52 protein-coding genes and 1 rRNA gene (1 of these 53 running past the window's edge) are annotated in these 57,671 nt (G+C 38.5%); 28 read left to right on the top strand and 25 right to left on the bottom strand.

Features of this window, described 5'->3' with window-relative positions:
- Position 1: 1 nt before the first annotated feature.
- Positions 2-119 (top strand): 5S ribosomal RNA (rrf, locus tag IQ237_RS18585).
- A 176-nt stretch (positions 120-295) separates the two neighbouring features.
- On the opposite strand, the gene IQ237_RS18590 is transcribed toward rrf, so the two are convergent.
- Entirely contained in the window at positions 296-454 is a 159-nt protein-coding gene (locus tag IQ237_RS18590) for a hypothetical protein (RefSeq protein ID WP_194057792.1), read from the bottom strand.
- 14 nt (positions 455-468) lie between these two features.
- Here IQ237_RS18590 and IQ237_RS26730 point away from each other — a divergent pair, with 14 nt between their 5' ends.
- Positions 469-603 (top strand): hypothetical protein, encoded by a 135-nt coding sequence (locus tag IQ237_RS26730; protein ID WP_255512683.1) that lies wholly within the window; start codon positions 469-471, stop codon positions 601-603.
- Between the two features lie 461 nt (positions 604-1,064).
- Here the strand turns inward: IQ237_RS26730 and IQ237_RS18595 are convergent, their stop codons facing one another.
- Together IQ237_RS18595 and dnaK are read right to left on the bottom strand one after the other, a co-directional pair.
- Entirely contained in the window at positions 1,065-2,060 is a 996-nt protein-coding gene (locus tag IQ237_RS18595; protein ID WP_194057794.1) for a DnaJ C-terminal domain-containing protein, read from the bottom strand.
- 157 nt (positions 2,061-2,217) lie between these two features.
- Positions 2,218-4,308, bottom strand: a complete 2,091-nt coding sequence (gene dnaK / locus IQ237_RS18600; protein ID WP_194057802.1) for a molecular chaperone DnaK — start codon at positions 4,306-4,308, stop codon at positions 2,218-2,220.
- 299 nt (positions 4,309-4,607) lie between these two features.
- Here dnaK and IQ237_RS18605 point away from each other — a divergent pair, with 299 nt between their 5' ends.
- The 4 genes from IQ237_RS18605 (at position 4,608) to IQ237_RS18620 (ending at position 9,387) form a co-directional block, all read left to right on the top strand.
- Positions 4,608-5,456 carry a M28 family peptidase gene (locus IQ237_RS18605; RefSeq protein WP_194057804.1) on the top strand — a complete coding sequence of 283 codons (849 nt, stop codon included), beginning with the start codon at positions 4,608-4,610 and terminating at the stop codon, positions 5,454-5,456.
- 469 nt (positions 5,457-5,925) lie between these two features.
- Positions 5,926-6,123: a hypothetical protein gene (locus tag IQ237_RS18610; protein WP_228020471.1), complete on the top strand. Its 198-nt coding sequence runs from the start codon at positions 5,926-5,928 to the stop codon at positions 6,121-6,123.
- A gap of 279 nt (positions 6,124-6,402) precedes the next feature.
- The gene (locus tag IQ237_RS18615; protein WP_194057807.1) at positions 6,403-7,134 is read left to right on the top strand and encodes a DUF1995 family protein; all 732 of its coding nucleotides are present in this window, start codon (positions 6,403-6,405) and stop codon (positions 7,132-7,134) included.
- 393 nt (positions 7,135-7,527) lie between these two features.
- A complete protein-coding gene (locus IQ237_RS18620) occupies positions 7,528-9,387 on the top strand; it encodes a bifunctional serine/threonine-protein kinase/formylglycine-generating enzyme family protein (RefSeq protein ID WP_194057815.1) in 1,860 nt (619 codons plus the stop codon).
- Between the two features lie 71 nt (positions 9,388-9,458).
- Here the strand turns inward: IQ237_RS18620 and IQ237_RS18625 are convergent, their stop codons facing one another.
- Positions 9,459-10,418, bottom strand: coding sequence for a DUF1517 domain-containing protein (locus IQ237_RS18625; RefSeq protein ID WP_194057921.1), 960 nt, complete (start codon positions 10,416-10,418; stop codon positions 9,459-9,461).
- A gap of 1,341 nt (positions 10,419-11,759) precedes the next feature.
- Here IQ237_RS18625 and IQ237_RS18630 point away from each other — a divergent pair.
- Positions 11,760-13,025, top strand: coding sequence for a glycosyltransferase family 4 protein (locus tag IQ237_RS18630; protein ID WP_194057817.1), 1,266 nt, complete (start codon positions 11,760-11,762; stop codon positions 13,023-13,025).
- A gap of 124 nt (positions 13,026-13,149) precedes the next feature.
- Here IQ237_RS18630 and thiS read toward each other — a convergent pair whose 3' ends face one another.
- Entirely contained in the window at positions 13,150-13,362 is a 213-nt protein-coding gene (gene thiS / locus IQ237_RS18635) for a sulfur carrier protein ThiS (RefSeq protein WP_194057923.1), read from the bottom strand.
- Positions 13,363-13,513: 151 nt separating this feature from the next.
- Entirely contained in the window at positions 13,514-14,557 is a 1,044-nt protein-coding gene (locus IQ237_RS18640) for a thiamine phosphate synthase (protein WP_194057819.1), read from the bottom strand.
- Between the two features lie 200 nt (positions 14,558-14,757).
- Here IQ237_RS18640 and IQ237_RS18645 point away from each other — a divergent pair, with 200 nt between their 5' ends.
- Positions 14,758-16,437 (top strand): DUF1565 domain-containing protein, encoded by a 1,680-nt coding sequence (locus tag IQ237_RS18645; RefSeq protein ID WP_194057821.1) that lies wholly within the window; start codon positions 14,758-14,760, stop codon positions 16,435-16,437.
- Positions 16,438-16,505: 68 nt separating this feature from the next.
- On the opposite strand, the gene IQ237_RS18650 is transcribed toward IQ237_RS18645, so the two are convergent.
- The 6 genes from IQ237_RS18650 to IQ237_RS18675 all read right to left on the bottom strand — a co-directional run bounded on the left by IQ237_RS18650 (position 16,506) and on the right by IQ237_RS18675 (position 23,223).
- Positions 16,506-17,195, bottom strand: coding sequence for a hypothetical protein (locus IQ237_RS18650; protein WP_194057823.1), 690 nt, complete (start codon positions 17,193-17,195; stop codon positions 16,506-16,508).
- Positions 17,196-17,577: 382 nt separating this feature from the next.
- Entirely contained in the window at positions 17,578-19,629 is a 2,052-nt protein-coding gene (locus tag IQ237_RS18655; RefSeq protein WP_194057825.1) for an S-layer homology domain-containing protein, read from the bottom strand.
- A gap of 333 nt (positions 19,630-19,962) precedes the next feature.
- Positions 19,963-21,318, bottom strand: a complete 1,356-nt coding sequence (gene murF, locus IQ237_RS18660) for a UDP-N-acetylmuramoyl-tripeptide--D-alanyl-D-alanine ligase (RefSeq protein ID WP_194057827.1) — start codon at positions 21,316-21,318, stop codon at positions 19,963-19,965.
- 303 nt (positions 21,319-21,621) lie between these two features.
- The gene (locus IQ237_RS18665) at positions 21,622-21,759 is read right to left on the bottom strand and encodes a hypothetical protein (protein WP_194057829.1); all 138 of its coding nucleotides are present in this window, start codon (positions 21,757-21,759) and stop codon (positions 21,622-21,624) included.
- A 293-nt stretch (positions 21,760-22,052) separates the two neighbouring features.
- Positions 22,053-22,964: a histone deacetylase gene (locus tag IQ237_RS18670; protein ID WP_194057830.1), complete on the bottom strand. Its 912-nt coding sequence runs from the start codon at positions 22,962-22,964 to the stop codon at positions 22,053-22,055.
- 31 nt (positions 22,965-22,995) lie between these two features.
- Positions 22,996-23,223, bottom strand: a complete 228-nt coding sequence (locus tag IQ237_RS18675) for a hypothetical protein (protein WP_194057832.1) — start codon at positions 23,221-23,223, stop codon at positions 22,996-22,998.
- Between the two features lie 818 nt (positions 23,224-24,041).
- Here IQ237_RS18675 and gyrA point away from each other — a divergent pair.
- Positions 24,042-26,633, top strand: a complete 2,592-nt coding sequence (gene gyrA / locus IQ237_RS18680; protein WP_194057834.1) for a DNA topoisomerase (ATP-hydrolyzing) subunit A — start codon at positions 24,042-24,044, stop codon at positions 26,631-26,633.
- 64 nt (positions 26,634-26,697) lie between these two features.
- On the top strand, positions 26,698-28,209 hold the full coding sequence (lnt, locus tag IQ237_RS18685) for an apolipoprotein N-acyltransferase (protein WP_194057925.1): 1,512 nt from the start codon (positions 26,698-26,700) through the stop codon (positions 28,207-28,209).
- A 129-nt stretch (positions 28,210-28,338) separates the two neighbouring features.
- Here lnt and IQ237_RS18690 read toward each other — a convergent pair whose 3' ends face one another.
- The gene (locus IQ237_RS18690) at positions 28,339-29,277 is read right to left on the bottom strand and encodes a phosphoribulokinase (protein ID WP_194057836.1); all 939 of its coding nucleotides are present in this window, start codon (positions 29,275-29,277) and stop codon (positions 28,339-28,341) included.
- Positions 29,278-29,758: 481 nt separating this feature from the next.
- Between IQ237_RS18690 and IQ237_RS18695 the strand changes: the two genes are divergently transcribed.
- From IQ237_RS18695 to IQ237_RS18705, 3 genes are all read left to right on the top strand, one after another.
- Positions 29,759-30,421, top strand: a complete 663-nt coding sequence (locus IQ237_RS18695) for a class I SAM-dependent methyltransferase (RefSeq protein ID WP_194057838.1) — start codon at positions 29,759-29,761, stop codon at positions 30,419-30,421.
- Between the two features lie 129 nt (positions 30,422-30,550).
- On the top strand, positions 30,551-31,630 hold the full coding sequence (locus IQ237_RS18700) for a D-alanine--D-alanine ligase family protein (RefSeq protein ID WP_194057840.1): 1,080 nt from the start codon (positions 30,551-30,553) through the stop codon (positions 31,628-31,630).
- A 171-nt stretch (positions 31,631-31,801) separates the two neighbouring features.
- Positions 31,802-32,161 (top strand): hypothetical protein, encoded by a 360-nt coding sequence (locus IQ237_RS18705; protein WP_194057842.1) that lies wholly within the window; start codon positions 31,802-31,804, stop codon positions 32,159-32,161.
- A gap of 570 nt (positions 32,162-32,731) precedes the next feature.
- Here the strand turns inward: IQ237_RS18705 and IQ237_RS18710 are convergent.
- Genes IQ237_RS18710 through IQ237_RS18725 form a run of 4 tightly spaced genes read right to left on the bottom strand, consistent with a single transcriptional unit; the run spans position 32,732 to position 36,942 of the window.
- Positions 32,732-33,679 carry an alpha/beta fold hydrolase gene (locus tag IQ237_RS18710; protein WP_194057844.1) on the bottom strand — a complete coding sequence of 316 codons (948 nt, stop codon included), beginning with the start codon at positions 33,677-33,679 and terminating at the stop codon, positions 32,732-32,734.
- A gap of 56 nt (positions 33,680-33,735) precedes the next feature.
- On the bottom strand, positions 33,736-34,239 hold the full coding sequence (locus IQ237_RS18715) for a DUF4112 domain-containing protein (protein ID WP_194057846.1): 504 nt from the start codon (positions 34,237-34,239) through the stop codon (positions 33,736-33,738).
- A gap of 59 nt (positions 34,240-34,298) precedes the next feature.
- Positions 34,299-35,180: a YihY/virulence factor BrkB family protein gene (locus IQ237_RS18720; RefSeq protein ID WP_228020476.1), complete on the bottom strand. Its 882-nt coding sequence runs from the start codon at positions 35,178-35,180 to the stop codon at positions 34,299-34,301.
- Between the two features lies 1 nt (position 35,181).
- The gene (locus IQ237_RS18725) at positions 35,182-36,942 is read right to left on the bottom strand and encodes a DUF389 domain-containing protein (protein WP_194057848.1); all 1,761 of its coding nucleotides are present in this window, start codon (positions 36,940-36,942) and stop codon (positions 35,182-35,184) included.
- Positions 36,943-37,157: 215 nt separating this feature from the next.
- Here IQ237_RS18725 and IQ237_RS18730 point away from each other — a divergent pair, with 215 nt between their 5' ends.
- Complete coding sequence (locus IQ237_RS18730) at positions 37,158-37,658, top strand: hypothetical protein (protein WP_194057850.1); 501 nt, start codon at positions 37,158-37,160, stop codon at positions 37,656-37,658.
- A gap of 45 nt (positions 37,659-37,703) precedes the next feature.
- Positions 37,704-38,285, top strand: coding sequence for a Uma2 family endonuclease (locus IQ237_RS18735; protein WP_194057852.1), 582 nt, complete (start codon positions 37,704-37,706; stop codon positions 38,283-38,285).
- 84 nt (positions 38,286-38,369) lie between these two features.
- Here IQ237_RS18735 and thrC read toward each other — a convergent pair whose 3' ends face one another.
- Complete coding sequence (gene thrC, locus IQ237_RS18740) at positions 38,370-39,461, bottom strand: threonine synthase (protein WP_194057854.1); 1,092 nt, start codon at positions 39,459-39,461, stop codon at positions 38,370-38,372.
- 339 nt (positions 39,462-39,800) lie between these two features.
- Here thrC and IQ237_RS18745 point away from each other — a divergent pair, with 339 nt between their 5' ends.
- Positions 39,801-39,989 (top strand): hypothetical protein, encoded by a 189-nt coding sequence (locus IQ237_RS18745; protein ID WP_096571218.1) that lies wholly within the window; start codon positions 39,801-39,803, stop codon positions 39,987-39,989.
- Between the two features lie 20 nt (positions 39,990-40,009).
- On the opposite strand, the gene IQ237_RS18750 is transcribed toward IQ237_RS18745, so the two are convergent.
- Both IQ237_RS18750 and IQ237_RS26735 read right to left on the bottom strand, forming a co-directional pair.
- On the bottom strand, positions 40,010-40,204 hold the full coding sequence (locus tag IQ237_RS18750) for a hypothetical protein (RefSeq protein WP_194057856.1): 195 nt from the start codon (positions 40,202-40,204) through the stop codon (positions 40,010-40,012).
- A gap of 21 nt (positions 40,205-40,225) precedes the next feature.
- Positions 40,226-40,354 carry a hypothetical protein gene (locus tag IQ237_RS26735; RefSeq protein ID WP_255512685.1) on the bottom strand — a complete coding sequence of 43 codons (129 nt, stop codon included), beginning with the start codon at positions 40,352-40,354 and terminating at the stop codon, positions 40,226-40,228.
- 580 nt (positions 40,355-40,934) lie between these two features.
- On the opposite strand from IQ237_RS26735, the gene IQ237_RS18755 reads away from it, so the two are divergent.
- Entirely contained in the window at positions 40,935-41,252 is a 318-nt protein-coding gene (locus IQ237_RS18755; protein ID WP_194057858.1) for a DUF2605 domain-containing protein, read from the top strand.
- Positions 41,253-41,479: 227 nt separating this feature from the next.
- Positions 41,480-41,806, top strand: a complete 327-nt coding sequence (locus IQ237_RS18760; protein ID WP_194057860.1) for a DUF2973 domain-containing protein — start codon at positions 41,480-41,482, stop codon at positions 41,804-41,806.
- Positions 41,807-42,408: 602 nt separating this feature from the next.
- Here IQ237_RS18760 and IQ237_RS18765 read toward each other — a convergent pair.
- On the bottom strand, positions 42,409-44,637 hold the full coding sequence (locus IQ237_RS18765; protein ID WP_194057861.1) for an amylo-alpha-1,6-glucosidase: 2,229 nt from the start codon (positions 44,635-44,637) through the stop codon (positions 42,409-42,411).
- Positions 44,638-45,042: 405 nt separating this feature from the next.
- Between IQ237_RS18765 and IQ237_RS18770 the strand changes: the two genes are divergently transcribed.
- Both IQ237_RS18770 and IQ237_RS18775 read left to right on the top strand, forming a co-directional pair.
- The gene (locus IQ237_RS18770) at positions 45,043-47,043 is read left to right on the top strand and encodes a DICT sensory domain-containing protein (RefSeq protein ID WP_194057870.1); all 2,001 of its coding nucleotides are present in this window, start codon (positions 45,043-45,045) and stop codon (positions 47,041-47,043) included.
- A gap of 128 nt (positions 47,044-47,171) precedes the next feature.
- Positions 47,172-48,194, top strand: a complete 1,023-nt coding sequence (locus IQ237_RS18775; RefSeq protein ID WP_194057872.1) for a DMT family transporter — start codon at positions 47,172-47,174, stop codon at positions 48,192-48,194.
- A gap of 365 nt (positions 48,195-48,559) precedes the next feature.
- On the opposite strand, the gene IQ237_RS18780 is transcribed toward IQ237_RS18775, so the two are convergent.
- Positions 48,560-48,955 carry a metal-sensing transcriptional repressor gene (locus tag IQ237_RS18780; RefSeq protein WP_194057883.1) on the bottom strand — a complete coding sequence of 132 codons (396 nt, stop codon included), beginning with the start codon at positions 48,953-48,955 and terminating at the stop codon, positions 48,560-48,562.
- 259 nt (positions 48,956-49,214) lie between these two features.
- Here IQ237_RS18780 and IQ237_RS18785 point away from each other — a divergent pair, with 259 nt between their 5' ends.
- Together IQ237_RS18785 and IQ237_RS18790 are read left to right on the top strand one after the other, a co-directional pair.
- Positions 49,215-50,408 (top strand): HhoA/HhoB/HtrA family serine endopeptidase, encoded by a 1,194-nt coding sequence (locus IQ237_RS18785; protein WP_194057885.1) that lies wholly within the window; start codon positions 49,215-49,217, stop codon positions 50,406-50,408.
- 166 nt (positions 50,409-50,574) lie between these two features.
- Complete coding sequence (locus tag IQ237_RS18790; RefSeq protein WP_194057887.1) at positions 50,575-51,087, top strand: hypothetical protein; 513 nt, start codon at positions 50,575-50,577, stop codon at positions 51,085-51,087.
- Positions 51,088-51,284: 197 nt separating this feature from the next.
- On the opposite strand, the gene IQ237_RS18795 is transcribed toward IQ237_RS18790, so the two are convergent.
- The 3 genes from IQ237_RS18795 to IQ237_RS18805 all read right to left on the bottom strand — a co-directional run bounded on the left by IQ237_RS18795 (position 51,285) and on the right by IQ237_RS18805 (position 53,904).
- Entirely contained in the window at positions 51,285-52,070 is a 786-nt protein-coding gene (locus IQ237_RS18795; protein WP_194057889.1) for an ABC transporter ATP-binding protein, read from the bottom strand.
- Positions 52,071-52,093: 23 nt separating this feature from the next.
- Entirely contained in the window at positions 52,094-52,699 is a 606-nt protein-coding gene (locus tag IQ237_RS18800) for a hypothetical protein (RefSeq protein ID WP_194057891.1), read from the bottom strand.
- An 89-nt stretch (positions 52,700-52,788) separates the two neighbouring features.
- Positions 52,789-53,904: a branched-chain amino acid ABC transporter permease gene (locus IQ237_RS18805; protein WP_194057893.1), complete on the bottom strand. Its 1,116-nt coding sequence runs from the start codon at positions 53,902-53,904 to the stop codon at positions 52,789-52,791.
- A gap of 280 nt (positions 53,905-54,184) precedes the next feature.
- Between IQ237_RS18805 and IQ237_RS18810 the strand changes: the two genes are divergently transcribed.
- The 6 genes from IQ237_RS18810 to IQ237_RS18835 all read left to right on the top strand — a co-directional run.
- The gene (locus IQ237_RS18810) at positions 54,185-55,771 is read left to right on the top strand and encodes a glucose-6-phosphate isomerase (RefSeq protein ID WP_194057895.1); all 1,587 of its coding nucleotides are present in this window, start codon (positions 54,185-54,187) and stop codon (positions 55,769-55,771) included.
- Between the two features lie 222 nt (positions 55,772-55,993).
- On the top strand, positions 55,994-56,311 hold the full coding sequence (locus IQ237_RS18815; protein ID WP_194057897.1) for a hypothetical protein: 318 nt from the start codon (positions 55,994-55,996) through the stop codon (positions 56,309-56,311).
- Positions 56,308-56,670, top strand: coding sequence for an aspartyl protease (locus IQ237_RS18820; RefSeq protein ID WP_194057899.1), 363 nt, complete (start codon positions 56,308-56,310; stop codon positions 56,668-56,670). The genes IQ237_RS18815 and IQ237_RS18820 overlap by 4 nt, the downstream gene beginning before the upstream one ends.
- Before the next feature lie 53 nt (positions 56,671-56,723).
- Positions 56,724-57,041 (top strand): hypothetical protein, encoded by a 318-nt coding sequence (locus IQ237_RS18825; protein ID WP_194057901.1) that lies wholly within the window; start codon positions 56,724-56,726, stop codon positions 57,039-57,041.
- Positions 57,038-57,400: an aspartyl protease gene (locus IQ237_RS18830; RefSeq protein WP_194057903.1), complete on the top strand. Its 363-nt coding sequence runs from the start codon at positions 57,038-57,040 to the stop codon at positions 57,398-57,400. Before IQ237_RS18825 ends, IQ237_RS18830 begins: the two co-directional genes overlap by 4 nt.
- A 53-nt stretch (positions 57,401-57,453) precedes the next feature.
- A protein-coding gene (locus IQ237_RS18835; RefSeq protein ID WP_194057905.1) for a hypothetical protein crosses the window boundary here: on the top strand, positions 57,454-57,671 show its 5' portion. 100 nt of this gene lie beyond the right edge of the window; 218 of the gene's 318 nt are visible here — the first part of the coding sequence; it begins with the start codon at positions 57,454-57,456; its stop codon lies off the right edge, out of view.

The raw sequence follows: 57,671 nt of genomic DNA on the forward strand, positions 1-57,671 counted from the left end.
TCCTGGTGTCTATGGCGCGGTGGAACCACACTGATCCCTTCCCGAACTCAGAGGTGAAACGCTGCTGCGGCGACGATAGTTGAGGGGTTGCCCTCTGTCACAATAGCTCGATGCCAGGGCTAATATTCAATCCAAAAGCCTCCTCTCTTGGTATACTGAGAGGGGGTTTTTGTTTTGGTGATTTTAGAAAATACGCAAACAGGTGAGGTATGTGGTGTGTAAATTAAACACTGGACTAGGCTCGGTTGCAGTTTACCCAACCTAACCTACAAAGTATTGCCAATTTTACTAAATTTTATAAAAATGCACTGATGTCATCATCATAATCTGGTCTGGATGACAATAAATTCACTGCTGTTTTTCCTAACTCCATTCCAGCATAACTAGCAGCTAAACATACACCATAAAACCCACATTCCGCACCCTCAACTGTCACACAACGAAAATTGGTCATTTGGAGATTTAGAATTGGCGATCGCCTACCAATATTCATTATCTTTGGTACAAAATACAACATTTGGTCGTAATGAAATTACGAAAAAACCGATTGTGACACCGGGGGGTGCGGAAGGTAGGATAAAAAGCGAATCCTGGAATGGCTAGGGGTAGAGCAGCACCAGCTACTCTCCCTGCTAATACACTTCCTATATGTAACTGTCCACATTTTTTACTTCTTATTGATTCTCTAGTTTTACCAAATTTATGATATGTGTTAAAAGTGTGCAGATGATGAAATAACCATCGGCATTTTTTCCGGGCTATACTAACAGTAACTATCTCTAGCCCTCATGATTACGTCAAGTCTGGCTGAAATGAGAACATCCTCAAAGCCATACCATGTTGAGCAATACTGCAAAATTGGTGATAATAAATGGGTATTGAATTTGCAGATGCAGAAGCTAGTTTAAATTTAGCCTCTGTTCCCTGTCAAATTGTGTTAGGTGATATCTACGATAAAGTTGAATTTAACGTAGAAGAATAATTTAATAAAGATGTAGTTAATTTACGCACAAATTACGATCATCCTGTTAATCCTTAAATCCTGGAAATCCTGATGCAGACTATTAAATCAAATCCGCACGGGGTTTAAAACTTTCAATTTCCCGCAATTTTTCATACAATTCCCTTTCTTCAGTAGTAATATTTTTCGGTGTCACAATTTGAATTTCTACTAATTGATCACCTCTTTTCCCACCTTCTGCGGGATAACCTTTATTAGCTAATCTAAACCTTTGACCGGATCTAACTGCGGGAGGAATAGTCATTTTCACAGGACCATCTAAAGTGGGTGCTTCCACTTGTCCACCTAAAACCGCTTCACTGGGAGTTACAGGAATTTGACAGAAAATATTTGCACCTTCTAGTTTAAACAACGGATGGTTTTCAACGGTAATTTTTAAGTATAAATCTCCACCACCAATGCCTTGATTTCGCAAGCGGATGGTTTGACCCGTAACCATAGCAGGTGGCATAGTTACTTCGAGCGATCGCCCATCTTCTAAACGTATTCTTTCATTACCACCTTGATAAGCTTTTTCTAGAGGTAAAGTTAACCTCGCTTCGATATCTCTGCGAGTGGTACGGGGTGGTGTGTTAACTGTATAAGCAACTTTGGTTCTTGGAGTGCGAAACGGGTCGCTAGTAGTTGTACTACCAGTATTAGTTCTGGTATCTTTGCGACTGCTAACACCTATGACTGTATTAATAAAACTTTCAAAATCAGGAAACTCGCTGGGATCTACCTCTTGACTAGTACGGGTGTTGGTGCGACTATCTCCCCAACCCTTTGGTTTCGGTGACTGTTTGCTACCAGCAAAGCCTTTTTGTTTCCAGTAGCGGCTAAATTGATCATATTGCGATCGACGGCTGGGATCGGAAAGAATTTCATAAGCCTCACCAATAGTCTTAAATTTTTCTTCTGCTTCCTTGTCACCAGGATTAAGATCAGGGTGATATTGCCTTGCTAACCTGCGATAAACCTTTTTAATTTCTTCGCTAGAGGCTTCTTTTGTGACTCCCAAAATCTCGTAATAATCGCGGAAATTTTGCAAGTTTTGCATAGTCAGTTATCAGTTATTAGTTATCAGTGGGAACAGGGAACAGGGAGGAAAATTTTAGATTTTAGATTTTAGATTTTAGATTGGAGATAACAAAAACAATCCAAAATCCAAAATCCAAAATCCAAAATTAATAACTTCTGACTCCTGAATCTAAAATTTACAGCCAATCATCATCATCATCCCAGTTGTCTTGATAGCTGGGACGAATGGGACGGGGGGGAGGACTGTTATCATAAGAGGAAGAACGATTTTCTCGACCATAGTCTCTTCCATATTCCCTGCCATTGCCTCTACCATAGTCTTTACCATAGTCTCTGTTATAAGAATCCCGTTCTCGATAGGTTTCTCTGGGAGAATAATCCCGTTCCCGTTCTTTATCACCTGTGAAGATTTCCCGAATCGCACCAAATAAATCTTCGTCTTCATCTTCAGCATAATACTCACGGACTTCTCGATTTAGCTCATAGAGAGCATCTTGCAAGTCTGAGTAAGCCTGATCAATGCCCCGATCATCATCATCTTTTAAACTTTCTCGCAGTTCCCGGCAAATATTGTCAATGCGTTGACGACGGTTGCGGGCAAACTGCATCCCCATTTCTAAGGCTACTTCCCGCAGTTGTCTTTCTGCTTGTAAAATCAAAGCTTCGGAACGAGTCCGTTTTTCTACTCTTTCTTTCCGTTCCCGGTCAATATCAGCATATCTCTGAGCATCTTGAATCATTCTATTAATTTCTGATTCACTCAAGGTAGAAGCACCTTGAATAGTAATACTCTGTTCTCGGCCAGTTGTCCGATCTAATGCCGTTACCTGTAAAATACCGTTGGCATCTATATCAAAAGCTACTTGAATTTGCGGTATACCTCTAGGTGCTGGGGGAATACCATACAGCTTGAAACGTCCTAAAGATTTGTTATCTGCTGCCATTTCCCTTTCCCCTTGGACTACGTGAATTTCTACACTGTTTTGGTTATTTTCCGATGTAGAAAAAATATCAGATCGTCTGACGGGGATGGTGGTATTGCGGGGAATGAGTTTTTTCATCACCCCACCAATGGTTTCTAAACCCAAGGATAAGGGTGTGACATCTAACAGTAGTACATCCTTGGTTTCTCCTGCCAGAATACCTGCTTGAATAGCTGCACCTACGGCTACTACTTCATCAGGGTTGACATTTTCGCTAGGTTCAATGCCAATTAAATCCTGTACTAGCTGTTTCACCATTGGCATTCTGGTTGAACCACCTACTAAGACAACTTCTTCAATATCTACAGGTGATACTCCGGCATCTTTTAACGCCCGTTTGACTGGGTTACGAATCCGACTGATTAAGTCAGTACATAAACCTTCAAACTGGGAACGGGTGAGGCGAGTTTCTAAATGTTTGGGTCCGTCCTCGGTAGCGGTGATAAAGGGTAAGTTAATATCAGTAACGCTGACGGCAGAAAGTTCAATTTTGGCTTTTTCTGCGGCTTCCATCAAACGTTGTAAAGCTTGGCGATCGCGTCTTAAATCTACTCCTTCTGTCTCTAAAAATTGCTCCGCTAACCAATCAACTATTTTTTTGTCAAAATCATTACCACCTAACTGAGTATCTCCACTGGTAGCTTTAACTTCAAAAACGCCATCACCCACTTCTAAAATCGAAACATCAAAAGTACCACCACCCAAGTCAAAAACTAGGATGGTTTCTACATCACCTCTTTCTAATCCGTAGGCTAGGGAAGCGGCGGTAGGTTCATTAAGAATACGTAGCACTTCTAAACCTGCGATTCTGCCAGCATCGCGGGTAGCTTGACGTTGAGAATCATTAAAATAAGCAGGTACGGTAATTACAGCCCCCGTCACAGGTTCACCCAAATAACGACTAGCATCAGCCGCCAATTTTTTCAGCACCATTGCTGAAATTTCTTCCGGGGCAAAATCTTTATTTAATCGTGGACAGGCAACTTTAATATTGCCCATTTCATCCTTACGAATAGTGTAGGGTACACGCTTAGAATCGGGGTTTAATTCAGCGTATCTGCGCCCAATAAAGCGTTTGACTGCAAAAAAGGTATTTTGGGGATTCAGCACAGTTTGCCGTCTGGCCATTTGCCCCACCACCCTTTCGCCTTCTTTGCTGAAACCGACAACAGAGGGGGTGGTTCGCATACCTTCAGCATTGGCAATCACCACCGGCTTGCCACCCTCCATCACGGCGACTACTGAGTTGGTTGTACCCAAGTCGATGCCGACTACCTTGCCCATGCGTTACTCTTCTCCTGCTGCGTGTTTGACTACATCTATATATTATGATTGGGAGGCATATTTTCCGCTGGATGCCAGATGTTAAAAACCGCCCAATGGTATAATTATCATTAATTCCATAAATTCAATAATTTAGATAATTAGAGAAATTGTAGCTTAACCTGTCACTTGCCAAACTAGGATAGCATTTGCACAGAGGGAACAGGGAACAGGGAAAAAGGCAGGGGAGCAGGGAGCAGGGAGCAGGGGGAAATTATTTGATTTTCCCAGTCACCAGTCACCAGTCACCAATCACCATCTTGACTTTAAAACAACGATTACTCAATCATCTGCAAGAAATAGCACGGGAACGCGATCCTTATATGGCCAGTGCGGGACATTTCTTTGTTCAAGAATACATCCGCCACGAATTAGGACAATGGGGAAGTGTGGAAATCCACACCTTTAAAGTGGGGAGTAAGATTTGTAATAACCTGATTTTAAATTTACCTGCCCAAGAGAAAAGACACAAGGCTGATTCACCTCCTATTTTAATTGGCGCTCATTATGATGGTGTACCTGGTACTGTGGCCGCTGATGATAATGCTACTGGGGTGGCAGTTTTATTAGAATTTGCCAGAGTTTTTGCCCAAGCACCTGCTAGATATCCTTTGCGGTTGGTTGCTTTTGATATGGAAGAATATGGTTTGTTAGGTAGTGCTGACTATGCAGCTTTATTACACCAACAAAAGCAACGTCTACGTTTAATGATTTCTTTGGAGATGTTAGGATATCGGGATTACAGACCAGGTTCGCAAAGATATCCAGCTTTTTTAGATAGATTATACCCCAATACTGGAGATTTTATTGGTTTAATTGGCAATTTACGGACTTTAGGGGATTTAGTCAATATCCGTAGTGCTATTAGTAAATCGGGTTTACCTTGTCAGTTATTACCAGTACCAAATCGGGGTTTATTAGTTCCCCAAACTCGACTGAGTGATCATGCACCTTTTTGGGATCAAGGTTATCCAGCAATTATGGTGACAGATACAGCATTTATGCGAAATCCTAATTATCACAAACCGAGTGATACTATTGATAGTTTGGACTTAGATTTTATGACTGGTGTTTGTGAGGGTTTAGAAAGCGGTATTAGGTGTTTATAAATTTGAATAAAAGTGGCTCTCCCAGAGTGGGTATGATAATTTAATCAATACCTTAGCCATTTTCCCGTAGGTTGGGTTTACCGTGTGGAAACCCAACGTATTTGTTGGGTTTCGTTCCTCAACCCAACCTACAAATCAAGATATTTTTGATTTTGGCGAAGGTATTGTTACTAAAAAATAATAAATGAAAACATTGGTATGCAAGGAGTCCATGAATATAAAACAATAGATTTAATAAGATTTAATTTGGTTTTAATTGAATCTCTTGTTACATAATGAATTCAAGCAAGTATTAGTATTAAGTTTTCATATCTAGTCTAGGAGAGCCATAAAAGTTTAAACAAAAAAATAAATAGCCGATTTCTTTTGGAAAATTTACAGCCAAAGCCAGGTATATTATTAGATCGTTTTTCAGGAAGTGGAACATCATTATTTACTGCACGTGAATTAGAATGAAAAACTACAGTTATTGAACTTTTACCAGTTGGTATTTTTGCAACTCAAGCCAGAATATTATTTCAAAAAAATCAATATAGAATTATTGAAACAAGTCATTACCAAATTGCCAAATATCAAATATGAAGATTACTATAAAGAATCTTTAGGATTTAATCATTTAGTAATTACTCGTGGTGCGTTTTCTGAAGTAAGTAGTCGTGCAAAATAAATTTTATATTGGGGAGAGGGAACAGGGAAAAGTTAACAGATAAGGAATACAGAGATTTTTGTTTGTTCCAAAAATGTTAAATTAATTTTGCCCAGGTACTTAAATGAAAAGTAGCGAACTGCAAACATAATTAACGTGATTGAAATGCTAATTCTGCATCACCTAACCACAATTTCACATTATTACCTTGTACTTCTGTCTTTTACTTACGCCTACAGAATGAATTAGAGTTTTCGAGTTATTCTTAATAATTGATGAAAAAACGTACTTCTGTAAATTATGGCTGAACTACCCAAAACCCTAGAAGATGCGATCGCTCAATCTCGTGAAGCGGTAAAATCGGCTTTAGCTGATGGTATCACTCGCATTCAAGTTGAGTTACTGTTCCCAGAACTCAAATTTATGCCAGTTGCAGAACAATTTATCCCCGTATTCGCTGAATATGAATCCCGTCTCAAAGTCTTCTTTGCAGATGCTGGTGCAGCCGCTTTAGCCCGGCGAGATTGGGCAGATGTACCATTTAAAATTTTAGATATCGGTACAGGAAGGACTGCTTCCCTACAAGCAAAAATTCAACCAGAAGATGAAATTTTCCTGTTTATCGCCCCCACTTCCGTAGAAGTACCTCAACTAGAAAAACTTTGTGAATTAATTGGTGAACGCCCCTTTGTCATGTTAAACCCCCGTCTGGAAGACTCCGGTACAGTGGGTATAGGTTATGCAGCGCGAGAAACCCGCAAACGTTTCATTAGTACGATTGAATCTTGCTATTATTTGCGTCCTGTCGATGATGAAAGCGCCCTTATGCGCTGCTATCCTGGAGATTGGGAAGTGTGGTTAGAAACCGCAGGCGAATATCAAAAAATAGCTGAATTACCCAAAAAACCATCAGGGGATGAAATAGACATGATCCTGATGAAAGAACAACCACAAACCACCGACGGAACACCCGCCAAAAAACCCAGTGTGTTTAAGAGTTTGCAGCGGTTTATCAAGGCGTTGAGTAGTTAGGTTTACGCCAATTTACAACTTACCCTTCAATAATGAACAATTGAGAATTACCTCTCTCTTCCAGGGAGAGGATTGAAAAAGCAGAATTTTTGGCTTTTTTGCCCCTTGAAAGGGGAGGTTTTAAACCTTGAATGAAACAATTTTCAATTATCAATTGTCAATTATCAATTATATAACTATTTACAGGGCAAAAATATGATATGAAGCTACCAAAAAACAATTAAAAAACCATTGACAAATTATCAAAATTATTCTAATCTTTATCTTATAATTGAAATCTGTGCGCCCATATATAACCCTTTTTGATTACTGCTGATAAATGAATAAGTGATAACTAATAACTAATTAAATATTGGGGCTGAATTTGGAAAAAATGCTATCTTCCCCTCAGCCATGCAAATTTGCCAAAATCCCAATTGTTCCAACCCCTTCAACCCTAACTACAGTAAGTTTTGCATCGTTTGTGGACATGATAAATTTGGTGAAATCCTCAGAAACCGTTACCGTGTTTTGCGGTTATTAGGTGAAGGTGGGTTTAGCAAAACTTACGCAGCAGAAGATGTAGACAGACTAGACGCACCTTGCGTTATTAAGCAATTTTTCCCCCAAGTGCAGGGAACAGGACAACGAGCAAAAGCCGCAGAATTCTTCAAAGAAGAGGCTTTTCGGTTGTATGAACTAGGAGAAAACCATCCGCAAATTCCCCGTTTATTAGCTTACTTTGAACAAGGTTCAAGTTTGTATTTAGTGCAGGAATTTATTATTGGGAAAACACTTCTAGAAGAAGTCAAAGAAAAGGCGTATACTGAAAAAGAAGTGCGTCAACTGCTAATAGACTTATTACCAGTTATTGATTTTATTCACAAAAAAAACGTTATCCATCGGGATATTAAACCAGAGAATATTATTAGAAGAAATGCAGACCAAAAACCTGTATTAATTGACTTTGGAGGTGCAAAACAAGTAACTCACACCAGTATAGCTAGACAAGCAACAGCTATTTATACATTAGGATATGCACCCACAGAACAAATGGCAGGTTTTGCTTGTCATGGAAGTGACTTATATGCTTTGGGTGTAACTTGTGTGAGATTATTAACACAAGATTTACCCATGCAACATACCTATGGATTGAAAGATCCTCTGTATGATCCGATGAATGCAAAATGGTTATGGAAAGAACGTTTACAAGCAAAAGGGATTACTATTAGTGAAGAATTAACATACATTTTAGATCATTTACTACAACATTTTCCTAGTGATAGATATCAGTCAGCAATAGAAGTGTTACATGATTTAAAACATGATTTCCCAAATTATTTAAACATCGAATCATCAACGCCGATAGAGTTAAAATTTGCTCCTATTATCGAAACACCTACAAAACAACAAAAAATTATTGTTCCTGTTCCAGATTTAGAAACATTTGATTTTGAGATTATTACTGTAGATACAGGAGGGAGAGAACTTTACCGAGACAGAGGAAAGTCCCAATTTTTCGCAGAAGAATTGAATAGAAACGTCACTTTAGAAATGGTATCAATTCCTGGTGGCAATTTTTTAATGGGTTCACCAGAATTTGAAGGTAATGCTGATGAACATCCCCAACATCCAGTGAAAATACAACCTTTTTATATGGGGAAATATCCCATTACTCAAGCACAATGGAAAGCGGTAGCAGCATTACCCAAAGTTACACAAGATTTAAATTCCAACCCAGCAAAATTTAAAGGTGCAAATTTACCAATAGAAAACGTTTCTTGGTATGAAGCAATAGAATTTTGTTTGCGGTTGTCGCTGAAAACAAGAAGAAATTATCGTTTACCGAGTGAAGCAGAATGGGAGTATGCTTGTCGTGCAGGAACTACCACATCTTTTCATTTTGGGGAAACAGTAACTTCTGATTTAATTAATTGTAACGGTAGTGAAATTTATGCCATTGAACCTAAAAGTAATTTCTACAACAAAATAACAGATGTGGGCAGTTTTGATATAGCAAATGCATTTGGGTTGTATGATATGCACGGGTTAGTTTGGGAATGGTGTGCAGATCCTTGGCATAATAATTATCATGGCGCACCTGTAAATGGTAGTGTGTGGGATATGGGTGGTGATATCCATCGTCGGGTTTTGCGCGGTGGTGCTTGGAATTTCAGCGCGGAACTTTGTCGCAGTGCTAGTCGCAGTTGGAATGAAGCGGAAAGTGGTTTAAGGATGTCAGGTTTGCGGGTGGTGTTTTCCGCTGAGGTTTAAATGTCAACAATAATGAGATAGGGGTTTAGCATTGCTAAACCCCCACATTTTGCTTTGTGAATATAGGTTGACTAAACCAGCTTTAAATCAGGATATTCAGCAAACAAATCATCAGAAGTCAAAGTATCACCTTCTGCTTGGGGAGTCCACAACACTTCAATAGCTAAAACTTGCTCACCAGGAAGACTACCAACTTGTCGCAAAGCTTGACGTAAATCATCCGCGCTATTAATTTGGGGAAAGTCCCATTTACCCAAGGTTGCAGCTAATAAGGTGACAATAATATACTCTCCTGGACCTTCACTAATTAAACGAGTAGGGTTATCCACATCACCGGGTAATTCTTTAGCCAAAACAGATTTTAACTGATTGTTGACATTAGAAAGAGTTTCTTCGCTAAATTTGCTACGTTCAGCCAAAGATAAACGGTTAAATTGAGATTCAGCCGCGTTTAACTTAGCTTGTTGTGTACCACCACCAGCATAAACCCAATATTCAGGATGACGCAGCAAAGCTAAACTTGCTTCTTGTAAAATTTCTGCTCTTCCTCCTGGGGTGTTGGTATCGGCCTTTTCAGCTATTTGGTTAAGTTCGCTTTGTAAACCTCTAGCTTGTGCTAATAAACCAACTTGTAACCGAGTGATAGAGACATTCGGGTTACTGCCATAAGTCACCTCTTCAGTATCTCCACTGGTGACACGGCGGAAAGTTTGGACTAAAAAGTTAGCGATCGCAAAGAAAATCAAAATTGTGAACAGTCCGCCAAAACCACCGCCAATACCCCAAAAAGGAATCAGGAACGGAAAACCAAAACCACCACCAGGATAATATCCGCCACCCCCAGGAGGTGCGTAGGTACGAGGTGTGTAAGTCCTGCTTGATGGCATTCTAAACGAACCGCCGCCAATACGTCCACCACTGCGTGCAGCTAAAGCACCATCAGCATTACCCAATGCTAAAGCCAAAACCAGACCCAGGACAAAAGAAATTTTTAACAGGGGTTTGAGGATTCGTTGTAATTTTTTTTGCATAAACAAGCTACCAAAAAACAATATTTTTAAGATTTTTCTCCTATTGCTAGGATTCAAACAAGGTAGAACATAATCACCACAATCTGCCGCAGGGATTGTCAGCCATATCTTTAATCTACCGCGAATGCACACTACTTGGCAGGGAAGACAGCGAATATTCCTTGGTTGATAACCGTACCACAAAATATCTGTACCAGTGCAAAACTTTGGAATCAATTAATTATTACCTTCTCTGGAGCATGACATACTTAACAGCAATAATTTTGACTTAAGTATGACAACCTCTGGGTTAAATTATTTCTGATAGTGAATAAATTTTTTCCGGATCAAGAACCTATGTTCAGCACATATTGGCAAGGAGGTTTAAGTAATCAGTTATCAGTAATTAGCTATCAGTAATCAGCTATAGGAATAAGTATTAACTACGATAAATTACAAAATATTATGGGATGTAAATCATCCTTTTGATAGAAAAAGCATGATTAAAAGTAACATTTATTCAAGACTTTTTGGCATTTTGGCATGAATTTTGGCAAAATTCAAGCTAATCTACTAAGTATCATCTAGATTTAATTTTTCCAGCAGAAGCTATACAATTACTGGAGCATATCAACGATCAACTCTAGCTTTATTTCATCATGTCAAAATAATCATGTTAACAATCCTCCTTTGGTAAGAAATTGGCACACAAGAAACAAATTTTTGATACCAATTGGATACCAATTTTTTGAGCAAATGGGGATAATCAATATTGGTTAAAAATTCTGGCATGAATATATTGAACCAAGTTGTGTAGCTACAATTTGCAAAATCAATCAGGAGCATCCCAATTTTGACAAAATGAACGTAGCAACACTAAAAAATCTCTCACAATCTCTTACCTTTGCGTCCTTTGCGGTTCAATAATATCAAGTCTTGGAGCATTTTATTTCCCTAGATAAAAATAAATTTACACATTTGGGATACTCCCAATCAATCTCTAAACACGATCAAGTTTACTTTACAGATTGATGAGGCTATTTTCATACTTCTTAAAGTTTAAATACATTATTTAATTAGGGCTTGCTGAATAAATGTAAAACCCAGATATATCAAGGGTTACAGGTTGATAAAGAGGAAAAAAGTGCAAGGGTTTTGAAGGGTATACCTGAAAAACCGTGCATTTTGGGGATCGCAAACCCAAAAATTTGGGGATGACAGATAGCTGAAACTGTTCCCTGTTCCCTGTCTTCACGGAAAGACTTTCTCAGCAACCCCTAATTAGATGCTTTTAACCCTGTTCCCTGTTAAAAGTTCCCTACTGTAGTTTAAAAATTTGCAGCTTATTTATTAACCTGAATTATGGAACATATTTCACAACTAGGAACACAAATTAGGGAGAAAACCGCTTGTCCAGATATTTTAGTTATCTCCCGCATATTTCATCCCCAAGAAGCTGTCATTGGAGAATATATTTATAATCGTTGTTTACAAGATCCAGGCAGAGTAATTGTACTGGCTGCTGGTTGCTGTGGAGATAAAATATTTGATAAATCACAACAGTTTCCTGTTTATCGTTGGACTAACTTGAGTCTTTGGCTAAGTTTATTTGGTGGTAATTTTTTGAGCATTATAATCAAGCCATTATTCAATTTTTTTAACGTTATTTGCTCATTTTTCATAGCCATAAGATTATATTTTCGCTATCATTACCGTTACATAGAATGGTGTCATGGCTACGATTTTCCAGCTTTGTTATTACTCAGTTATATCTTACCAATTCGCTTTTTTATCTACCTCCATGGTAATGATTTAGTTGATATTTATCGTCATCCTTTATGGCGATTTTTATTAAAAATTACCCTGAAAAGAGCCGAAGGAATTGTTTGTAATAGTTCCCATATTAGAGATACATTAAGAAATACTTTTCGCCTAGATACTCCTACTCATGTCATTAACCCAATAGTAAGACCAGAAAAATTTGGAAATCCCAGCAGTCTTAGTCATCTGGAAGATTTACGCATCCGCTTACGTCAAACTTACAACATTTCTGAAACAGCAATTGTCATTCTTTCTGTCGGTAAATTAATTAAAAATAAAAACTTTGACAAAATAATAGATAACATTCCTTTACTATTAACGATTGGTGTAGATGTTCATTACATAATTTGCGGAATAGGACCTTGTGAACAACAACTAAAATCCCAATGTCAGCGTTTGCGGGTAGATAAAAGAGTGCATTTTGCTGGTGATGTACCAGAACGGGAATTAGTTGGTTATTATGCAGCCAGTGACATTTTCGCCATGCTGACATTAGAAGAAGACAAAGCTCAAGCCATAGATAATTTTGATAATTTTGAAATAGTCCATTTAGAAGCAGAATACTTTGGTAAACCTATCATTGCCTCTCGCTTAGGGAGTATTTTGGATGCAGTCCACCATGAAGAAAATGGCCTGTTGGTAAATCCCGAATCTGGTTATGAAGTTTTACAAGCTTTTAAACGATTATGTCAAGACCAACAACTGCGGGAAAAACTCGGTCGTCAAGGACAAGAATTAGCTAAACGCAAAACCTATCACCGCTGGTTATATAATCCTGAATCTCGTTATTCTTGTCTATTGAATTAGGTAATTGGTAATTGGTAATTGGTAATTGGTAATTGGTAATTGGTAATTGGTAATTGGTTACTGGGTAATCACTTTGATGTTTCCCAATCAACTATCACCAATCACCTATCACCTGTAACCTCTTCTATCCTCCACCAACGATGGTAACAACTTCTAGGCGATCGCCTTCTTTAATTTGAGTTTCTGACCAAAACTGACGGTGTAAAATTTCACCATTATATTCTACCGCCACCAAACGAGGATTAAAACCCAACTGCTGAAGTAATTCTGGTAAAGGCGTTTGAGATAAACAACTGCGTGTTTCTCCGTTCACTTGTAATGTAATTTGATTCATAATAGGTAATGGGTAATGGGTAATAGGTAATTGGTAATTGGTGATACAATTTTGGATTTTGGATTTTGGATTTTGGATTGTATTTCATGAACTCCAATCTAAAATCTAAAATCTAAAATTTTGTCCCAGTCACCAGTCACCAGTCACCAGTCCCCTACTTCCTATAAAGCTGAGAAATAAAATATTGTGTGACTAAAGTTGGTTGTTCAGCTTGCATGAGCGATCGCACTACAGCTACCCGTTGCGCTCCCGCATCAATCACATCATTAATATTACTCGTATCTATTCCCCCAATGGCAAACCAAGGAATTTGACAATTTTTAGCCGCATACCTCACATAATCTAAACCTGCTGCGGCTTTACCTGCTTTAGTCGGTGTTTCATATACCGGACCCACACCGATATAATCTGCACCTTCAGCAATTGCCCCTTGCATTTCTTTTTGATTTGTGGTAGAGCGACCGATCAACCGCTGGGGACCTAATAACTGACGTGCTACAGCAATGGGTAAATCTTGTTGTCCCAAATGTACGCCATCCGCATCTACAGCCAAAGCCAAATCTATACGGTCATTAATGATAAACAAAGCGCCATAATCGTGACATAGCTGTCGTAGTTTTCTAGCTCTATCTAAACGAATCACGTCATCAGCAGATTTTTCTCGATACTGTAGCAAAGTTAACCCGCCTTTGAGACAAGCTTCCACAGTTTCCAACAAATTATCTACCGGGGATGTTACCAGATACAAACGCGATCGCCAAAGTAACTGATGACGTTGATAACCCATCAAAGTGCTTTCCAGGGTGTAAACCTGATAGCGCATTTGCTTAAAAGTTTTCCCCATTTCAGCATCATGAAGCTTGCCATATTCTTCCAAAACCCGCAAAGCTTCTTGGATACGACAAAAATTAGCCTGTAACAAAGATGTAATAGAACTTCTTTGTTCCTCTTGGGGATGGGTTAAATCAGTACCAGTATCACCTGGTGTATCTCGTGCTGCCCTGATTTGTGCAGTATGCCACTTAGAGACCTCTTGACGGAGGTGCTTACAGCTTTCAGCTAACTGGGCATCATTTAAACCAAAACGACACCATTCCTCAATAATTCGCAACCCTTCGCGGGCGCGATCCAAATTTGCGTCTAAAATGCGATAAACCACTTGTTGTATTTGTTGTGTTTGGCTGTGGGCTTCGACCATTAAAATAACCCTGCTTGTAGTCTCACAGAAACATCCAGCCTCTTAAATAATATCTGCATCTTTGCGGTTTTTTCTAAAAAATTGACTAAATTTACCCGGATCAAAAACAGGCACTGAGTGAAAATATAAGAATATTATGGACAAGACTGGTTGATCGGATAAAAATCATTTGTGTGTTTTTCAGGAGTTATATAAAGTTTATGCCTCCCCTTCAACAGTTTCATAAGCGTCTACTAACTATCCTTTTACAAAAGCAGACTTGCTCCTACCTACTTAAACCTTCAGTTCTGCCCACCTCAATATTAAGTGTGAGCGTTGCTTTGGGAATAGGAAGTATAGCACTTTTAGACACAAATTTTAGCAGTGCCATTGCTCAGATTACCATCAGAACAGAACAGAAACCTCACAATGAGAGAATAGTTTCTCAGATTAACGTCCTGTTAGTCAACCCAAGTATCGGCAATGACCAAAGTGGGGATGGTAGTCGAAACGCTCCTTTTCAGACAATTACCCAAGCTTTGCAACTAGCACAATCAAATACTGTGATTATGCTGGCTACTGGTACATACAGCGCCAACACAGGAGAAGTATTTCCCTTAATCATCAAACCAGGTGTAACTATTCAAGGAAATATTGGTAACAAAGGCAAAGGAGTAAATATTGTCGGTGGTGGTGACTATCTCAGTCGCAGCTTTGGCCGTCAAAACGTAGCCATTGTAGGTGCAAATCAAGCCAGTTTAAGCGGTGTGACTGTTACCAACTCTAACAGCCGTGGTTATGGTTTATGGATTGAATCTGCTAATACAGTAGTTGAGGAAAACACCTTTACCAGCAATACCCAAGATGGAATTTCCATCACTGGTAATGCTACTCCCAGCATTCGCAAAAATTATTTTCAGGGTAATGGTGCTAATGGAATTACAATTTCTGGTGATGCCCGTCCTGAAATTAGGGAAAATCTCTTTCAAAGTACCGGTTTTGGGATTAACATTGCCCAAAATGCGGCTCCTGTAGTGGTTGGTAATCAGATTTTAGACAATAGATCAGGGATTGTAGTTCAAGCCACTACTAGCCCAGTTTTGCGGAATAATCTCATTCAAGGCAGCAAAGAAGATGGTTTGGTAGTCATTGCCCAAGCCATACCAGATTTAGGTAATAGCAGAGAACCGGGTGGCAACCAATTTCGCAACAATCGTCGTTATGATATTAACGCCAAAGCTGCTAAACAAGTAGTTTATGCTGCTGGCAATAACCTCAATAAGAATCGCATTAGCGGCAATGTAGATACTAGCGGCACAACAGCACCAATAGTCAGAAATTCTCCACCTACTTCTGTACCTGTAGAGGAAATAGCTACAGAACCAGAAATAGTTTTTGCTGCTGCCAACATTCCCAAAAAATTTAACCCATCTGGTGTGATTTTATCGAGTAGTGGAAATACACGCCCAAATAGTCAATCACCACAGCTACCAACTACCAATGTTAACGGACAGGGTTCTTTGCTCAGAAATAATTCCCAAAACACACCGCAATTAAATTATGTGCAGGTTGAACCAGGGGTTATTGAGTTTGTTGCACCTCAACTTATGAGAAATCAACAACCCGATAACCCAAAAACTATTAGTAATTCTAGAATAGCCACAGCACCCAGAAGCTATACAAATACTCGTCCGGGTGTACGTTATCGGGTTTTAGTTCCGGTTATCAGTGACTCACAACGGGAATTAGTGCTTTCCATAGTTCCTGATGCCTTTTCTAGAGTCTTACAAGGTCGCAGAGTCATGCAAGTGGGCGTTTTTAGCAGTCAAGATAGTGCTAATCAAATGGTTCAAAGTTTGAGTAGCATGGGTTTGAGAGGCATTATTCAGCCTTTTAATTAGTTGGGCATTGGGCATTGGGTATTGGGTTATTAATCTTCCCCAATCACCAATCACCAATCACCAATCACCTAAATAGCAAACTCAGGTTGTTCGCTAGTCATGGCTTTGAGTTTAGATGTAAAGGAGTCAGAGCGATCGCTCCTTTGGGGAGTAAATTGTCCAATTGGGGGATTATTGGCATTTGCTGGCATTAATTGGGGTAGTTCCTTCGGTGTTGATAAACTTCCCTGAGTCATGAGCTTTTGAGTCACAGATGCGGCTAACTGTCTCTTGCTGGTATCCGTAGCAACTTTAAATGAGGGAGATGTCAAAGCACGAACTTGTTGTTCTTTATCTACTAGATATTCTGATGTAGTGTGACTCTCCATATAATAATTACTATATTGAGCAGATAATTTTTGAGTTGTCTTGGCTGGGTGCATTGGCGTTGTTTGTGGTATGGCTAGTAAAACGGGTGCAGATGTTTTGGTTAGACTTTCTGGAAATTTGCTACAAATCATCCGTTCAAATTCCATGTTGAAATGATGAGACACCTGCCCACGCCTTTGCCAAAAGGTTAATATTTGTTGTACTGATATCGCTTTATAGCGTCCTTGATACAGAGCTTCAATAACTGCTAAATGTAGCCAATCAAGCGGGTAGTCTTTTCGCCAATGGTTAATTAACTCACTGGCACCATACCCATTGAGGTCAAAACTATAATGGACTAATAAGTTGGTGGCTAATTCGCAGCTGGTGTTTGGTGTTGTTGTTAGCATGGGTTGTTATTTCCAGACAATAGGTATAAATGTTTCACCCATCGCATCTATCCTAACGTCTTTTTAGCTACATGAGTTTTTTCCACAAGCCGCAAATTTGTTAGTTAGTGTCTCTTATTCTACTTGTCCATCGCTATTATGCAAAATAATACAGCACTTTCCGGTGTAATGAGGTACACTTTGGGGGGCAGATGCCCACCCCACAAGAGTTTCATGATGATAATTTGTACCTCATAATAACGAAATCTGCTGTATAGTAGAACTTAACCTCTGGACAAAATTACCATTAAATGATGATAAAAGGGAACAGGGAACAGGGAACAGGGAACAGGGGGAGATACTGTTTACCAATGACTAATGACTAATAACTAATGACTCCTAACTAAATAGGTTTAACGCGTTTGATGGCCACTAATGCCTGATAAATCATAGCTGCAACTTCAGCCCGTGTGGCTTCTCTGGTGGGGGCAAGAAGTTTGGGATCTGGATAATTAACAATAATTTTGTGTTGGTTGGCGGTTGCGATCGCGGTTCTGGCATATTCAGGCACTGATTTTATATCACTATAGGCAGTTAATAAATTGTTATTAGCATTGTTAGCTGGTGGTAGTCTGAGTCCGTTGACTAGGGAAACTAACACCTGTATTCTTTGCACATTTTGATCTGGGCGAAAAGAGCGATCGCTAAACCCACCGACAAAACCACCTCTAGCAGCTATGTGAATGGCTTTAGCTGCCCAAAAATCAGCGGGAACATCTATAAATTCTATTCCTTGACGTTTGGGTGTAGGGTTAAAAGCAGCGGCTATTAAAGCTGCATATTGGGCGCGAGTCATGGCTTTATCTGGTTGATAACTACCATCAGCAAAACCTTGAGTTAAATTCATACTCACCAACGCCCGAATATATGCTTCTGCCCAATGTCCTACTAAATCAGAAAATGAGGGAATTTCTGTATCTGGTTTGACAATGTAGGGTGAAGGGATAGCTTTTGCTTCACCTCTGGTTGCTAAAGCTTGATAAATTAATGCTGCTACCTCTGCACGGGTAATTTCTCTGAGTGGTTCTAATAATTCTAGTTGTGGATAATTGACTATTAGCAGTTTTTGAGTAGCAACTGTGACTGCATTTGTAGCATAACTAGGAATTTGGGCGCGATCGCTATACACATTTAACCCGTTAGGATTACTGCCTGTAAATTTTAAACCATTAACAATTGATACTATCGCCTGTACTTTGGTTAAATTTTGCCCTGGTCTAAAAGTACCATCGGGAAAGCCACTCAAAAAACCAGCATCAGCCGCACTCGCAATAGCTGAAACTGCCCAAAAATCAGTTCGCACATCTTTAAATCTCTTCAGGTTATTACTAGCAGGTAGTTGAAAAGTTTTCGTAATTAAAGCCGCATATTGAGCGCGGGTAATTGGTGTAGCAGGTCGAAAAGTTCCATCAGGGAAACCACTAATAAAACCTTTATTCACCAATGCTTCTACAAAAGCCGCTGCCCAATGTCCATCTAAATCTGCAAAACTGCTACTAATAACTTGGCTAGGAGTATCGGCTGTAGCGGCGAGAAATTTTACTACTCCCTGAACTTGGGCAGGATTTAACTGATTGCCTACAGAAATCACTTTTTGGGATGATAAATTTTGAATATCAAAATCTTTGTGATCACGAAAAATATTATCAGCCGGATCTTCGGGTTTACCCAACTCAGGAATAGCATTACCATTTACTAATAAACCACCTTGGGTATTTTGGCAAATCAGATTTCGTCGTAATACCGGACTAGCATCACGAGAAAGGGCAATTCCTATGCGGTTATTGGCAAGTTTGTTATTAGCCACTAGAGGGGCTGCAAAATCGCTAATAGCTATTCCTACAGGGTTATTTTCAAATACATTCCGCAGCACTTCCCCTTTGCTATAACGTGCCATCATTAACCCACTGGCAGCATTTTGGATAAATACATTATCGAAAATGGCGGGTTTAGCTTTACCAGTTGCAAATATCCCTTCCCGTCCACATTTACTGAATGTATTATTAGCTAAAGTCGGTGCTGTTGATTCAATCCAAATCCCAGTACCCTTAGAAACAGGATTGATCACTGTTACCCCTAACAAACTGGCATTACCTAACAACAGCAATGTGATATCTTGCCAACCAAAGGTAGGACTTTGATACTGGCCACCGCCAGAAATGATGATTCCCTGACCTTTGTTAGATTCGTTACCTACTATGAGAATTTCCCCAGGAATAATCAGCGGAAAAACTTCACCTGTAGCCTTGCTATATGTTCCTGGTGCTAACTGAATAATTCCTGGTGTTGTAGTGGCTTTTAAGGCACGGGTAATACTTTTTAATGGACTCAACCGAGAACCAGTATTAGCATCGTTACCTATGACGGGATTTACATGGAGTGTCGCAACAACCATAATTTATACTTTATAATAATTTCAATAGTTTAAGGAGTCAGGAGTCAGGAGGAAGAACTACAAGCATCTGATAATTACCTTTCCTGGGGTGAAAGTGAGAAGATTGGGAAATAGGAAATTTTGGCTTTTTTTCTCCTATCAAGGAGAGGTTTTAAACCTGGAATTAAACAATTAATTAAACAATTGTCGTCAGGATTCAGGATACAGAATACAGGATTGAGAATGAATGAGAGTGTTTGAGTCATTATTGATAATTGATGAACAAACTTTCTCCTGTTAATTCTTACTACAAACAAATATTCTGACTCCTGACTCCTGACTCCTTGCAAATTATCAATTATCAATTGACAATCGAAACTGATTAACAACCTGATCTAATCCTACGGAATGGGCAGCTTTAAATAATAGGCGATCGCCCTCCTTTACATAAGTATTTAATCTGGTTACTAATTCACTATGAGTAGCAAAACATTCACAAGGAATTCCTTTTGCACTATCAGCAATAATTTCTGCATCTGTGCTATTAACTAAAACCAACAAACCATCTAAATGCAATTTTTGTACCATTTCCCCAACTTGTTGATGTAATTTTGGGGATCTGTCTCCTAACTCCTTCATTGCTCCTAATACGGCAATTTTCCGCTTTCCTGGTGTATCTGCTAATAACTGCAAAGCTGCTAACATCGCTTCTGGGGCGGCGTTATAAGTTTCATCTAAAATCACAATATCATTAGGTAATGTAAACCTTTGCGATCGCCCTCCTGGCATATTTACCATTACTCCAGCTTGCAATAATTTCCAATCAATTTCTAATACCTTAGCTACTGCTAATGCTGCTAAAAAATTAGTGGCATTATGACGACCTGGTAAGGGTAATGGTAAATCGATTCCTGCTACTTCTATAGTTTCATTATCAACTAATTTCCCGCGAATATCTCCACCGGAAAAACCATAACTAATCACTTTCCCCTGCCAAAATTTCTTTGCTGTCTCCATTAATAGGGGACTATCATAATTGAGAATTGCTACACTATCATCAGACATTTCTGCTAATAACTCACATTTAGCTTCTGCGATCGCTTGTTCTGAACCTAATAACTCAATATGCGCTGTTCCCACATTAGTAATAACACCGATATTTGGCCTAGCTATTTGTGTTAATTCCGCAATTTGTCCCCTCCCTCGCATGGCCATTTCTATGACTGCAAAATCATCTTCTGCACCCAGTTCTAACAACGTTTTAGGAACACCTATTTCATTGTTGAAATTTCCATAGGTTTTGTGAACTTGTCCTTTAGTTCCTAAAACTGCGGCGATCAGTTCTTTGGTTGTGGTTTTACCTACTGAACCTGTTACCCCAATTACAGGAATAATAAAGGAATCCCGCCACCATCTAGCAATTTGCTGATATGCCTTCAGGGTGTCGGGAACTTCTAATACAGGTATGTCAGTGTTTTCCTCAGTATAATCTACAATGGCGGCAATTGCACCCTTGGCGATCGCCATTTTTACAAACTTGTGTCCATCGAACTTTTCGCCGCGTAAGGCTAAAAACACTTCACCTGGTTGTAAAATCCTGGTGTCTGTTTGGATACCCTTGCTTACTTGAGCTAATGCAGATGCAGATAAATTTACAGGACGGGCTGATAGAACTTCAACCAATTGGGATAAAGTGGCCGAAACAGGCATACTGATAATCAATAAAAGTTAATTACCAAATCCTACAATCCTAGAGGACATAAATAAATAGGTAGCGAAGGCAATTCTTTTTCCTTTACAAAACTATAAGTTTACAAAACTTCATCTAAAATTATGTCATGAGATCCCCGACTTATGGAAGAAGTTGGGGATCTGGGTGTAATTTGTGCTACTTCCAGGTCAAGAAAGCAACGCTATGATACTTGAAGAGTTTGCTGTTCCCACATTGAGGGTGAACAGACACATGAAAAATTAAAACTTTTGCTTTGGTGAAAGACACCCAAAGGTGTGAATTTAGTGTTCTCCTGTTTTTTCAATTGTTTCAATAACTGCTAAACCTATACCAGAAGCTGCAATTAACAGGAGTGCTGAGATCAGATAGGCACTGGTCAGCATTCGGAGGGCTTCGTCAAAAAAAATATAGGTGGTCATGTGTTCACCTTCTGAACTTTAAGCGGCTACTAGTGTTATTTAGTGTAATTTTTTTCTTCACACCCTGATAGGTCAATCTCGGTGATTAATTCCTAGCAATAGTATCTTAACAAAACTTTAGCTATTTCAAAACCCCATGACAAAATTTTCTAGCTAAAGATTTGATGAAATTAAGCCAGATTTACTTAAAATCTATATGACAAGGGAACAGGCAACAGGCAACAGGGAACAGGGAAGAGGTTTTTGGATATTTTACTTTTCGTTACATATTGCGGTTTTTTCTGTTCACCTACTTACAAACAAGCTTGAATTGTAGCAGTTACTGATTTTGATAATGATACTAATTCATAACCTCCTTCTAAACCAAATAAGATTTTTCTAGTTACGCCTAAACAATATTGAGTAAATAAACCAAAATCTTCGGGTTGCAAAGAGATGCTTGCTAAAGGATCATCTGCTAAAGCATCATAACCAGCACTAACAATCAATAAATCTGGTTGAAAGTTGTTTAAAAACGGTAGTATTTTGTATTGCCACAAAAGTTGATAAATGCTGATATCACTACCGGGAGGTACAGGAAAATTTAACACATTATTATGAAAACCTTTTTCAGAACTTCTCCCAGTACCAGGGTAAGCAGGATATTGATGTAAAGAACAATAAACAATTTCTGGGTAACTTTCTACTATGGCTTGAGTACCATTGCCGTGATGTACATCCCAGTCTAAGATGGCGACACGGTTGATACCTGGTTGTTGTAAGGCATATAAAGCGGCGATCGCTGCATTAGAAAATAAGCAAAACCCCATTCCTGTATTACTTTCGGCATGGTGTCCTGGTGGACGTGCTAACACAAAGGCGGGATTTTCTCTACTTAAAACCTCATTCACCCCATCTAACCAAGCACTTACGGCTAACAAAGCTACATCATAACTGCGGGGAGAAACTGGTGTGTCTCCATCTAAATAACCACCACCAGTAGCAGCAATATCTTTTAGTTTTTGAATGTATGTTGCAGTGTGGGCGGTTTCTATCCAAGACATTAACTCCTGTTTGACTGCTGTGGGGGTTAACCAGTGGATTTTTTGGGCAAAGTCAGCAGTTTTTAAAGCCTTGACAACCGCACTTAAACGTTCTGGTTTTTCTGGGTGGTAGCGTCCAGTTTGGTGTTCGAGAAATTCGTCAGAATAGATGACTGGTAGCATGGGCGGGAATAGCAAAATACTGAATGCAATTCTAGCCTGACTGCTCGTTGCTGTAACCAGTCATGATATCACTGGGTTCATCCAGCATTTCGGGAACTAAAGCTTGATTTCCGCGTTTTTCTGTCGCTGTTTGTTCTCTGATTACATGATCCATTTTCAGTGGATGTTTGATTTTGTCTAGTACCTCTGGACTTAGTTGGGATGCGTCTCCTTTTGGGTTTTGCTTTTGGGCTTGATTAAAAACTGGTTCTTTATTCATGAATATTTTTACAACTTTACCAATCAATTGTAAAAAATTTGATTGTTAAAGTTACCTGTCTAGAGAAATATATCCCCAATGTCAGGAGTCAGGAGTTATTAGTTTTGGATTTTGGATTTTGGATTGTTTTTTTCTCTCCAAGCTAAAATCTAAAATTTTCCTCCCTATTCATTCTTGGAAACTTTTAAAGTAAGTATTCAGCTATCAGTAATCAGTAATTAGCTTATAATGGCAGAAACAAAGATTTTGCAGCATTAATTGAGGAAGTTTACACTCTGTGAATTTGTGAAAATTGATTGTTTGTATTTTAGCCTTGAAAGCTTACTGCTGATAGCTGACAGATGAATACTTACTTACTAATTTTGTGGGCTGGGCATATTGTCCGCCCTCTTTCTGTTTTTAGGAATTATACAACGGATTAACAGTAAATAATGAGACACAATCTGAAAATTATAACATGACTAATGCGCTGCTGGGCTATCAAATATCAAACTGATTTTCTTCCTCAATCCTCAATCTTGAATTCTTAATTCTGAATCCTCAATTATTAGCTTCATTTTTTTAATAAAATCTTGAATTTGTGAATTTATGATTTGATAATTATTCTGACTACTGACTACTGACTACTGACTCTTGACTCCTAAATTCTTACTTTTCTCTGATATGATCTTTTTGTTTGACTGTCTTTACCACAAACGGGGTCAATATATGTTAGAATTATAGCAAAATATGACAATTTTTCAAGATTAATTTGACATAATTTTGTATTTTGTCAAGTACAAAGGCTAAAATCTACGTTTTTTGGAGTTTTGCGGTTTATGACAACCTCACAGGAGAGGATTATCCCGACGGATTTACGACAAGAAATGTCGCAGTCTTATCTAGAATACGCTATGAGCGTAATTGTCGGTCGGGCGTTACCAGATGCTAGGGATGGCCTTAAACCTGTACACCGTCGCATCCTCTACGCTATGCACGAGTTGGGTTTGCTGCACGATCGCCCGTTTAGAAAGTGCGCCCGTGTGGTGGGGGAAGTTTTGGGTAAATATCACCCCCACGGTGACACTGCGGTATATGATGCTTTGGTACGGATGGCGCAGGATTTTTCCATGCGATCGCCTTTAATTAACGGTCATGGTAATTTTGGTTCTATTGACAATGACCCACCGGCGGCAATGCGTTATACAGAGTGTCGTCTACAAGCATTAACTAGTCATTCCTTATTGCAAGATATTGAAGCTGAAACTGTAGATTTTATTGATAACTTTGATGGTTCACAACAAGAACCCACGGTTTTACCTTCCCGTATTCCCCAACTATTACTGAATGGCTCTTCGGGTATTGCGGTAGGAATGGCTACTAATATTCCTCCGCATAATTTGGGAGAATTGATTGATGGGTTAGTGGCATTAATTCACAACCCAGAAATAAATGATATTCAATTAATGCAGTATGTTCACGGTCCAGACTTCCCTACAGGGGCGCAAATTCTAGGAACATCAGCCATTAAAGAAGCATACACCAGCGGACGGGGTTCGATTACTATGCGGGGTGTAGCGACAATTGAAACTATTTCAAATCGCAACCGCCCAGACAGGGAAGCAATAATTGTTACTGAGTTACCCTACCAAACCAACAAAGCGGCATTAATTGAAAAAATCGCCGAGTTGGTGAATGATAAGAAAATTGATGGTATTGCAGATATCCGAGATGAGAGCGATCGGGATGGAATGCGAATCGTCATAGAATTAAAACGTGATGCCTATCCCCGTGTGGTTTTAAATAACCTTTATAAACAAACCCCACTTCAGTCCAACTTTGGCGCGAATATGTTGGCTTTGGTGAACGGGGAACCACAAATACTCACCCTGAAAAACTTCCTCAGCGTCTTTTTAGATTTTCGCATTGAAACCATTAACAGACGTACTCGTTACCAACTGAGAAAAGCAGAGGAAAGAGATCATCTATTACAAGGTTTATTAATTGCCCTCTCTCATTTAGATGCAATTATTAACCTGATTCGTAGCGCTCCGGATGCACCCACAGCCAAAGGCGAATTAATCAGCAATTATGGACTTTCCGAAGTACAAGCGGATGCAATTTTACAGATGCAGTTGCGGCGGTTAACAGCCTTAGAAGCTGATAAAATTCGCTTAGAACATGAAGAATTGCAAGTACAAATTGCAGATTTGCGGGATATATTGGATAGAAGGGAACGGGTACTGGAAATTATTGAAACCGAAGTTACCCAAATTAAAACCCAGTTTGCCACACCGCGACGCACAGCGATCACCCATGCAGAAGGGGAAATAGATGATATTGACTTGATCGCTAACGAGAAAGTTTTGATTTTGGTGACACAACAAGGTTACATCAAACGGATGCCCGTGAATACCTTTGAAGCTCAAAACCGGGCTACCAGAGGAAAAGCCGGTGCTAAAGTCAAAGAAGATGATACCATCGAGCATTTTTTAACCTGCTGTGATCATGATAGCGTGTTATTTTTTAGCGATCGCGGCGTAGTTTACAGCCTCAAAGCTTATCAAATACCAGAAGGTTCACGCACCAGTCGGGGTACTCCCATCGTGCAGATGTTACCCATACCCAAAGAAGAAAAAATCACATCTATCGTACCCGTAGACGAATTTAGCAGCGAAGAATATTTAGTCATGCTCACCAAAGGCGGTAACATCAAGAAAACCGCACTAGAAGCATTTAGCAACATTCGCGCTAACGGGTTAATAGCCATATCCTTAGAAGAAGGCGATCATCTGCGTTGGGTGAGACGTGCCAAAGTAGAAGATAGTATCATCATCGGTTCACGTCATGGTATGGCCATACACTTCCGTTGTACCCATGATCAACTGCGTCCTTTAGGAAGGGCGACTCGTGGGGTAAAATCAATGAAACTCAAAGCTGGTGATGAACTGGTAGGAATGGATATTCTTCCCGCTGCCATTCTCGACACCTTAAATACAGACACAGAAGCAGAAATAGAAGAAGAAACTATCGAAATTGAAGAAACCACCGAAAATAGCGAAGAAACCACCGAAACACCAAACAGCACAGGACCATGGGTATTGATCATCACGATGGGAGGATATGGAAAGCGCGTACCCGTAGGACAATTTAGACTACAAAACCGCGCCGGACAAGGTATCACCGCCACCAAATTCAAAAACCGTAAAACCAAGGATCAACTAGCAACCCTGCGAATAGTTAACCCTGACGAAGAGATCATGATGGCCACGAATCGCGGTATTATTATTCGTCAATCTGTAAATGCAATTTCCGTACAATCACGTACAGCAACCGGGGTGAGAGTACAGAAACTAGATGAAGATGACGCAATTACTGGAGTAGCAGTAGTTCCCCCCGATGCTGGAGATGCTGAAGATTCCGCCGAGTAAATTTATGAGGGAGAAGTTAAAATCCTTACTCCCTTACCTAGTAGCTTTAACTAGCGGGGCATTGATGGGGGTGACAGTCGCCCCCGTCGGTGCTTGGTTTTTTGCTTGGGTTGCCCTTGCTCCCCTTTGGGTGATAGTTGTTAAATATACTAATAAATCCCTGCCCCCTGCCTTTTTATGGGCGATCGCCTATCATGGAATAGCCCTATCATGGATCACAGGTATTCACCCCATGAACTGGTTGGGTGTACCTTGGTGGCCAAGTTTATTTATTACCATCTTTTGCTGGTCATTTATTAGCCTGTGGGGAGGTTTGTTAGTCTCTCTTTGGGCGTTTTTGATGGTGCGGTTAGATAAACAAAAGTCTTGGTTAAGGGTGTTAATTGGTACTGCTTTATGGTGTGGTTTGGAAAGTTTGTGGAGTTCTGGATCTTTGTGGTGGAGTTCTCTTTCTTACACCCAATCACCGCATAATTTGGTAATTTTGCATTTGGGGCAAGTTTCGGGACCGAATACTGTAACGGCGGTTATTGTGGCGGTTAATGGTTTGGTTGCGGAGTCTTGGATATATAATCTCACGCAAAGACGCAAAGGCGCAAAGGAAGAAAAGAAAGAAACAAAAACCTCTGTGTTCTCTGCGTCTCTGTGGTTCGTTAATAAATATTTAATTTCAGCTATAATACTGTTAATGATCTCCCATTTTTTGGGGTTTGTTCTTTATTCTCAACCTTTGAATAATCATGAAAATTCAGGTTTGAAAATAGGTGTTATTCAAGGTAATATTCCTAATGAAATTAAGTTGCTTCCTCAAGGATTTAGACGAGCAATTACAAACTATACTAATGGATATTTAACATTAGTAAATCAAGGTGTTGATGGGGTGTTAACTCCTGAAGGTGCTTTACCTTTATATGAACGTAATTTTCAAAATACTCCTTTGTTAGATGCGGTGAAGGATAAAGGGGTTGTAGTTTGGATAGGTGGTTTTGGGGAAAGGGGGAGAAGTTATACTAATAGTTTATTTGGGGTAAATGGTAAAGGGGAAGTTACTAGCAGATATGATAAGTCAAAGCTTGTACCTTTGGGTGAATTTGTTCCTTTTGAAGAAGTTATTGGGGCGTTAGTTCAACGGTTATCTCCTTTGGATGAACATCAAGTTCATGGGGCAAAAAATCAAGTTTTTGATACTCCTTTGGGGCGGGTTATTGTGGGTATTTGTTATGAGTCTGCTTTTTCGGAAATCTTTAGATATCAGGCTTTTAATGGGGGTAAATTTATTTTAAGTTCTTCTAATGATGCTCACTATACAGCAGCAATGGCAGATCAACATCATGCCCAGGATATCATGCGAGCAATTGAAACTGATCGATGGGCAGTAAGGGCAACAAATACCGGTTATTCGGCTTTTGTCGATCCTCATGGGAGAACTTTGTGGAAGTCAGGGTATAATAGTTATGAAACTCATGCGGAAATTATTTATCCTCGTCAAACTCAGACTTTATATGTGCGTTTGAGAGATTGGTTGATGCCTTTGTTGTTGGTTTTGGGGTTTTTGCGGTGGTTTGTGACTAAATAGCCAGGAATTTTGGTAAGTAAGATTTGCTGCTGTGAGCAGATGAATAAAGCATATCCTAGTAACTTGACATGGGAACTCTCTGACTTTTAAAACATCCTCTAACCACCAGTCACCAATCAGCAATCCCCTCTACTGATGAATCTGCGTTGCTTTGAGCATATGATAGGTAATAATCAACTGTGTCAAAGCTAGGGGGTAACTTTGCAATGTTTCCCCAGTTGTACCAGCGATTTTACCAAGTTCAGGATTTATTTCGCGATCGCAAACATTCTTTAAATAAGGCAGATCATTACACATGATATGCTCTATTTTATTCACCTGTTCTAAGGTAGCGTGTCCATCAACTTCCAACACATCCACTGGTTTACCCATATCTCGGACTAGTCCCAAACGCACCGCTGATTCAGAATCATCATTATCTGGGTGAATAATCTGAGTAAAATCAGGATGGGGAATAGTTGGACGCAGTACCAAACGTACATTTAAATGTCCATTGCTTTCATCCTCATTTTCATTGGGAGGATAGAAACTTACCACAATATCAGACCATTGACGTTGGGGACGAATAAACGCTTCTGAGTCAGGTTCCCGTTTTTCTAACTCTGCTAATACTTGTTCTTCACTATAACCGCGTTTTTCTGTATCCCGTTTAACCTTCCATTTTGCCCGTAGTGATTCAGGAGGAGCAAGATAAACCTTAACATCATAAGCATCACGAGCAGCACGGGTAGAGTAACCCAGTAGACCTTCAATAATGACAAACTTATTCGGTTTAATGTACTGTGGAGGCTCAAATTTACCCGTTTTGTGGCTATAAACAGGCTTTAGAATTGTTTGACCTGTACGTAGCAACGATAAATGCTGCTGCATAATATCTAAGTAATTACAATCAGGATGCAAGGCTGTAATACCGATTTCCGCCCGTTGTTGACGATCATAACGGTGGTAATCATCGGTACAGATGAGTGTAACATTCTCCGGTCCAAGTACCTGAGCAATACCCCTAGTTAGCGTAGTCTTTCCTGCTGCGCTATCACCAACAATACCAAGAATGATTGGACGACTCATCTTACCCCCTTGAATACAAGCTGGTTACTTAATGCTGGTTACTTAATAATGTTTCTGGAGAACATTTTTAGTTAGTTTATTCATTCTAGTGGCAAATTAGTTAAAAAATTTCAGCTTTCTCTTTTCTCGCAACATCTCTCAACATAATCCTGCTCTTATCCTGATTCAAAAACTGTAAAATTCGCATTTATAAGAAAATCGAGTGAGCCAAAACCACCGAAATAAAGTATCTCTGCCACGCTCCGATACCTTATTGTACTTCAGGCGGTGGATGTAGGCCAACGGATTGCTCATGCGTGGGGCAATCATGGTATATTGTTTTTTAACAGGATCGGTATATAGAAGAGTTGACAAATAATTTTAAATTTGATATGATGAGATTGATAAGGAAGAACTATGCTAAATTAATTAAAAATTAATTGAATATACGGATTTAGTTCAATAAATATTTAGTATCATTAGTATTATTAGCATCACAGTAATGGCAAAACAAACCATAGGCTTAGAACAAAATCTGTATGATTATTTACTTTCTGTTTCTGTACGTGAACCAGAAATTTTAACCCAACTACGTCAAGAAACCGCCCAGCTACCAATGTCCATAATGCAAATTTCCCCAGAACAGGGACAATTTATGGCACTGTTGGTTAAATTACTAGGAGCAAAAAAAACATTAGACATAGGAGTATTTACGGGTTATAGTTCCTTAGTAGTGGCGTTGGCTTTACCAGCAGATGGTAAAATTATTGCCTGTGATGTCAGTGAAGAATATACCAGCATAGCTAGACGATATTGGGAAAAAGCAGCAATAGCAGATAAAATTAACTTGCATATTGCCCCAGCTTTGGAAACTTTGGATAACTTGTTAGCAGCAGGAGAAGCAGAAAGTTTTGATTTTGCCTTTATTGACGCTGATAAAGGAAACTATGAAAATTATTATGAGCGATCGCTGCAATTAATTCGACCCGGTGGACTAATTGCCGTTGATAACGTGTTATGGTCTGGAAAAGTGGCAGATCCAGAAATACAAGATAATCAAACTAAAAAAATTCGCGCCTTTAATCAAAAATTATATCAAGATTCAAGAATTACCTTGAGTCTAGTTCCCATAGCTGATGGTTTGACATTAGCAAGGAAAAATTGAAAAATTGGTGATTGGTGATTGGGAATAAAAAAACTCCTGACTCCTGACTACTTGAACTCCTGACTCCTGACTCCTAATAACATTCCTTGTGGTACGCTATCTGCTTTAGATAGTATCGAGGTAAGGAAGATGTCTAAACTGCGGGTGGGGTTGCTGTTTGGTGGACGTTCTGGAGAACATGAAGTATCAATAATTTCTGCAAGGGCGATCGCAAATGCTTTGAGTGCAAAAGCAAATAGTCAGAAATATGAAATTGTGCCTTTTTACATCCAAAAAAATGGTGTTTGGCAAGGGGGAGAAACTGCACAACAAGTTTTAAAATCTGGTGTAGCCACAGAAAATCCCGCCATAACCCCTAATTTATGGCAATTTCCCGCAGAAACAGCAGAAATTGATTTGTGGTTTCCCATACTCCACGGACCAAATGGCGAAGATGGAACAATTCAAGGTTTACTAACATTAATACAAGTTCCCTTTGTTGGTTCTGGGGTGTTAGGTTCAGCCACCGGTATGGATAAAATCGCTATGAAAACCGCTTTTGCCCAAGCAGGTTTACCCCAGGTAAAATACAAAGCAATAACGAGGGCGCAAATTTGGTCAAATCCTTGTATATTTCCTAAATTGTGTGATGAAATAGAAGCAACATTAGGCTATCCTTGTTTTGTCAAACCTGCTAACCTGGGTTCATCCGTAGGAATAGCCAAAGTGCGATCGCGTCAAGAATTAGAAGCAGCTTTAGATAACGCTGCAACCTATGACAGACGCATCATAGTCGAAGCCGGAGTAGTTGCCAGAGAAGTAGAATGTGCGGTTTTAGGTAACGACAACCCCAAAGCCTCCGTTATTGGTGAAATTACCTTTGATAGCGATTTTTACGATTACGAAACTAAGTATACTGAGGGTAAAGCAGATTTATTAATACCTGCTCCTTTACCAGAAACAGTAGTTCAACAAATTCAAGAAATGGCATTACAAGCCTTTGCCGCTGTTGATGGTGCGGGTTTAGCGCGGGTAGACTTTTTCTATGTAGAAGCGACTGGAGAAATTTTGATTAACGAAATTAACACCTTACCAGGGTTTACATCTACAAGTATGTATCCGCAACTTTGGGCAAATACTGGTATTTCTTTTACAGAATTAGTAGATCAATTAATTCAACTGGCCATTGAAAGACATACCAATTCTAAATTGGAAGATTCAGTAAAGTAATTTGCAGATAATGGGTAAAAAGTAGCATAATATCCAATTTTTTGGAAATTTTTGGTAAAAAAACCGCTATTTTGCCAAAAAGCTACTTTCAACCCCCTTTATCCTACTGTTAAATAACACTTATGTCTTCTAGTACAATAAACTACTAGAGGATGCAAGTGGAAATGAATCATGAACAGTCACAATGCAAAACCAGAACCAACCACAAATGTAAAAAGCACTTCAGAAGAATTAAAAAATACATCTCCACCTAAAAAACTGTTGCTAAAGCATCCTTGGTTATGGTTTGTGGGGTTGTTAGTTATTCCCCTGGGAGTGGGAATATTTGGCTATTTCCAGCTAATTTATATTGGCTACGTTCCCAAAATAGAACCAGAAAAACCCATTGAAGTAGTCAGTGAAAAAGAAAACACCCCAGCAGCTAATATCAGTAATCCTACACCTTTATGGTTAATGTTGGCGATCGCCCTCAGTTGTGCATCTGGTTGTTGGGTTATTTATCGCATACTCAAACTTCCACAACGTATTTAAGAAAGGGTGTCGAGCAATAGGTGACAGGTGACAGGTGACAGGTGACAGGTGACAGGTGACAGGTGACAGGTGACAGTGAAGAAGTAGGGGAGAAGATTTTCCCCAATGACTAATGGCTAAAAACAAATAACAAAAAGTGCCAACTTGGCAACCAATCTGTAAGCAACCCAGTTAAATTATTAAAAGATAAACAACTTCAATGTTGTGGTTATCTGGGGTTACTACATAAAATAGCTTATTCTTAAAAAGGCTGTTTCACAAATTTTGATTATGAACGAACAAAGCAATCTACTAATATTTTGTTGGGCTATTAGTTCAGCAAAAAAATAATAAAAAATCAAAGAAATCAAAAAGAAATCAGGTTTAACATTTGCTGCAACAGGAATACTCACATCATCTAGACACTATCGTTGAAATACATAGCCCCCTAAATAACGGATAGCGTCTATCAACACATATTCCTGAACGCCCCAGCAGCAAATGTAGAGTGGGAGAAAAAAGGCGCTTGGTATGCCTTCTCCCACTCTTATTTTATCAATTGATAATTGATAATTGATAATTGACAATGGTTTAAATTACAGTTGAACAGAAATTGGTATCCTGCAAAAATTTCATAATTTCTCTATTCACTACATCATTAGCGCCAGTGGATGCGTCATGATAACAATTTTCTATAATTTTCAACTGTGAATGAGGAATATAATGATGTAATTTTTCACCGTGACTCACAGGAAACCAACTATCTTGATCACCCCATAAAATTAAAGTTGGACATTCAATAGCAGTGAGACTATTTTGAATTTCAGTTAACATATTTGGTTTTTTAGCTTGTAAATTCTGAATTTCTCTAGCTGCTATTTGTAATTCTTCCGCAACTTTCACTAAAGTTCCTGGAATTTCAATAAAAGGATACGTGATCCAATAAACATCTTCCTCTGTGAGAATAGCAGGATTAAATAACACTTTTCGTCTTTCTATACCCATGACTTCCCTAACTAGAGGTGCAAACACATAAGCAAGACGTAAAAAATCAATTGTGTGGATAATTTCTAATGGTGTTTGTGCTAATAAACCCATTGCCCAATGAGGTAAGGTTTCGGTAAAAATGGGCGCATTCATAACCACTAAACTCCCAATTAATTGAGGATTTTTAGCCGCTAATGCTAAAGAAACTAACGCACCTAAAGACTCAGCGACAATGACGGGAGGTTCATCACATAAAGATTGAATAATACGTTCTAATTCAATTATTTGATGACCACTCTTTTCTCTACGGTAAATAGGTTTTTCCGAAAAACCATAACCTTTAGCATCAAAACAAATTACCCGAAAATATTTAGATAATGGTTCAATACTATATCGCCAATTATAACTCCAACTGCCCAAACCATGTAATAAAATTAATGGTTTACCTTTACCTTTTTCGCCATAAGCAATTTTGATAGGATAGCCATACGCATCAGTAATAATTATATTTTGTTGACCTTGAGGAAAATGAAATTGCCACCAGTTTTTCATATGATTAGGGAATAGGGAATAGGGAATAGAATATTTTGAGTTAGTTAATGATTAATTTACCCACCATTTAAAGCTTTCCATAGCATTCCTATAAAAATAACAGGTAATGCAATTAAAACAATACTAAGTAAAACCAAACCTGCAAAAAGAGCAATAATAAAACCTTGATCAGCCTTCTTTTTTTCACCAGGAGATTTTAAGTAATCTTCCAATAAAATCAGGTTGTAATTATTTGCTCTCCAAGCAAAATCAAATAAATCTCCCAACATCGGAATAGCACCGACTAAAGCATCAATGATAATATTAACTATCATTCTGCCTAAAGTTGCTTTTGATATACCTAACTTTGCCGATTCAATGATAATATAAAGAGAAAATATCAATCCCAAAACATCACCACCAACAGGTATTAATCCCAAAATTGGATCTAAACCAATACCTACTGGAGTTCCAGGAATGGTAATAGCATTATCTAAGAGTTTACTAATTTGTTGTAAACGTTTTAATGTTGGTGCATAACCATCAGATTCAATGTAAGTTTTTTTGGAAGAATTAGTCATTAGTCATTAGTTATTAGTTATTAGTTATTAGTTATTTTTACCCAGTCACCAGTCCCCAGTCACCTCTTTTTCATAGATTCACCAACAATTACATTTAATTGGTTGCCAACCAGGAGAACAAAGGCACTCATCCACAACCATAACATTAATACTATAAAAGTTCCCACTGTACCATAAACTTTATTATAATTTCCAAAGTTAGTGACATAAATGCGAAATCCTGCGGAAACTAACGCCCAAAAAATAGCTGCTAAAACTGCTCCTGGCATCAATGGTATACCTGGTTTCCACACGCTGGGACCATAACGATAGACTAAACTAAATGTGGCAGCAACAATAACTAAAGCTAATGGCCAAAGTAGCAGTTGCCAAAGAGGTAATAAGAATGATAAATAAGGATTACCACCTACTACCATTCCTAGAAGTAAATCGCTAATAAATACTAGGAAGGAAGCCAGCATTAAAAGTAATATAGTCCCAATTGTTAGTGCTATAGAAACGAGTTTGGCTTTCCAAAAAGGACGGGTATTTTCTGGGGGAATTTGTTCAATTTGATCAAAAGCAGTCATAGCGGTACTAACTGCACCAGAAGCAGTCCAAATAGCGATCGCAAAACTGAAAGAAAATAACTCAGAATTTTTAGATTCAGCAATTTCTTGTGTAGCAAAATCACTAATTAAAGTCCATGCTTCTTGGGGTACAACCTGACTCAGTTGCACTGTGAGTTGAATAAAAGTATTTCGCAAAGATTCTGCAAACAAACCAATGGCTGTAAGCACAGCTAGAATTGCTGGAAACAAGGATAACATAGCATTAAAAGCGATTTCTGAAGCCAGTCCTAAAAGTCTTCTTTCTATGGTTCTGGCAAATGTTTTTTTCAGTGTACGCCAATTTAGGTGAAGAAAGAACTTGATCCAGCGATGCTTGAGTATATTCAGCATATTAGCGCGGTGTTTCTAGAATTTCTATTGATGGTTTCCTCAGCGATTCTACTGTAAGTTGGAGTTTGGCATTTCTTTGAGTTTCTATTCCTATTTCCGTGTTGATCCGCTGATCACTGATTTGCCATTTTAATTGTAGGTATTCTGTAATAGCTTGCGATCGCTTCTGAATTATATCTTGTGCTTCGGTGACTTCCTGGTTAACTGTGATTTCCAGATTTAAATTAGGATGTTGCTGCAAAATTTCACCAGCACGATCTAACAATTTACTATCATTCGGCGTTAATACTGATTGATTTCTAGCAAAAGATATACTTCCTAAAAATGTGCCTATTCTCTGCATATTCACTTTAGCAGATTGGTAATCAAGCTTATTTCTAATATTATCTGCCAAAAGAACTTGTGCATCTCTATCAATATCTCTTCCACTCAGATAAACTAACCGAATCCTTAATGGTTCAAGGGAACTACTAATTAACTGATAATCAATTAATTGTGCTGGTTCAGGCAATTGGATATCACTTAAAGCTAATTCAACTTCTTGGACTAAATTTGTTTGCAATTGAGAAATATTCACCACTGGTTCAACAGGCTTTTCTTCTGCTAATTGGCGTAGAATTTCGTTGGATGCAGTAGGAATTTCAATCAATTTTAATACTATCAATTCTGGCGGTCTTCCTAAACGTTCTGCCAACATTTGAATATAATTTTTTTGTTCTTCAGGTGTGTATTGTTTACTGCTAAATATCTGAAGTTGAATTGTCAATTTATTATTTTGCTGTAAAGTAGAAATCCCACTAATATAAGAACGAGGTTCACCATTGGGAAAAGTGGCAAATGTCTTCTGCCATACTTCTGTCGCTGCTCCCCGAATTTGGTTTTCCTGTTGTTGTAAAGCAATTTCTCGCCGCAGTTGGATCAAAGATTGATTCAGCGGAAAAATAATCACACCAATGGTACTAAAAATTAACAAAAATCTTCCAGGTAAACCTCCAACTCTTCTCATTTGATTATAGGCTGGGAATTTCTCTAAAATATGCTGCATCCACAAACTTTCTTTATCTGTTTTTCTCCACTCTTTAACTTTTTCTCGTACCTGATGATTATCAATATGTAAACTTAAAAAAACCAACATAGCTGTAAAAGTAATCGCCACTAAATTGGTAAAAAATAGCAATCCCCCACCACTCGCTACCTGTAAACCTTTAACAGAATCTAAACTAATTGCTATACCAATACCATAACCTACAACACATAAGGGTGGCATTAAAGCTACTGCGATCGCCACACCAGGAATAGAAGTTGCTACTCCTTTTGGTTCTTTACAAATTGCTACTGAACCCACAGCACCAGAAAATAACGCCACTACCAAATCTAAAATATTAGGACGAATTCTAGCAGCAATTTCCGCAGTCATTTCTTTAAATGGTAAGAAAGATACTAATAGCACTGCAAAGGTAATGGCTACTACACAACTCAATACCAAATTAAAAAGCGCCCGCATCGCTAAAATGACATCACCTGCTGCTAATGCTAGTCCATTAGCCAGAATACTCCCCATCAATGGAGAAATTAACATTGCCCCAATAATTACTGCTGGACTGTTCAACACTAATCCCAGTGTAGCAATACCCGCTGCAAACAAAACCTGAATCCAATAGCTGACATCCTCCAGGCTTACGGATCTGCATATATCCAGGTATACTTGTTCTTTGCGGGCTTGGCTAATTCCCAGGTTGTCTGCAAATTTATCTCTGAACATATTTAAATTTTGATGAAAGTCCAGTTTTACTGTCAATATATAGCAGGGAACAGGGAACAGATTGTATATCAAAATTTATACATAGAAGCTACTATGATATCATGTCCACCCAATCACTTACGATATAGCTGTTTCGTGAGTAATTGCCTTTTCCCAATTACCAATTACCAATTACCAGCCTCAACAGATATGATAATTGTGCAACCGAAAATTATATGAATCAAGATTTAACACAAAAATGGTTATCCGAAATTCAAAGCCTCAAACAGCAGATGGCTGAACTGCAACAAAAACGTGATGAAGCTTGGGAAAGTTCACAAAAATGGCGACAACTCTATAACACTGAATCAGAACAACGTCGCACTGATGCCAAGATGTATCAACAAGAAATTGCATCTTTAAAAGCTGAACTTTGGAAACTTCAAGGTATTAAGACTGATACAATTATAGAAACTACCATAACGGCTATTGAGTCAGAACTAACCGAACACACATCTATAGAAGAAGTAAAAGCTAAACTGATCGCTGTGACTCAAGAACGCGATCGCCTCATTCAAGCATTAAAAACAGAACAGGAAAATCACGAGCAAACCCGTAAAAACCTCACCACAGCTTTAGGTGATGCTATTGATAGTTTGACACAGTTGAGAGCAGCCACAAAGGCAACAGAGGAAGTAGGGGAAGCAGGGGAGGTGGGAGATAACGCAAGTCCCTAGTTATCAACTTGGGTTAATATGTACTAAAAGAATGGAATTATATTTATGGTTCAAACTCCTCAAGCACCAGTCAATTATTTTTCCTTTGAAGATTACTATGCCTATGATGATGGCACTGGAAATCGCTATGAATTAGTAGATGGAGAATTAGTTTTAATGCCACCAGAATCAATTTTTAATTCTGATATATCAAGACGACTTTTATTTGCACTTTCTAAATGCGTTCCTCTTTATATGTTAGCATACAAAGAAATTATGATTGAGGTAAGTGGACGTAGAGCTAAGGTAAGAATCCCCGATTTATTAGTCTTGGGTGAAGAATGTCGCACTGCTTTAGAAGCGACAAAAAAAGGAACTATTACCCATGAAATGCCACCACCATTAATAGCTATAGAAGTGGTATCACCTGGTACTGAAAATGAAGTTAGAGACTATCGCTTCAAGCGTTCTGAGTATGCCGCTAGGGGAATTTCTGAATATTGGATTGTTGATCCTGTACAGAACAAAATTACGGTTTTATCTTTAGTAGAAGGCTTTTATGAAGAATTTATTTATACAGGTGATGAATTAATTAAAAGTGAAGTATTGCCAGAAATTAAGATTAAGGTCAGTGATATTCTGGTTTAATAGATAGCTATTAAAATCAGAGGAAGCAGGGGAAACAGGGGGGTAATTATTTGTATTTTCCCAATCACCAGTCCCCAGCCTTCTTTAAAAACCCATAGCCTCAGCTACCGCTTGCAAATCTGCGGGTATACCCTGTTTAAACTGAGCATGACTGTGTTTAATGGCTGTATCTGGATCTTTCAAACCATTACCAGTGAGAACACAAACCACTGTCGCACCAGTAGGAACTTGATCTTTCACCTTTAACAACCCAGCTACAGAAGCGGCGCTGGCAGGTTCACAGAAAATACCTTCCGATGACGCTAACAAGCGATAAGCGTCCAAAATTTCCTCATCTGTAACAGCGTTAAAACTACCCATACTAGCAGTTTGAGCAGCGATCGCTTTATCCCAACTCGCAGGATTACCAATTCTAATCGCCGTTGCTAAGGTTTCAGGATGTGCCACTGGTTGACCATTTACCAACGGTGCAGCCCCAGCAGCTTGAAAACCCATCATTTTCGGTAAGCGATCGCATTTTCCTGCCTGATGGTATTGACAAAAACCCATCCAATATGCTGTGATATTTCCCGCATTTCCCACCGGAATACACAACCAATCAGGAGCATTACCCAAAGCATCCACCACTTCAAAAGCCCCTGTTTTCTGACCTTCCAAGCGGTAAGGATTGACAGAATTTACCAAAGTAATCGGATAATGATCCGCCATTTCCCGGACAATTTCTAAAGCCCGATCAAAATTTCCTTTAATAGCTAAAACTTCAGCCCCGTATAATAAAGCTTGAGCCAACTTACCTAAAGCCACATAACCATCAGGAATCAATACAAACGGGCGCATTCCTCCACGTTTAGCATAGGCGGCAGCAGCAGCGGAAGTATTGCCTGTACTAGCACAAATCACAGCCTTAGCACCAGCTTCCTTAGCCTTGGTAATAGCCATAGTCATACCCCGGTCTTTAAAACTGCCAGTGGGGTTCAGACCATCATATTTAACAAATACCTGCACCTGCTTACCAATACGTTCAGCGATCGCTGGTACAGGAATCAAAGGAGTATTACCTTCCAACAAAGTCACCACGGGGGTACTTTCGCTCACAGGCAAGTATTCACGGTAGGCTTCTATTAGCCCCGGCCAAGGTTGGCGATGAGATTTAGCAACAGACAAGCTCACAGTCACAGGATTCTAAACTTCTTAACTAGGGATTAGGAAATGAGAAAAATAGATTTTTTTTGATAGTGTCAATCACTTTACCATGCAAATGGCGATATCTAGCAACAGATGAGGCAGGAAGCAGGAGTCAGGAGTTCTAGGAGTCAGGAGTTCCAGGAGTCAAGAAGTAATATCTTATTCTCCCCAATCACCAATCACCAATCACCATTATCGCAGTCACTTATGATTTAGCAGGAAACCTATTAGAGTATGTAATTAAAAGTATACTTGATTTTAAGAAAGGTTAAGATGACTTTATAATAATATCTCTAATGGTGTGAGTTTAGTTTCGGAAAGAACATAACTATGTCAACTTTATCATCCAGTGTTGCCAGCTGCGAATCTCATAGTGAATTGGTAAAGAAGCTCACCAAGGCTTACTACCAAGACGAACAACAAGAAAAATTTATTGACCTGCAAGCAGAAGTAGATTCCCTGCTGCAACAGTTACAGAACCTCAAAAGCCAAAGACTAGAAACTTCTAGCCACGAATAATAAATTAACCAGCGAGGTCATCATTCCAGGCGCTGATTAATTTTCGACCAGCGCCTCAAGCTATATTTATCAGCAGTTTCCACTAGCAAAGCTAGAGATTGGTCACTGTGGAGTTGAGCGATCGCTGTCAGATTTTGTGGTGATTTATCAGTAAAATCAGTATAGATAACCTGACAATTAGCAGAAAAAATCATGGTTCGGGCAGAAAAAATCATGGTTCGGGGAAGTTTCTGCTCTTATTCATTTACTAAATTTTTATTTCCATCTGGAGTCAAAGAAGCAATAGCTGAACTAGAAATAGTCAAAACCACATCCTCGTTACCATCATTGGTAAGATCAATCATCTGTACAGGCCAGTCACTCATTTTGATCTGGGAGTAATGCAATTTTGTGGTATGACCCAACAAAATTGCATTGCTCCCTAACAGTTGTTTGTCATTCTTATCTGCGATATAAAACCTAGACAAAGCTAGACTTTACTTTCTACTTCAACGGGAGCATGGGAGCGGTTATCCCTCTGTAGACTTTCACGCTGTAGCCCAACGCGATTGTGTTCCAATTAAGTTTCTGAAAAAGACTACCACCATCATTGCTTGGTTTTCGCGTAGGCAATAGTCTCAATTCAATACTTGATATCACCGTATTATAGATCAAGTAGTTGATTTTTTCCTGAAAATATATTGATTTTTGTCAATATAAGTATAGTTTTGTCTATGAAATTGTCAACTTAGGACAAGCTCTAAATGTTCACAATAGATACTCCTTTAGACAGATCAAAACTTAGTCGCAAGGAACTGTACAAACCTCTTGCCAAAATTATACAATCGTGTATTGTATAGCAAATTACAAATTTTGGCTGTTTTGGCAGGGAAGTTATGAGGCGATTGTTAAGTTTCGTAAATAGCGTTAATATTAAGAAGACATTAGGAAATATGCTTCTTATATATGGGTGACTCAAATTCACCAAGTGCTGAGTTGCTAAAGTCAGTCTTGGAGCCGCTGTTAGAGGATTTTGAATATTGGTTTGCGCGATCGCGTCAATTATTAGAAAATGAGAAAATCTCATTTATGAGTGAACATGAACAATCTGATTTACTCAACCGAGTTAAGCAAGCACAATCAGAATTAAATACTTCCAAGATGCTATTTGCTGCAACTGGTAAACAAGTGGGACTGGATATGGCTACATTAATGCCTTGGCATCAACTATTAGGCGAATGTTGGAAAGTTGGTATGCTCTACCGTCAATCACAGCATGAGTGATATTTATTGTCATAAATCCAAACATTAGGTTAAAAACCTTAACATTATTTTCATAAAAAAATAATGTATACCATGTTACGTTAATCTGAATAAGATTACAAAATATCACAACACAAATAGATAATTTAACTTTTGTTGTACCTGTAAATTGCAGGTAAAGAAAAGTTGAGGACTACGATATAAAACTTTAGATTTTGTAAAATTTGTTGCCCCTGGAGGATAGTTTTATGTTACACTTGCTCTACATTTTAGCCTTTACCGTACTAGCGTTTATTGCTGTCAGTAATTTAATTCGTAACCTGGTCATGTTTAGTTTTGATCGAGAGCGACCTTATCCAAATACATCCTCTGCGGGTAATAAAGGTAGCTTTGGTTATTATGCAGCAAAAAGACAATCTGTACCTCATCCAGAATTATTAGATAATTCCGGTAATTTAATTAAAGAACCACTGTTGGTAATGCGTTCTATTAATGTGGATGATGCGCGTCAACAGTTGGATGCGTTATATGAATCTTCTCCTGGTCAAAAAATTGAACGTTCAGAAGATGCTTAATTAATTCAATAATTATTTTTATAATTTGGGAATCTGTAGGGGTTTAGCAATGTGCTTTACCCCTTATTATTTTGTCTGAATCAGGATGTCCGGGATTATAGGATTTACAGGATGGAGATTGACATTTTTTTACTTGTTTTGAAAAATCATTTTTTATGTAAATTATTCAATGTGAAAAAACCGATTTTTCGGATTTAAGGATTGAGAGGAGTTAGTATTATTTATTTTGTCTGAATCAGGATTTCCAGGATGATAGGATTTACAGGATGTTTTTAACACAATCTGCGTTTATCTGTGTTCATCTGCGTTCAATTATTCTGATTCTTTACTAATAGCCATTTGCTAGAATTTATGTTAGAGCTTCCTGAAAAGGCATTTTTATCTTTTTGTCAGAATCAGAATATCCAGGATTAAAGGATTAACAGGATTAAGATTGACAATATTTTTTTACTCATCCTGTAAGTAAATCATTAGATGTGAGAACCAGGATTAATAAGATTATAGAGAATTTAAAGGATAAATAAAAAAAGAACATAATTGATTATGTATTTTCTAACCATCCTGTAAATCCTGTAAATCCTGTCAATCCTGATTCAGACAATCTACGCTTCAATCACAACTCGTAAATTCCCCCTTTTATTCGCAACTCTACAAGAAGTTGTACTACCCACGCGCTCAAATTCTAAGTCAAGAATAGTCCCACCAACACGCAAATTATGCAACGATAAACGATTAATTGATTCCGGTAAAGCAGGGTCAATAATTCGTAAACAATTATTCTGTGCGTCTGGGACTAAATTCACCATCATTTGCAATAATTGAAATATACTACCAGTAGCCCAAGCTTGGGGACTACAAGCTACAGGATATTGCACAGGTGCATTATCACCATTCATTTCATAACCACAAAATAATTCTGGTGGACGTTGGTAAGGTTGCTGAGAAGTCATATTAAACAAACCTTGAAATAATTCCAAAGCTTGATCAATTAAACCTAAAGAACGCAATCCCATCGCAATTAAAGAATTATCATGTGGCCACACTGAACCAATGTGATAACCCATTGGATTATAAGCTGGTGATAAACTACTTAAAGTTCTAATTCCCCAACCATTAAACATATCAGGCGCTCGCAATCTTTCCGCTACACTGTATGCTTTTTCTGGGGTAAAAATTCCCAAAGATAAACAATGTCCAGGATTAGAAGTAATACTATCTACTTGATTTCCTTCCCCATCTAAAGCTAAAGCACAAAAATCTTGATCTTCTATCCAAAAATCTTTGTTAAATCTAACTCTGAGATTTTTAGCTTCTTCTAACCAAGTTTCCGCTAAATCTAGCCGCTTTTTCATCTTTGCTATTTCTGCTAATTTGATTTTCGCAGCATAGACATAAGCTTGCACTTCACATAGAGAAATTGCACCCTTAGCTAACTCACCTTTTCTATTAACAATACAATCACCAGAGTCTTTCCAACCTTGGTTAACTAAACCACCTTTTGATTTACGATTATAGCTAAGATAGCCTGTTTCTTGCATATTGCGATCAATCCAATCCATTGCGGATAAAGCATTTCTCCACAATGTTTCTAGAGTTTCTTGATCATGAGTCCAGGCATAATAATCAGCATACAACATCAACCATAAAGGCGTTGCATCTACTGTTCCGTAATAAGGTGTATGGGGAATTTCTTGACACCTTGCTAATTCTCCAAACCGCAATTCATGTAATATTTTACCCGGTTCTTCTTCCCGCCAATCATCTAATTTTTTACCTTGATAGTCTGCCAAAATCATTAAAGTTTCTTTGGCGATTTGGGGATTTAACATCAAAGTTTGGGAAGCGGTAATAATAGAATCTCTGCCAAACAGAGTAGAAAACCAAGGAACACCAGCAGAAACAGTTTTATTTTTGCCAAAAGATTGGCGTAATAAATATAAATCTTGTTCTGCTCTTTCAACCACACGATTGAAAAGACTTTTATCTGAGTGAATGCGGGTAATGTGTTGTACCCAATTTTGCTCCTCCATTAATTCAGAAGCTTTTGCTTGTGCCAAAGTTGTGGCAGCATTGACATGAGAAATCGGTTGATTATTGGTTAAACTGTGCAACCGATAACCGAGTTGTTTGGTTTCGTGAGAAGCTAATTCTAAACGCCAAATTGCGGTATAACCTTGAAAATAATCTGGCAGTTGATGTTGAAATTGTATCCGGGATTCCATCACCGCACCATCTAAACCTTGATAAGCAAGGCTGAGATTTTCTGAACAGTTTTTTAGTTCTGCGAATCGTAATAATTTACCCCGGTTTCCTCGATAAAAACCACGAACTTCAAATAAATCTGCAAAGTCAGCGTCAAAGCTGAGACTAATTTCAAAAGTAATGCTAGAAGTGCTGTAGTTAGAAATTTCTATTTCTTCAAATAATGCACCATTAAGGACAATTTCCCGATGAATACCAATAGTATCAGCATTTAAGTGATCATCAATTTTGGGGTTAGTGCATAAAACAGAGAGAGCAAAACCTTTATCAGCAGTGCTGCTTAATAAAACAGGCGATCGCCCATTAATTTGTAACTCTAAACGACTCAAAAATCGGGTATCAGCGCAAAATAAACCCACACTGGGATTCCCATCTTCTAGGGAACAACCGGAAATGTTCCCCATTGTATCTGTCACCAAAAATAAATCATCATCTTTAACCGTTAAAGTGGGTTGTGGTCTTTCACTGACAACGCAAGGCCATTCTGGAATGGGTACTTGTTCAGCAGGAATAAAAATTTTGCCATCGAGGACGATTTTCTCTGGGGTCATCAACATATCCGGTGTCATGAGCCAAATTTCCCTATACTGGACGCGGGACTGGGGAAGAGGCAGGGAAGCACAGGGCAAGGGAGTAGGGGGCAGGGGAAGATTAATAACCCAATCACCAGTCACCAATCACCAGTCACCAATCACCAATCACCAGTCACCAGTCACCAGTCACCAATAAATCTATACCTTTTACATCTGAAGTCAAGGCTGAAAACTGAGGATTTTCTAGGGTTTTATTCTTTGATCAGCAATGAGAGATACTAGAACTAGAAAATACTCATAAATATGTTTAGTTAATGTTTATTTAAAAAAATTTTGAGTTTTGTCAATGGTCAACAGTCATCAAACTTACCAAGGTAGTTTTTGGGTTAATATCTGGACAGGTGCTTTCTAAAGGTCTAGATTGGGCGTTTAAAGATATTCATGAGCATTTCGACTTCTGTGCTGAGTGATTTGCTACAGTCACTACCTTACTTGCGGACTCAGTTGTATTTCAAGGCTTCCCTAACTGCGCTCTCCCATGCAATGGAAGATCAGGTTTTGGCGACTTCCTTGGATCAACCGCTTATTATTGCCAGTTTTCAGCGAGAGCGATTTTATCGTCAAGAAGCTCATCGCTATCAACGCCTTGCCGAGAGAAGTGACCAAATATACGTATTATCTGCACCAGAAACAGAGTTTGCTAATAGTTCGGATGACTATGAAAAGGTAGCTTTTGAACCGGATGATGCTTTAAGTAAAGAATGGCATTTAGTTGTAATCGCGGATAATTATGCTACTTGTTTAGTATGTCGAGAAAGTGTGAGGTCAATTGCTAAAAATCAGCAGTTACCAGAAATGACCTCTAGTCTGGATATAGACACAGCGCGGAGATTTGAGGGAATTTGGACTTCTGACAGAGGAGTTAGTCTCAAGGCCGCAGAATTGATATTGCAAAGAATAGAAGTTTATAGACCCGATTTAGCGGGCAAAATTAACCAGGCACGTCAGAGGTTTGGTATCGGTTCAGTACCACTCAAGTCCCAACCAAAATCAATTAATGAATCCGCTTTTAGTATTGATACTGACCCTTTTGTACAGCGATTAGTAACTTATTTGCAAGCTAGTCAATATAAGCTGCATAAAGCTTATCGTTCTATTGCTGCTCAAGCTAGAAAAGAAAAGTTGATCAATTCTATTAGTATGGCAATTAGGCGATCGCTTGATCCACAGGCAGTTTTGCAAGTAGCTGCTCAAGAGTTGGGTCAACATCTAGAAGCTGATCGTTGTCTGATTTACCGCGCTCAATCTACTGATGACCAAGCAATAATTGAACATGAGTTTTTAAGTCCTGATGTTGTCTCAGTACGGGGACAAACCTGGAATTTGGCACAAAATCCTTTATTTCACGAAATTACCCAACTGGGTGAAGGTATATGTATTACTGATACTCTTACTGATTATCGCGTTACTAGTTCTACCGCACTTTCTTTAATTGTTAAAAGGTTTACTATTCATTCGTGGTTGATAGAACCTGTATTTTCCCAGGGACGACTACTGGGAATGGTAGAGTTACATTTTTGTCATTTACCTGCCCATGAATGGCAAGCTGGAGAATTGGATTTAGTTAAGGCGATCGCAACTCAAGTAGGTGCAGCTTTGATTCAAGCTGAAGCCTTTGCCAATTTAGAAGAACTAAATAAACAATTAGAAGCCCTTGACCGTACCCGCAGTAATTTAATTGCCATTACCGGTCATGAACTCCGCACCCCCCTTTCTACCATTCAGGTGTGTTTAGAAAGTCTGGCCAGTGAACCGGATATGCCTTTAGAGTTGCAACAGGTAATGTTAAATACTGCACTTTCTGATTCCGAAAGAATGCGGAAACTGGTGCAAGATTTTCTCACTCTTTCTAACTTAGAAAGCGGGCGTGTGGAATGGCATCCCGAATCTTTGACTTTACAAGAATGTGTAGATTTAGCCCTTAGTCGCCTACGTACACGCTCCACATCTGAAAAACCGCCAACCATCAAAACACAAATTGCCGAAAGTTTACCTCTAGTTAGGGCTGATGGTGATTGGTTGGTGGAAGTATTAGCAAAAATTATAGATAATGCTTGTAAGTTCACACCCGCATCGGGGCAAATAACCATTGAAGCCCGTAAAAATGGAAATTATGAGGTAGAAGTGATTGTAGCTGATACGGGAAGGGGAATTGAACCAAATCGCTTAGAAATTGTATTTGACCGATTTTATCAAGAAGAGGGAGCTTTAAGACGGACTGCGGGAGGTACAGGACTGGGTTTAGCGATATGTCGGCAAATAGTCAACGGTTGGCACGGGAAAATTTGGGCTGAGTCCCAAGGTAAGGACAAGGGAAGTCAGTTTCATTTTACTATTCCCATTGTTCAGAGTAGTCAGGAGCTAGAGAAGATCAAAAGATGAGGAGACAGGTGACAGTAATAATGCAAAAAAGATCGGTAACAATGTTACATAAACAGAAAAACCAATGTTTCTGTAAAATTAGGTAAAGTAATATTTACACTTAATTTAACAAAAATCCAATACAACTAATGCAACTGCAACTGAGAGGATCAAAATCTACCCTAGCTTCCCTATTATTAATTGCTCCCTTTTTCCTCTGGGGTACAGCAATGGTAGCAATGAAAGGAGTCATACCTCATACCACACCATTATTTATGGCAGGAGTACGTTTACTACCTGCGGGGGTATTAATTCTCATCGCTGCTGCTTTCATGGGTAGACCCCAACCCAAAGGATGGTTAGCATGGTTATGGATTATCATCTTTGCTTTAGTTGATGCTACCCTGTTTCAAGGTTTTTTAGCAGAAGGTTTAGTGAGAACCAGTGCGGGTTTAGGTTCTGTAATGATTGACTCCCAACCTTTAGCAGTAGCTTTATTGTCCCTGTGGTTATTTCAAGAACATATTGGCCTTTGGGGATGGTTAGGGTTAGGATTGGGAGTTACTGGTATTAGTTTAATTGGCCTACAAGAAGAATGGATTTTTCACCTTCTCGATTCAGGAGTAAAAATTACTACCGATAATTGGCAGCAATTATTTAACAGTGGTGAATGGTTAATGTTACTAGCAGCTTTATCAATGGCTGTAGGTACGGTATTAATTCGCTTTGTCTGTAGATATGCTGATCCGGTAACAGCTACAGGATGGCATATAATTTTGGGGGGGTTGCCTCTGTGGGGAATTTCTGCGGTTGTAGAAAACCAACAGTGGCAAAATCTGGTATTATCCGATTGGTTAAATTTGGGTTATGCAACTATCTTTGGTAGTGCGATCGCCTATGGTTTATTCTTTTATTTTGCTTCCAGTGGAAATCTCACCAGTTTAAGTTCTCTTACTTTTCTCACCCCAGTTTTTGCTTTAATATTTGGTCATCTTTTTCTTGCAGAAGTTCTCACCCCCATTCAATGGCTAGGAGTTATGCTGACTTTAATCAGTATTTATTTAATCAACCAAAGAGACAATTTAGGTAGACAAAATCAAAAAGCTACCATCAATGAAAACACTAATCAACAAAAACCAGTTTTAGAAGCATCTGTAACTAAGAAACTTTAAAAAATCACCCTAATATATTCCTTGGGAGATCAGGAAAATGAGGGAAAAAAAGCAATTATCTAGGACTTACGCCAGGATCAACCAAATATGAGGTATGGGTTTCATGCATTTTAACGTGATTTTTTGATGATTTTTGAGCGATAGCGAAGCGCTGCTGCAAGCAGTTCGCTATTGATCGGAAGTTAATCGCCAAAAGCCTGAAACAACGTATTTTCGTTCATGCACATCATGGTAAATTTGTACAGTGCGTAAGTCCTATAATCTTGATAGCGATCGCATGATCTAGACACCATAGATGATGTTTTTTGTCAATGCGTAAGTCCTAGTATAGTTTTGTCTATAAAATTTTCAACTTAGGACAAGCTCTATGGCAAAAACCGATCTAAAGCTGCTTTGAGTTGTTCAATTTCTACATCAATATTACCATTTTCTGAAGCTCTAGCAATGCACTCGGTTAAATGCTCATCTAAGACAATCCGTGCTACTTTATCTAATGCACCTCTCACGGCCGCAATTTGTAACAATACATCAGGACAAGGGCTGTTTTGCTGCACCATTGTTTTAATACCGCGAATGTGTCCTTCAATTCGTGATAGTCGGTTAACAATTCGCCGTAAAGATTCTTCACTGTGAACATGAGGATGAGCCGAGTTGACTGTTTCTGAAGTATGATTTGTATGCTCGTGATGATGATGGTGTGTATGTTCTGCTGACTGTGATGAAGGCAAGGATGCTTCAGCTAATCCGTTTGATGCTGTCATGAGTCCTGTGGGGTTTGGTATTAATCAGATCCTAGCCTAGAAAGATTTGAAATTGGCGGAAAAACCGTACTGGGTAAGGGGCAAATTTCCATAATAGCTTGGTTGGTGTATGTTCTATTAACTTGATGACAGAAGTTGTTAGATCACAAGTTGGGTAAAAACTTCAATGAACACAGATTTATAAACCAGCTATAAAAATAATTGTAGCTAGATTTGTAAATAGATAGCAAAAACTAGGCTTCTAGATTAGGTTGTGATTATGCAAATTTTTCAACTACCTCAGTTTATACGCAAACTCAGTACCCATGTTTTAGCGATTTTTCTAGGAGTGGTGTTAACGGTTTCTTGTGTGTCAGTTTTACCTTCCCACGCAGAAACAGCACCGGATCAAGTGGTTGCCCAAAAACCATCTGTTGCTGTTGGTGCTATTGGTAAAAGTAGCTTTGTCACTGCGGCGGTAAATCGTGTGGGTTCTGCTGTGGTAAGGATTGATACTGAGAAAACTATTACTCGTCCTGTTGATCCCATTTTGGAAGATCCTTTTTTACGGCGGTTTTTTGGTGATGCTTTCCCCCAAATGTCACCGACTGAACAGTTAAGGGGTTTAGGTTCTGGTTTTATTTTGGATAAAAGTGGCATAATTTTGACTAATGCCCATGTTGTGGATCAAGCTGATAAAGTAACTGTACGCTTGAAAGATGGCCGTACTTATGAAGGTAAGGTAAAAGGCATTGATGAAGTTACGGATTTGGCAGTAGTCAAGATTAATGCTGGTAGTGATTTACCGATCGCACCTTTGGGATCTTCTAGCAGTGTACAGGTGGGAGATTGGGCGATCGCTGTTGGTAATCCTTTAGGATTTGATAATACTGTTACTTTGGGTATTGTCAGCACTTTAAAACGTTCTAGCGCCCAGGTGGGAATTAGTGATAAACGTTTAGATTTCATTCAAACAGACGCTGCGATTAACCCTGGTAACTCTGGTGGTCCGTTGTTAAATGCAGAAGGTGAAGTGATTGGCATTAATACCGCTATTCGTGCAGATGCGATGGGAATCGGGTTTGCCATTCCGATAGATAAAGCTAAGGCGATCGCTGCACAATTGCAAAAAAACGGTAAAGTTGCTCACCCCTATTTAGGGGTACAGATGGTGACATTAACACCCCGGTTAGCGAGACAAAACAATTCTGATCCTAATTCTGCAATTCAAATACCAGAAGTGAATGGTGTGTTAGTGATCCGAGTTGTACCTAACTCTCCTGCTGCTGCTGCGGGTATTCGACGCGGTGATGTAATTTTACAAATTGACAGTCAACCAATTACCACTGCTGAACAATTACAAAGAGTTGTAGAAGATAGTCGTTTAGGTGAAGCGTTGCAGGTGAAAGTACAAAGAGGAAATCAAATTCAGGTGCTTTCTGTGCGTACTGCTGAGTTACAAGACATTTCTTAATATCCAAATTCCAAGAAAATGGGGATATGTTGAGGCATATCCTCATTTTTTCATGTTAAGTTTCTAAATTTACGGTTATTATATTGACAAGGATAACTGAAATTATTCTTTATTACCAATTACCAATTACCAATTACCAATTACCAAATTTTGAATTTCTGAAAATATGGCATCTAATAAAAATATCCTCAGTGAAATATTATCTTCTTCACCCAACTTTTTTTCTCAACTTGTATTTGGGTTTCTGTTAGCTATTATTTCCAGTTTTGCAGGAGCTTCATTAATCTTCAGTTTATTTGTGGGGATTATGGGTGGTGTTGCTTTAGGGTGGTTTACAAACGTCAACGAAAATAACCCCCAAATACCAGATGTAGCTTCTAATGATGGCATTGATGCAGCACTGAAATACTGGTTATTTTTCATGTTCAGCTTTGTGTTTCTCGGTTATTCCGCACCAATAAGTATTTTATTTGGAGGAATAGCAGCTGTAGGTGGTGGTTGGATTATTGCTTGGTGGAGAAGTAAAGAAGCAACTCAAACTCAATTATCAGATGATATTTTAGCAGAAGCAGAAATCCCAGAACCCAACGAGAAAAGTACCAGAAGCAGAAAAAGAATATCTACTCGTCGTTATCGTCGTGCTTCTGGCAGTTTCAATTTTCGCTTTTGGCAAAAATAGATGTCAGCATTTGATAATTGACAATTGAAAATTGACAATTGTTTCATTCAAGGTTTAAAACCTCCCCTTTCAAGGGGAAAAATAAAAAATCCGCTTTTTCAATCCTGAAAGAGAGGGAGATTTAATTGTCAATTGTTCATTGTTCATTGTCAATTATTGAAAGCTTTAAGCTGATTACTGGCTGAATGCTGATGATTTTATTGTCCTAAATACGCTTCTAAAACTTTGGCATTTTTTTGAATTTCCGTAGGAGTACCGACAGCTAAATTTTGTCCTTCTGCTAAAACCCAGACTCTGTCACATAAAGACATAATTACATCCATATTATGTTCAATAATTAAAAAAGTTAAACCGTCTTCTCTGTTCCATTTGAGGATGCGATCGCAAATATCATCTATTAATCTAGGATTCACTCCTGCTGCTGGTTCATCTAATAATATTAGCTTAGGATTTGTCATCAAAGCGCGTCCCATTTCTAATAGTTTACGCTGTCCACCTGACAAACCACCAGCATAGTCAGTTGCTTTTTTTTCTAATCCTACAGATTCTAACAAAAACATTGCCCTTTCTTTATTTTGTTTTTCTTCTCTAGCAACAATATGAGATTGAAATTGCACTTGCCAAAAATTCTCACCAGTTTGTTTTTGTGCTGCTAACAGCATATTTTCTAACACAGATAAACGTGATAAAGTTTTGGGAACTTGAAAGGTACGAATTAAACCTTGTTGGGCAATTTGAAATGGTTGTAAATTATGAATTTGTTCACCATCAAAAATCACTCTTCCTTTATCTGGGTGGATGAAATTGGACAGTAAATTAAATAAAGTCGTTTTACCCGCACCATTAGGACCAATTAAACCAGTGATACTACCTTGATTAACTTCGATGTTAGCATCTTTAACCGCTTGAATACCACCAAAATTTTTACAAAGTCCGGTAGCAGCTAATAGGGGAAGTTGGGGAGTTTCAATATTATTTACCATGATGATTTGTTGGTTATTTTTTGTTAGTGACTGCTATGAATTATTTGGGTCAAAATACCTAAAATTGTTTTGATATCTTTAATATAATATTCACTGATATCAATGTAAATTTCTTGATTTTGTAATTTCAGAAATTTCCACATATTACCTGTGGTAACAACTCCGTAAATTGTATCTATATCATTACCTTCCTTGTGATTAAATAATTGTGCAGCGATCATTTCTGCTACACATTGTCCTAAACCTAGTTTAATGTTTTCATTTTTCGCTTCTACGATAGTGACAACTGGAGAAGTAATAAAGAGTTGTTCTGGTGATTTGCTAATTATAAAGTCACAAACTCCATTTAACCCTTGTTCTGGTTCTACATTAAAATCTACACCGGAAAATAAACTAATTTCTTCGGTCAATTGATTTTTAATTTCAATTAACACAGGGGCTATAATCATTTCTGATCTCGCTTTTTCTGTGTTGATTGCTAATGCTAAAGGAACATTAGTTTTGAGGATTGTATTTAAAATATTACTGCATTCTTTTTCCAGTGTATCAGCAAATAAATCTACCTTCTCATTAATTTTTAAATTGAATTTCTTCACAACTTCCTGTAGTTTAAAATCACTATAAGCCATGACTATCACCTCCTGAAAATTGCTATCACAGGTAACAGGGAACAGGTTAACAAATTTTACCCAATCACCAATCACCAGTCACCAATCACCTATTTCCCAAGAGTAAGTTCCTCTTTTTTACCTAGAATACCTTGAGGTCGCCAAATCATCAGTACCATAAGAATTAGACCAATAAACATAATTCTAAAAGCACCGATACGTTCTACATCTAAAGGAACAATTTTTGGTAAAAATTCCCGTGTGAGAGCATCGTAAGCGAAATAAATTACTGCCCCTAAAATTGTACCAATATTATTACCAGAACCGCCTAAAATTACCATAATCCAAGCGTCAAAAGTGAGTTGTGGTTGAAAATTATCAGGATAAATGGCGCTCAGTTGCCAAGCGAAGAAAGCACCAGCAATACCAGCGATCGCACCACCTAACATCAAAGATTGTAACTTATAAGAAAAGACATTTTTACCTAATGCTTTGGGTACTTCTTCATCTTCACGGATAGCTTTGAGAACTCGACCCCAAGGAGATTTGACTAAAAATTCTAAGCGCCAAAAAACAAAAGCTAATACTAACAAAGCCAATAACATTAAGCCCGCTTTGGGGTTATAGTTATACAATCCTACCACACCAGCAACATAAATTGCTACTGACAATAAACCTAAAATAATACCCACTACTAAACGGGAAGAAAATTCTTTTTTAGTAGAAACATCGGCAGATTTTTGAGCAGTTTTCACCCAACGCCACAAAGAAAATAAAGTAACAATTGCAAGCAAGGTAAGTACACCAATCATCAAAAATCGGAAAAATAAATTGGGTGTAGTTGATAGAGGAATCGCATAACTTTGGACACCAAACGCCCCAGATACCCAAGCATCACCTACTGGTAAATCTTGGTTATTCACCACCAAACGAATTAATTCTCCTGTACCAATGGTAACGATACCTAGATAATCTTCCCGGAGGCGTAAAGTTGCAAAACCAATCACCAAACCCAACAAAGCAGCGACAATTGCCCCAGCAATAGCTGAAAATAATATAGGTACACCTTTTAAACTTAATAGAACTGTAGTATATGCACCCAAGGTCATAAAAGCAATATGACCAAAATTAATCAAACCTGTAAAACCCCACTGTAAATTCAGTCCCAGTGCGAACAAAGCAAAAGTAGCGGTAGAAATAGCCAGAAAAATGAGATATTCAATCATAATTTGATAATGGGTAATGAGTAATGGGTAATAGGTAATGGGTAATAGGTAATGGGTAATAGGTAATAGGTAATAGGTAATGGGTAATTAATTAGGTTATTCATCCTCCCAGTCACCAGTCATCAGTCACCAGGTTATCAACTTCCCCTGCTACCCTTGCTTCCCCTACATCCTGCCTCCTGACTCCTAATGATTACAAACTGTATAAGACAGAGCAGGGATCGCCAAAACCATAGATTAAACTGGAGTTTGATCAAGTATATGTGAGAATTCCCTCATTATGGATGCTAAGGCACTTTGGCAACGATACCAAGAATGGTTATATTACCACGAGGGATTAGGACTGTATCTAGATATCAGCCGGATGCGGTTTGATAACGCTTTCGTGGAGTCGTTGCAGTCGAAATTTGATAAAGCATTTGCGGATATGGACGCTTTGGAAAAGGGAGCGATCGCCAATCCTGATGAAAACCGCATGGTAGGACACTACTGGTTGCGTAACCCAGACTTAGCACCCTCTCCAGAACTAAAACAAGAAATTGTTCAAACCTTAGAACAAATCGAAGCTTTTGCAGATCAAGTACACACAGGGGCAGTTCATCCCCCCAAAGAAAGCCGCTTTACTGACATTATTTCCATCGGTATTGGTGGTTCTGCTTTAGGTCCTCAGTTTGTTGCTGAAGCACTTGCACCCGATTTTCCTCCCCTCAACATTCACTTTATCGACAATACGGATCCTGCTGGTATTGATCGGGTTCTCTCCTCTATCGGTGATAAACTGGCTACTACCCTAGTATTAGTCATTTCTAAATCTGGTGGTACACCCGAACCCCGTAACGGCATGATCGAGGTGAAAAAAGCCTACGCTGCCAAAAATTTAGACTTTGCTAAATATGCAGTTGCCATCACCAGCACAGATAGTAACTTAGATAAAGTGGCTCAATCTGAAGGTTGGTTAACAACTGTCCCCATGTATGACTGGGTAGGTGGGCGTACTTCAGAAATGTCTTCCGTAGGATTATTACCCGCAGCATTACAGGGTATTGATATCCGTGCCATGTTAGATGGTGCAAAAGAAATGGATGATGCCACCCGTGTTGCTAACATCAAAAATAACCCCGCAGCATTATTAGCATTATCTTGGTACTTCTCCGGTAACGGCAAAGGCGAAAAAGATATGGTTGTCTTACCTTACAAAGACAGCTTGTTATTATTTAGCCGTTATTTACAACAATTGGTAATGGAATCTTTGGGTAAAGAACAAGATTTAGACGGTAAAACTGTATATCAAGGTATTGCCGTTTATGGTAACAAAGGTTCTACAGACCAACACGCCTATGTACAACAATTACGGGAAGGTGTACCCAATTTCTTTGCAACTTTAATTGAAGTTTTAGAAGATCGTCAAGGTGCATCTCCTGAAATTGATCCTGGTGTCACATCCGGTGATTATTTATCAGGTTTCTTATTAGGAACTCGTCAAGCATTGTATGAGAATAACCGCGATTCTATTACAGTGACAATTCCTCAAGTTAATGCTCGCACAGTGGGAGCGTTAATTGCATTATATGAACGGGCTGTAGGATTTTATGCCAGCTTAGTTAATATTAATGCTTATCACCAACCTGGTGTAGAAGCTGGTAAAAAAGCTGCCGCTGCAATTCTTGATTTACAACAAAAAGTAATCAAAGTATTGCAAACAGAAAAGAAAGCACTTTCTATTTCTGAAATTGCAGATAAAGCTGGCGCTGCTGAACAAGTTGAAGCAATTTATAAAATTCTGCGTCATCTTCATGCTAATAATCGCGGTGTGGTGTTAACAGGTGATTTAAGTAAACCAGGAAATTTAACAGTTTCTTTGGATTAAATACCATAAATTCTCCTGTTAAAATATTCTGTTTTGACAATCCTCGATTTCTTAAAGAAGTCGGGGATCTGATTTATTGATTAACTGAAAATTACAGCTTTTTCTCTGTGTACTTTGTGTCTCTGTAGTTCGTTAAATCTATACTCAATAATATTGACAGAAAGTATCAATTTTTATATACTAAAATATAATTACTATAATTTAAAATTTGAGTTTTCAACCATGACGCAACTCACACCCCAACCACCAAGAAGAAGAGGAAGAATTTTCCCAGAATTGACTTTATCCCCTGAAGAATTAGCAAAACGTGAAGCAGAAAGAGAAGCCTTTCATCAGCGTTGTTGGGCAATTTTTGAGCGTGTCCGTCCAGAATTAATGAAAGAACATTATAACTGGTATATTGCTGTAGAACCAGATAGCGGTGATTATTTCATTGATCAGGATATGGAAATTGCTAGTAAAAAAGCACGGGAGCAACATCCTAACGTGATACATTTTCTATTTCGCATTCATGAAACTGGGGTAACAGGTAGAATATGATACAGGGTTATTTTGGTAATGAGGGGCAGTTATTTTTTGAGATTAAATTAATTACAAATGATGGCTTAAACCTGTCTGTTGATGCTTTATTAGATACGGGTTTTACAGGCTTTATGGCTCTTAATAAACAAGATTTAGATGCTTTGAATTGGCAATTTATTAGTGAACAAAGAATGCGAACTGCACAAGGAATCAAAGTATTTGATATTTATTCCGGTAAGGTGATTTTGGATAATCAAGAGTATGAAATTCCTATTTATGCTGGAGATCAATTAACTGAGATTTTATTAGGTTCACGGTGGCTGGAGTTTTTACCTTTGGTGGTGAATTTTCCAGAGAGCGTTTTAAATTTAGGGTGATTTTTTGATATATTTGATATAATCAATTATAGTTAAAAAAGGAGTTTAAAACTATGACACAACTAACACCCAAACCACCAAGAAGAAGAGGAAGAATTTTCCCAGAATTGACTTTATCCCCTGAAGAATTAGCAAAACGTAAAGCAGAAAAAGAAGCATTTCATAAACGTTGTCGGGCAATTTTTGAGCGTGTCTGTCCTGAGTTAATGAAGGAACATTATAACTGGTATATTGCCGTAGAACCAGATAGCGGTGATTACTTCATCGATCAAGATATAGAAGTTGCTAGTCAACAAGCAAGGGATAAACACCCTCATGCGGTACATTGTATGTTTAGGTTAAATGAAATTGGGGCAGTTGGCAGAATATGATACAGGGTTATTTTGGTGATGGAGGTCAATTATTTTTTGAAATTGAATTAATCACTACTGATGGTTTAAATCTGCCTGTAGATGCTATGTTCGATACTGGTTTTACAGGCTTTCTTGCTATTAATAAACAGGATTTAGCAGCTTTAGATTGGCAATTTTTACGTGAACAAGAATTGATAACAGCGCAAGGACAAAAAGCTTTTGATCTTTATTTAGGTAAGGTGATGTTTGATAATCAAGAGTATGAAATTCCTGTTTATGCAGGGGATGAATTAACTGAAATTTTATTAGGTTCACGGTGGTTGGAGTTTTTACCTTTGGTGGTGAATTTTCCAGAGAGCGTTTTAAATTTAGGGTGATTTTTTGATATATTTGATATAATCAATTATAGTTAAAATAGGAGTTTAAAACTATGACACAACTAACACCCAAGCCACCAAGAAGAAGAGGCAGAGTTTTTCCAGAATTGACTTTATCCTCTGAAGAGTTAGCAAAACGTAAAGCTGAAGATGAATTATTTTATCAACGTTGCTGGACAATTTTTCAAAGATTACTTCCCGATTTGATGAAAGAACATTATGGTTGGTATGTTGCTATCGAACCAGATAGCGGTGATTATTTTGTTGATGA

This window comes from Sphaerospermopsis sp. LEGE 08334 (assembly GCF_015207205.1).
Classification (GTDB): domain Bacteria; phylum Cyanobacteriota; class Cyanobacteriia; order Cyanobacteriales; family Nostocaceae; genus Sphaerospermopsis.

Excerpts from the sequence above, each read along its gene's own strand:
- dnaK (WP_194057802.1), bottom strand. The coding sequence starts at position 4,308 with ATGGGCAAGGTAGTCGGCATCGACTTGGGTACAACCAACTCAGTAGTC.
- IQ237_RS18790 (WP_194057887.1), top strand. The coding sequence starts at position 50,575 with ATGGCATCTAATAAAAATATCCTCAGTGAAATATTATCTTCTTCACCC.
- IQ237_RS18615 (WP_194057807.1), top strand. The coding sequence starts at position 6,403 with ATGGCTGAACTACCCAAAACCCTAGAAGATGCGATCGCTCAATCTCGT.
- IQ237_RS18650 (WP_194057823.1), bottom strand. The coding sequence starts at position 17,195 with ATGCTAACAACAACACCAAACACCAGCTGCGAATTAGCCACCAACTTA.
- IQ237_RS18825 (WP_194057901.1), top strand. The coding sequence starts at position 56,724 with ATGACACAACTAACACCCAAACCACCAAGAAGAAGAGGAAGAATTTTC.
- IQ237_RS26735 (WP_255512685.1), bottom strand. The coding sequence starts at position 40,354 with ATGAGTGACTGGCCTGTACAGATGATTGATCTTACCAATGATGGTAAC.
- gyrA (WP_194057834.1), top strand. The coding sequence starts at position 24,042 with ATGACAACCTCACAGGAGAGGATTATCCCGACGGATTTACGACAAGAA.
- IQ237_RS18750 (WP_194057856.1), bottom strand. The coding sequence starts at position 40,204 with ATGATTTTTTCTGCCCGAACCATGATTTTTTCTGCTAATTGTCAGGTT.
- IQ237_RS18800 (WP_194057891.1), bottom strand. The coding sequence starts at position 52,699 with ATGGCTTATAGTGATTTTAAACTACAGGAAGTTGTGAAGAAATTCAAT.
- IQ237_RS18715 (WP_194057846.1), bottom strand. The coding sequence starts at position 34,239 with ATGACTAATTCTTCCAAAAAAACTTACATTGAATCTGATGGTTATGCA.
- IQ237_RS18760 (WP_194057860.1), top strand. The coding sequence starts at position 41,480 with ATGTTACACTTGCTCTACATTTTAGCCTTTACCGTACTAGCGTTTATT.
- IQ237_RS18670 (WP_194057830.1), bottom strand. The coding sequence starts at position 22,964 with ATGCTACCAGTCATCTATTCTGACGAATTTCTCGAACACCAAACTGGA.
- murF (WP_194057827.1), bottom strand. The coding sequence starts at position 21,318 with ATGCCTGTTTCGGCCACTTTATCCCAATTGGTTGAAGTTCTATCAGCC.
- IQ237_RS18815 (WP_194057897.1), top strand. The coding sequence starts at position 55,994 with ATGACGCAACTCACACCCCAACCACCAAGAAGAAGAGGAAGAATTTTC.
- IQ237_RS18810 (WP_194057895.1), top strand. The coding sequence starts at position 54,185 with ATGGATGCTAAGGCACTTTGGCAACGATACCAAGAATGGTTATATTAC.
- IQ237_RS18720 (WP_228020476.1), bottom strand. The coding sequence starts at position 35,180 with ATGCTGAATATACTCAAGCATCGCTGGATCAAGTTCTTTCTTCACCTA.
- IQ237_RS18595 (WP_194057794.1), bottom strand. The coding sequence starts at position 2,060 with ATGCAAAACTTGCAAAATTTCCGCGATTATTACGAGATTTTGGGAGTC.
- IQ237_RS18705 (WP_194057842.1), top strand. The coding sequence starts at position 31,802 with ATGAACAGTCACAATGCAAAACCAGAACCAACCACAAATGTAAAAAGC.
- IQ237_RS18645 (WP_194057821.1), top strand. The coding sequence starts at position 14,758 with ATGCCTCCCCTTCAACAGTTTCATAAGCGTCTACTAACTATCCTTTTA.
- IQ237_RS18690 (WP_194057836.1), bottom strand. The coding sequence starts at position 29,277 with ATGAGTCGTCCAATCATTCTTGGTATTGTTGGTGATAGCGCAGCAGGA.
- IQ237_RS18745 (WP_096571218.1), top strand. The coding sequence starts at position 39,801 with ATGTCAACTTTATCATCCAGTGTTGCCAGCTGCGAATCTCATAGTGAA.
- IQ237_RS18735 (WP_194057852.1), top strand. The coding sequence starts at position 37,704 with ATGGTTCAAACTCCTCAAGCACCAGTCAATTATTTTTCCTTTGAAGAT.
- IQ237_RS18640 (WP_194057819.1), bottom strand. The coding sequence starts at position 14,557 with ATGGTCGAAGCCCACAGCCAAACACAACAAATACAACAAGTGGTTTAT.
- IQ237_RS18665 (WP_194057829.1), bottom strand. The coding sequence starts at position 21,759 with ATGACCACCTATATTTTTTTTGACGAAGCCCTCCGAATGCTGACCAGT.
- IQ237_RS18695 (WP_194057838.1), top strand. The coding sequence starts at position 29,759 with ATGGCAAAACAAACCATAGGCTTAGAACAAAATCTGTATGATTATTTA.
- IQ237_RS18770 (WP_194057870.1), top strand. The coding sequence starts at position 45,043 with ATGAGCATTTCGACTTCTGTGCTGAGTGATTTGCTACAGTCACTACCT.
- IQ237_RS18795 (WP_194057889.1), bottom strand. The coding sequence starts at position 52,070 with ATGGTAAATAATATTGAAACTCCCCAACTTCCCCTATTAGCTGCTACC.
- IQ237_RS18780 (WP_194057883.1), bottom strand. The coding sequence starts at position 48,955 with ATGACAGCATCAAACGGATTAGCTGAAGCATCCTTGCCTTCATCACAG.
- IQ237_RS18785 (WP_194057885.1), top strand. The coding sequence starts at position 49,215 with ATGCAAATTTTTCAACTACCTCAGTTTATACGCAAACTCAGTACCCAT.
- IQ237_RS18765 (WP_194057861.1), bottom strand. The coding sequence starts at position 44,637 with ATGACACCGGATATGTTGATGACCCCAGAGAAAATCGTCCTCGATGGC.
- IQ237_RS18725 (WP_194057848.1), bottom strand. The coding sequence starts at position 36,942 with ATGTTCAGAGATAAATTTGCAGACAACCTGGGAATTAGCCAAGCCCGC.
- IQ237_RS18820 (WP_194057899.1), top strand. The coding sequence starts at position 56,308 with ATGATACAGGGTTATTTTGGTAATGAGGGGCAGTTATTTTTTGAGATT.
- IQ237_RS18675 (WP_194057832.1), bottom strand. The coding sequence starts at position 23,223 with ATGAATAAAGAACCAGTTTTTAATCAAGCCCAAAAGCAAAACCCAAAA.
- IQ237_RS18655 (WP_194057825.1), bottom strand. The coding sequence starts at position 19,629 with ATGGTTGTTGCGACACTCCATGTAAATCCCGTCATAGGTAACGATGCT.
- IQ237_RS18625 (WP_194057921.1), bottom strand. The coding sequence starts at position 10,418 with ATGCAAAAAAAATTACAACGAATCCTCAAACCCCTGTTAAAAATTTCT.
- IQ237_RS18775 (WP_194057872.1), top strand. The coding sequence starts at position 47,172 with ATGCAACTGCAACTGAGAGGATCAAAATCTACCCTAGCTTCCCTATTA.
- IQ237_RS18620 (WP_194057815.1), top strand. The coding sequence starts at position 7,528 with ATGCAAATTTGCCAAAATCCCAATTGTTCCAACCCCTTCAACCCTAAC.
- IQ237_RS18805 (WP_194057893.1), bottom strand. The coding sequence starts at position 53,904 with ATGATTGAATATCTCATTTTTCTGGCTATTTCTACCGCTACTTTTGCT.
- lnt (WP_194057925.1), top strand. The coding sequence starts at position 26,698 with ATGGGGGTGACAGTCGCCCCCGTCGGTGCTTGGTTTTTTGCTTGGGTT.
- IQ237_RS18730 (WP_194057850.1), top strand. The coding sequence starts at position 37,158 with ATGAATCAAGATTTAACACAAAAATGGTTATCCGAAATTCAAAGCCTC.
- IQ237_RS18755 (WP_194057858.1), top strand. The coding sequence starts at position 40,935 with ATGGGTGACTCAAATTCACCAAGTGCTGAGTTGCTAAAGTCAGTCTTG.
- IQ237_RS18710 (WP_194057844.1), bottom strand. The coding sequence starts at position 33,679 with ATGAAAAACTGGTGGCAATTTCATTTTCCTCAAGGTCAACAAAATATA.
- IQ237_RS18830 (WP_194057903.1), top strand. The coding sequence starts at position 57,038 with ATGATACAGGGTTATTTTGGTGATGGAGGTCAATTATTTTTTGAAATT.
- IQ237_RS18700 (WP_194057840.1), top strand. The coding sequence starts at position 30,551 with ATGTCTAAACTGCGGGTGGGGTTGCTGTTTGGTGGACGTTCTGGAGAA.
- IQ237_RS18630 (WP_194057817.1), top strand. The coding sequence starts at position 11,760 with ATGGAACATATTTCACAACTAGGAACACAAATTAGGGAGAAAACCGCT.
- IQ237_RS18590 (WP_194057792.1), bottom strand. The coding sequence starts at position 454 with ATGACCAATTTTCGTTGTGTGACAGTTGAGGGTGCGGAATGTGGGTTT.